This window comes from Microvirga puerhi (assembly GCF_020089865.1).
Lineage (GTDB): Bacteria > Pseudomonadota > Alphaproteobacteria > Rhizobiales > Beijerinckiaceae > Microvirga > Microvirga puerhi.
Genome location: NZ_JAIRBM010000014.1, coordinates 1 through 57,671, shown reverse-complemented (window position 1 = coordinate 57,671; position 57,671 = coordinate 1). Strand labels below are relative to the sequence as shown.

The 57,671-nt window shown below is 60.6% G+C and carries 40 protein-coding genes and 10 pseudogenes (1 of these 50 running past the window's edge); 23 read left to right on the top strand and 27 right to left on the bottom strand.

Annotation, left to right across the window (positions count from 1 at the left end; translation table 11 throughout):
• The 4 genes from K9B37_RS17260 to K9B37_RS17245 all read right to left on the bottom strand — a co-directional run.
• Positions 1 to 142: the start of an ABC transporter permease gene (locus tag K9B37_RS17260; RefSeq protein ID WP_224314776.1), read on the bottom strand. It extends 710 nt beyond the left edge of the window; the window shows 142 of its 852 coding nt (coding positions 1–142); the start codon lies at positions 140 to 142; its stop codon lies beyond the left edge, outside the window.
• Between the two features lie 28 nt (positions 143 to 170).
• A complete protein-coding gene (locus tag K9B37_RS17255) occupies positions 171 to 1,253 on the bottom strand; it encodes an ABC transporter ATP-binding protein (RefSeq protein ID WP_224314775.1) in 1,083 nt (360 codons plus the stop codon).
• A complete protein-coding gene (locus K9B37_RS17250; protein WP_224314774.1) occupies positions 1,253 to 2,275 on the bottom strand; it encodes an ABC transporter substrate-binding protein in 1,023 nt (340 codons plus the stop codon). The genes K9B37_RS17255 and K9B37_RS17250 overlap by 1 nt, the downstream gene beginning before the upstream one ends.
• 471 nt (positions 2,276 to 2,746) lie before the next feature.
• Positions 2,747 to 3,679, bottom strand: coding sequence for a cucumopine synthase-related protein (locus K9B37_RS17245; RefSeq protein ID WP_224314773.1), 933 nt, complete (start codon positions 3,677 to 3,679; stop codon positions 2,747 to 2,749).
• A 429-nt stretch (positions 3,680 to 4,108) separates the two neighbouring features.
• Here K9B37_RS17245 and K9B37_RS17240 point away from each other — a divergent pair, with 429 nt between their 5' ends.
• The 3 genes from K9B37_RS17240 to hutC all read left to right on the top strand — a co-directional run bounded on the left by K9B37_RS17240 (position 4,109) and on the right by hutC (position 7,729).
• On the top strand, positions 4,109 to 5,071 hold the full coding sequence (locus tag K9B37_RS17240) for a cucumopine synthase-related protein (RefSeq protein ID WP_224314772.1): 963 nt from the start codon (positions 4,109 to 4,111) through the stop codon (positions 5,069 to 5,071).
• Positions 5,072 to 5,240: 169 nt separating this feature from the next.
• A complete protein-coding gene (gene hutH / locus K9B37_RS17235) occupies positions 5,241 to 6,770 on the top strand; it encodes a histidine ammonia-lyase (protein WP_255616646.1) in 1,530 nt (509 codons plus the stop codon).
• A 209-nt stretch (positions 6,771 to 6,979) separates the two neighbouring features.
• Positions 6,980 to 7,729, top strand: a complete 750-nt coding sequence (gene hutC, locus K9B37_RS17230; protein WP_224314771.1) for a histidine utilization transcriptional repressor HutC — start codon at positions 6,980 to 6,982, stop codon at positions 7,727 to 7,729.
• A gap of 467 nt (positions 7,730 to 8,196) precedes the next feature.
• On the opposite strand, the gene K9B37_RS17225 is transcribed toward hutC, so the two are convergent.
• The 4 genes from K9B37_RS17225 to K9B37_RS17210 are packed head-to-tail and all read right to left on the bottom strand — an operon-like array spanning position 8,197 to position 14,067.
• Positions 8,197 to 9,384: an efflux RND transporter periplasmic adaptor subunit gene (locus K9B37_RS17225; protein WP_224314770.1), complete on the bottom strand. Its 1,188-nt coding sequence runs from the start codon at positions 9,382 to 9,384 to the stop codon at positions 8,197 to 8,199.
• Positions 9,381 to 12,470: an efflux RND transporter permease subunit gene (locus K9B37_RS17220; RefSeq protein WP_224314769.1), complete on the bottom strand. Its 3,090-nt coding sequence runs from the start codon at positions 12,468 to 12,470 to the stop codon at positions 9,381 to 9,383. Before K9B37_RS17220 ends, K9B37_RS17225 begins: the two co-directional genes overlap by 4 nt.
• Entirely contained in the window at positions 12,470 to 13,552 is a 1,083-nt protein-coding gene (locus K9B37_RS17215; protein ID WP_224314768.1) for an efflux RND transporter periplasmic adaptor subunit, read from the bottom strand. Before K9B37_RS17215 ends, K9B37_RS17220 begins: the two co-directional genes overlap by 1 nt.
• The gene (locus K9B37_RS17210) at positions 13,549 to 14,067 is read right to left on the bottom strand and encodes an HdeD family acid-resistance protein (protein WP_224314767.1); all 519 of its coding nucleotides are present in this window, start codon (positions 14,065 to 14,067) and stop codon (positions 13,549 to 13,551) included. Before K9B37_RS17210 ends, K9B37_RS17215 begins: the two co-directional genes overlap by 4 nt.
• A 1,135-nt stretch (positions 14,068 to 15,202) precedes the next feature.
• On the opposite strand from K9B37_RS17210, the pseudogene K9B37_RS17205 reads away from it, so the two are divergent.
• A pseudogene (locus K9B37_RS17205) lies at positions 15,203 to 15,331 on the top strand (IS110 family transposase); the annotation flags it as partial.
• Positions 15,332 to 15,525: 194 nt separating this feature from the next.
• Here K9B37_RS17205 and K9B37_RS17200 read toward each other — a convergent pair.
• The gene (locus K9B37_RS17200; RefSeq protein ID WP_224314766.1) at positions 15,526 to 16,314 is read right to left on the bottom strand and encodes a LytTR family DNA-binding domain-containing protein; all 789 of its coding nucleotides are present in this window, start codon (positions 16,312 to 16,314) and stop codon (positions 15,526 to 15,528) included.
• Positions 16,315 to 16,404: 90 nt separating this feature from the next.
• Between K9B37_RS17200 and K9B37_RS17195 the strand changes: the two genes are divergently transcribed.
• Together K9B37_RS17195 and K9B37_RS17190 are read left to right on the top strand one after the other, a co-directional pair.
• Complete coding sequence (locus K9B37_RS17195) at positions 16,405 to 17,481, top strand: alpha/beta hydrolase family protein (RefSeq protein WP_224314765.1); 1,077 nt, start codon at positions 16,405 to 16,407, stop codon at positions 17,479 to 17,481.
• A gap of 18 nt (positions 17,482 to 17,499) precedes the next feature.
• Positions 17,500 to 17,613, top strand: a pseudogene (locus tag K9B37_RS17190) (DUF2274 domain-containing protein); the annotation flags it as partial.
• A gap of 584 nt (positions 17,614 to 18,197) precedes the next feature.
• On the opposite strand, the pseudogene K9B37_RS17185 reads toward K9B37_RS17190, so the two are convergent.
• Positions 18,198 to 19,169: pseudogene (locus tag K9B37_RS17185) on the bottom strand (IS110 family RNA-guided transposase); the annotation flags it as partial.
• Positions 19,170 to 19,284: 115 nt separating this feature from the next.
• Between K9B37_RS17185 and K9B37_RS24675 the strand changes: the two are divergent.
• From K9B37_RS24675 to K9B37_RS17175, 3 genes and pseudogenes are all read left to right on the top strand, one after another.
• Positions 19,285 to 19,524 (top strand): annotated as a pseudogene (locus tag K9B37_RS24675) (DUF1612 domain-containing protein); the annotation flags it as partial.
• A gap of 3 nt (positions 19,525 to 19,527) precedes the next feature.
• Entirely contained in the window at positions 19,528 to 19,740 is a 213-nt protein-coding gene (locus K9B37_RS24670; RefSeq protein ID WP_255616651.1) for a helix-turn-helix domain-containing protein, read from the top strand.
• A 315-nt stretch (positions 19,741 to 20,055) separates the two neighbouring features.
• Positions 20,056 to 20,238 (top strand): annotated as a pseudogene (locus tag K9B37_RS17175) (IS6 family transposase); the annotation flags it as partial.
• Positions 20,239 to 20,519: 281 nt separating this feature from the next.
• On the opposite strand, the gene K9B37_RS17170 reads toward K9B37_RS17175, so the two are convergent.
• Both K9B37_RS17170 and K9B37_RS17165 read right to left on the bottom strand, forming a co-directional pair.
• On the bottom strand, positions 20,520 to 21,233 hold the full coding sequence (locus tag K9B37_RS17170) for an IS6 family transposase (protein WP_224314764.1): 714 nt from the start codon (positions 21,231 to 21,233) through the stop codon (positions 20,520 to 20,522).
• Between the two features lie 419 nt (positions 21,234 to 21,652).
• Entirely contained in the window at positions 21,653 to 22,615 is a 963-nt protein-coding gene (locus K9B37_RS17165; RefSeq protein ID WP_224314763.1) for a M10 family metallopeptidase C-terminal domain-containing protein, read from the bottom strand.
• Between the two features lie 415 nt (positions 22,616 to 23,030).
• On the opposite strand from K9B37_RS17165, the gene K9B37_RS17160 reads away from it, so the two are divergent.
• Positions 23,031 to 23,732, top strand: a complete 702-nt coding sequence (locus K9B37_RS17160; RefSeq protein WP_224314762.1) for an IS6 family transposase — start codon at positions 23,031 to 23,033, stop codon at positions 23,730 to 23,732.
• 33 nt (positions 23,733 to 23,765) lie between these two features.
• On the opposite strand, the pseudogene K9B37_RS17155 reads toward K9B37_RS17160, so the two are convergent.
• Positions 23,766 to 23,951, bottom strand: a pseudogene (locus K9B37_RS17155) (IS110 family transposase); the annotation flags it as partial.
• A 92-nt stretch (positions 23,952 to 24,043) separates the two neighbouring features.
• On the opposite strand from K9B37_RS17155, the pseudogene K9B37_RS17150 reads away from it, so the two are divergent.
• Positions 24,044 to 24,220, top strand: a pseudogene (locus tag K9B37_RS17150) (DDE-type integrase/transposase/recombinase); the annotation flags it as partial.
• Here the strand turns inward: K9B37_RS17150 and K9B37_RS17145 are convergent.
• Positions 24,216 to 25,709, bottom strand: coding sequence for a hypothetical protein (locus K9B37_RS17145; RefSeq protein ID WP_224314761.1), 1,494 nt, complete (start codon positions 25,707 to 25,709; stop codon positions 24,216 to 24,218). The pseudogene K9B37_RS17150 and the gene K9B37_RS17145 overlap by 5 nt on opposite strands.
• Before the next feature lie 435 nt (positions 25,710 to 26,144).
• On the opposite strand from K9B37_RS17145, the gene K9B37_RS17140 reads away from it, so the two are divergent.
• The 5 genes from K9B37_RS17140 to K9B37_RS17120 all read left to right on the top strand — a co-directional run bounded on the left by K9B37_RS17140 (position 26,145) and on the right by K9B37_RS17120 (position 33,488).
• A complete protein-coding gene (locus tag K9B37_RS17140) occupies positions 26,145 to 26,339 on the top strand; it encodes a DUF3363 domain-containing protein (RefSeq protein ID WP_439651747.1) in 195 nt (64 codons plus the stop codon).
• A gap of 652 nt (positions 26,340 to 26,991) precedes the next feature.
• A complete protein-coding gene (locus K9B37_RS17135; RefSeq protein WP_224314760.1) occupies positions 26,992 to 28,113 on the top strand; it encodes a TIGR03118 family protein in 1,122 nt (373 codons plus the stop codon).
• Positions 28,114 to 28,142: 29 nt separating this feature from the next.
• Entirely contained in the window at positions 28,143 to 30,449 is a 2,307-nt protein-coding gene (locus K9B37_RS17130) for a peptidase domain-containing ABC transporter (RefSeq protein ID WP_224314759.1), read from the top strand.
• Entirely contained in the window at positions 30,418 to 31,815 is a 1,398-nt protein-coding gene (locus K9B37_RS17125) for an HlyD family type I secretion periplasmic adaptor subunit (protein WP_224314758.1), read from the top strand. The genes K9B37_RS17130 and K9B37_RS17125 overlap by 32 nt, the downstream gene beginning before the upstream one ends.
• Before the next feature lie 86 nt (positions 31,816 to 31,901).
• Positions 31,902 to 33,488: a tetratricopeptide repeat protein gene (locus tag K9B37_RS17120; RefSeq protein ID WP_224314757.1), complete on the top strand. Its 1,587-nt coding sequence runs from the start codon at positions 31,902 to 31,904 to the stop codon at positions 33,486 to 33,488.
• Between the two features lie 52 nt (positions 33,489 to 33,540).
• On the opposite strand, the gene K9B37_RS17115 is transcribed toward K9B37_RS17120, so the two are convergent.
• A complete protein-coding gene (locus K9B37_RS17115) occupies positions 33,541 to 33,816 on the bottom strand; it encodes a DUF1289 domain-containing protein (protein WP_224314756.1) in 276 nt (91 codons plus the stop codon).
• A gap of 60 nt (positions 33,817 to 33,876) precedes the next feature.
• Between K9B37_RS17115 and K9B37_RS17110 the strand changes: the two genes are divergently transcribed.
• The gene (locus K9B37_RS17110; RefSeq protein ID WP_224314755.1) at positions 33,877 to 34,155 is read left to right on the top strand and encodes a metal/formaldehyde-sensitive transcriptional repressor; all 279 of its coding nucleotides are present in this window, start codon (positions 33,877 to 33,879) and stop codon (positions 34,153 to 34,155) included.
• A gap of 55 nt (positions 34,156 to 34,210) precedes the next feature.
• Complete coding sequence (locus K9B37_RS17105) at positions 34,211 to 35,341, top strand: HoxN/HupN/NixA family nickel/cobalt transporter (RefSeq protein ID WP_224314754.1); 1,131 nt, start codon at positions 34,211 to 34,213, stop codon at positions 35,339 to 35,341.
• Between the two features lie 4 nt (positions 35,342 to 35,345).
• On the opposite strand, the gene K9B37_RS17100 is transcribed toward K9B37_RS17105, so the two are convergent.
• Genes K9B37_RS17100 through K9B37_RS17090 form a run of 3 tightly spaced genes read right to left on the bottom strand, consistent with a single transcriptional unit; the run spans position 35,346 to position 38,536 of the window.
• Entirely contained in the window at positions 35,346 to 36,599 is a 1,254-nt protein-coding gene (locus tag K9B37_RS17100; RefSeq protein ID WP_224314753.1) for an MFS transporter, read from the bottom strand.
• 14 nt (positions 36,600 to 36,613) lie between these two features.
• Positions 36,614 to 37,618: a YncE family protein gene (locus K9B37_RS17095; RefSeq protein ID WP_224314752.1), complete on the bottom strand. Its 1,005-nt coding sequence runs from the start codon at positions 37,616 to 37,618 to the stop codon at positions 36,614 to 36,616.
• 9 nt (positions 37,619 to 37,627) lie between these two features.
• Positions 37,628 to 38,536: a DUF1259 domain-containing protein gene (locus K9B37_RS17090; RefSeq protein WP_224314751.1), complete on the bottom strand. Its 909-nt coding sequence runs from the start codon at positions 38,534 to 38,536 to the stop codon at positions 37,628 to 37,630.
• A gap of 816 nt (positions 38,537 to 39,352) precedes the next feature.
• On the opposite strand from K9B37_RS17090, the gene K9B37_RS24945 reads away from it, so the two are divergent.
• Positions 39,353 to 41,047 carry a hybrid sensor histidine kinase/response regulator family protein gene (locus K9B37_RS24945; RefSeq protein ID WP_224314750.1) on the top strand — a complete coding sequence of 565 codons (1,695 nt, stop codon included), beginning with the start codon at positions 39,353 to 39,355 and terminating at the stop codon, positions 41,045 to 41,047.
• Between the two features lie 207 nt (positions 41,048 to 41,254).
• On the opposite strand, the pseudogene K9B37_RS17080 reads toward K9B37_RS24945, so the two are convergent.
• Positions 41,255 to 41,467 (bottom strand): annotated as a pseudogene (locus K9B37_RS17080) (cation efflux transmembrane domain-containing protein); the annotation flags it as partial.
• A 139-nt stretch (positions 41,468 to 41,606) separates the two neighbouring features.
• Between K9B37_RS17080 and K9B37_RS17075 the strand changes: the two are divergent.
• A pseudogene (locus tag K9B37_RS17075) lies at positions 41,607 to 42,008 on the top strand (DDE-type integrase/transposase/recombinase); the annotation flags it as partial.
• 121 nt (positions 42,009 to 42,129) lie between these two features.
• Here the strand turns inward: K9B37_RS17075 and K9B37_RS17070 are convergent.
• The 3 genes and pseudogenes from K9B37_RS17070 to K9B37_RS17060 form a co-directional block, all read right to left on the bottom strand.
• Positions 42,130 to 43,029, bottom strand: a pseudogene (locus K9B37_RS17070) (IS1595 family transposase); the annotation flags it as partial.
• A gap of 505 nt (positions 43,030 to 43,534) precedes the next feature.
• The gene (locus K9B37_RS17065; RefSeq protein ID WP_224314749.1) at positions 43,535 to 44,794 is read right to left on the bottom strand and encodes a GNAT family N-acetyltransferase; all 1,260 of its coding nucleotides are present in this window, start codon (positions 44,792 to 44,794) and stop codon (positions 43,535 to 43,537) included.
• Positions 44,795 to 44,829: 35 nt separating this feature from the next.
• Entirely contained in the window at positions 44,830 to 46,224 is a 1,395-nt protein-coding gene (locus K9B37_RS17060; RefSeq protein ID WP_224314748.1) for an aspartate aminotransferase family protein, read from the bottom strand.
• Between the two features lie 192 nt (positions 46,225 to 46,416).
• Between K9B37_RS17060 and K9B37_RS17055 the strand changes: the two genes are divergently transcribed.
• Positions 46,417 to 47,019: an MlaC/ttg2D family ABC transporter substrate-binding protein gene (locus K9B37_RS17055; RefSeq protein WP_224314747.1), complete on the top strand. Its 603-nt coding sequence runs from the start codon at positions 46,417 to 46,419 to the stop codon at positions 47,017 to 47,019.
• Between the two features lie 46 nt (positions 47,020 to 47,065).
• On the opposite strand, the gene K9B37_RS17050 is transcribed toward K9B37_RS17055, so the two are convergent.
• Positions 47,066 to 49,663, bottom strand: a complete 2,598-nt coding sequence (locus K9B37_RS17050) for an MMPL family transporter (RefSeq protein ID WP_224314746.1) — start codon at positions 49,661 to 49,663, stop codon at positions 47,066 to 47,068.
• A 244-nt stretch (positions 49,664 to 49,907) separates the two neighbouring features.
• Between K9B37_RS17050 and ispH the strand changes: the two genes are divergently transcribed.
• Together ispH and hpnH are read left to right on the top strand one after the other, a co-directional pair.
• A complete protein-coding gene (gene ispH, locus K9B37_RS17045; RefSeq protein ID WP_224314745.1) occupies positions 49,908 to 50,834 on the top strand; it encodes a 4-hydroxy-3-methylbut-2-enyl diphosphate reductase in 927 nt (308 codons plus the stop codon).
• 56 nt (positions 50,835 to 50,890) lie between these two features.
• Positions 50,891 to 52,039: an adenosyl-hopene transferase HpnH gene (hpnH, locus tag K9B37_RS17040; protein ID WP_224314744.1), complete on the top strand. Its 1,149-nt coding sequence runs from the start codon at positions 50,891 to 50,893 to the stop codon at positions 52,037 to 52,039.
• Here the strand turns inward: hpnH and K9B37_RS24940 are convergent.
• From K9B37_RS24940 to K9B37_RS17020, 4 genes are all read right to left on the bottom strand, one after another.
• The gene (locus K9B37_RS24940; RefSeq protein ID WP_224314743.1) at positions 51,962 to 52,879 is read right to left on the bottom strand and encodes a phosphorylase family protein; all 918 of its coding nucleotides are present in this window, start codon (positions 52,877 to 52,879) and stop codon (positions 51,962 to 51,964) included. The two genes, hpnH and K9B37_RS24940, sit on opposite strands and share 78 nt — an antisense overlap.
• Positions 52,876 to 54,852 (bottom strand): squalene--hopene cyclase, encoded by a 1,977-nt coding sequence (gene shc / locus K9B37_RS17030; RefSeq protein ID WP_224314742.1) that lies wholly within the window; start codon positions 54,850 to 54,852, stop codon positions 52,876 to 52,878. Before shc ends, K9B37_RS24940 begins: the two co-directional genes overlap by 4 nt.
• Before the next feature lie 104 nt (positions 54,853 to 54,956).
• Entirely contained in the window at positions 54,957 to 55,790 is an 834-nt protein-coding gene (gene hpnD / locus K9B37_RS17025; RefSeq protein ID WP_224314741.1) for a presqualene diphosphate synthase HpnD, read from the bottom strand.
• Between the two features lie 364 nt (positions 55,791 to 56,154).
• Positions 56,155 to 57,351, bottom strand: coding sequence for a glycosyltransferase (locus K9B37_RS17020; RefSeq protein ID WP_224314740.1), 1,197 nt, complete (start codon positions 57,349 to 57,351; stop codon positions 56,155 to 56,157).
• Positions 57,352 to 57,671 lie beyond the last annotated feature (320 nt).

The following is a 57,671-nucleotide window of genomic DNA, read 5'->3' as shown; positions in this document are numbered from 1 at the left end:
CGAGCGTGCCGGTAAACACGGGAGGGCTGCCGACCTCGTGTGTAGACATGCTCGTCGCAACGAGCCAAGCCATGGGCACGAAGAAGAAAAGGATGACGAAGACGAACGGCACGAACATCGGTGCCTGGGTAGCCCAGGTCACAAACCGCTTCCGGAGCCCGCCAGAATCGTCAGTCTGTGGCAATGATGGCGTTGATGACATTGATCCTCACCTTGTCCCCCGGATTCAAAACATCGGCGTTCGATCGTTCCTGCAGAAAGATCGGCGCTTCTGGATCATGATCGAGCGTAATCCCGTACCGGATCGCGGATCCCTCATAGATTACGTCTCCAACCGTGCCTTCGAGCTGGTTTGCAGCCAGTTGATTGCCCGGCCGCTCAAGCACGAGCCATTCGGGTCGAACGATGACGGTGACCTTCTCGCCGGCAGTTTTCGCCGATGGGGCATATGCGCCGACGACGGCGCCATTGCCGAGCTTCACCTGGGCCTTGCCGTCCTGAGCGTTCTGCACGAGCTCACCTGCCATGAAATTGGCGCTTCCGAGGAAGCCGGCGACAAAGCGGTTCGCGGGACGCTCGTAGACCGTCCGCGGATCGGCGATCTGCTGTATCCGTCCCGATTGCATGACGACAACCTGGTCCGACATGGACAGCGCCTCTTCCTGATCGTGGGTAACGAACAGCATCGTCACACCGAGAGACCGCTGGAGCCGCTTCAACTCGATACGAAGTTCTTCGCGCAATCGGCGATCGAGATTGGATAGAGGCTCGTCGAGAATGATCACCTCGGGATCGATCGCCAGCGCGCGCGCCATGGCGACTCGTTGCTGTTGCCCGCCACTCAGTTCCCGGGGATAGCGATCCTTCAAGCCCGTCAGTTGCACCATGCCAAGCGCCCGGTCCACACGGCGGGCGATCTCTTCACGGGGTAGCTTGCGAATACGCAGACCGAAGCCGAGGATCTCGGCCACGGTCATATGAGGCCAGAGAGCATAGTTCTGGAAAACAACGCCGATGTTGCGCTTGTAGGGAGGGAGGTGGGTCACGTCCCTCCCCCGGATCGATATGTGACCGCTATCGGGGGTAATAAACCCCCCGATAGCGCGCAGCGTCGTTGTCTTGCCACAGCCGCTCGGGCCAAGAACGGTGATGAACTCACCGCTCTTCACACGAAGCGAGACGTCATCGAGGACGTTGATCGCGCCATACCGCTTGCGGCAATGCGACAGCTCAATATCAAATTGCTCAGCCATTATCGTTGAATTTCCCGTTCCCAGCGCTGCTGCCACTTATCGTAGACGGAAACGATGTACTTCCAATCGGCGCTTTGAAGATTGTTCACATTCTCAGGTGTGATCATCATTTTCGCCTGCACTTCCGGTGGCAGTTTGGTTTCCTTGTTGGTTGGAAAATAGCCTAGCTTCTGCGCCATGATGAGGCCGGCTTCCGGGCTCAGCAGTGTGTTCACCAGCTTCTGCGCGAGATCTGCGTTCGGGCGACCTGCAACGACGCTGAGCGTCGATGACAGCGCGAAGAAGCCCTCCTTGGGAATGGCGCCCTGTATTTTGGTGCCTTCCGCGTCTCGCGCCCAGGCAATTCGACCATCGGTCCACATGCTCATGGAGATCTGGCCGTTTCGATAGAGTTCGAGATGGTTGGCGTGGGACTCGACCCAGACGTCGACGTTCCGAGCGATCTTCGCCATCTCGGCAAAGCCGGCATCAGGATGACGTTCATCCCCGCCCGCCTCTTTCGCAAAGAGGGTGATAAGATCGATATTTTCCGGCCGGAACCCGCGCAGGGCAATGCGTCCCCTATACTCCGGTTTTGCGAGATCGTGCCAGGATTGCGGTGCCTTCACCTCGGCAGGATTGTAGGCGATCACATATGCCCCAAAGTTTGCCGCGACAACCGCGTCAGAGTAGATCGCCTTTGGATAGAGGTTCTTCAGGTTGGAGGCCAGATTAGGATCCAGCGGGGCGAATGCCTTCTCCGCTTCCATCCGCAGGGCGAAGACCGGATCGGACACGATCACGTCAATTTCCTTGTTGCGAACACGGGCGATGTTGTTCGCACCCGATCCGGCAACGATCGTGACCTTGACGCCGTTTTCGCGCTCGAATGATTTGACGCTTGCAGCCATCGCCTCGTCATAGGCGCCACCAAAGCCGCTGAGGATAAGCTCCTTTTGTTGGGCCAGGGCGACTGAGCTAAGCGCGCAGGCTGCTATCATTATCACGCTACCGGTGATGGCTTTCCGAAATTGCCGTTTCATGGATATGCTTCCCTCTGGTTCGAGTTTGTTCTGTCAGGACGAAACTAACCGTTTCGCGTCCGGCACTACGCCAGAACGCGGGCACACAATTGATTTCCAACTTCAGGAACGGCCCCCTTGTTTTCGGGGGCCATCGTCCGCGGCCGTGGGCCTAGTTACCCGCGCCAAAGCCCCTTGAGGCCCCGGCCCCAAAACCTTCCAGCGGCATCGCTAACCCAGCGGACAGTCAACCGGGGACACAGCCCGAAGGCTGGCGAATTGGCAGGCACTTTCCCATCACGCTTCGCACTGTCCGGAGCGTCACTGATAGATCTGAATTCAAACCAGAAAGCCATTGCGCCGTTCTCCTCTACCCGCATTTTGCTGCGGTTTGTATATACATATTATTAAAAAGGCATAATCAATCAAGTCACATTTTTCGCTACTTTGCATGAGGCGACCCGACTCGCGGGCCGCCTGATTTCGTCCAGCTTACGCGAGCTCGACTTTCAGCATGATGGGCGTTTTGTCGCCGAAGTTGCTTTCGAGGACTGCGCGGCCGACCTTGTAGATGTCGTCGGCATATTCAGGCAGGATTTCACCGAGAACTGGCGTCGCGATGTCTTCGGTGACCTCGCCATACTGGACGATGATCTTGTTGCCTGTGCCCTGCGAATAGCGAATGCGGCCGACCGGCGCATCGCACTGGCGTTCCTTGACGTTTACCTTCGCGGTGCTGACGACAGGCGCCCAGGCGTACATGGATTCACCGCTGACGACCGCATGGTCCTGAACGACGGTAAATGGCAGTGCCGCGATGACGTCATCGCAGAGCTCCGGGTTTTCCTTACTTGCGAGATAGGCGATGACGCTGATATCCAGCGGCTCCCACGTAAGGCGAACCTTCTGGCCGTCCGCGATTTTCACGCGGCGCGACGGGTCTGCGAGAGCCGCGATGGAGCCCTCGGGTGTCTCATAGGTGAGATGCTTGCCGATGCTCCAGGGGAAGTAGTGGAAGGACCATGCGGCAAGCCGGTTGAGATAACCGAGAAACGCCTTCACGGCTTCGACCGCCTCTTCGCGGCTGGAGGCCGTCGGAAGAAACTTGGTGATAGCTTCCGCAAAGGCGCCCATCTCCTGCAGACCGCTGTAACGCAGGTAGTTGCTGTAGGCGTAGTCGAAGCGATGTACGAGTGCGCAGGCCTGCTCAAGGGTGAACCGCATGTCCTGGAACGTCAGCAGAAGCGGATACCACGTATACATAGATTGGTCGCGAAGCATGCCGTTCACGAAATCCAGGTTAGTGAAATACTGGTTGTTCGTGCCGACCGCAAAGGTCCCGGTGCGGATATCGTAAAGTTCCTTCGGCTCCGTGCTTTCATAAGCAGCCGTTTTCTCCTTCACCGCCTTAACGACGTCACTCAAGCTCTCATACGACATTTGACAGATTCCAATCTTTGACCGTGCGGCGATGGGCCGCGCGAGGAACAGCATATTCAACAAGAGTAATTTGTATAGACCATAGCTGGCTTTTGTTTGAGAAATTGCCCTCGGCTCGCGCCATCGCGAGAGCATAGCGCGAACTGTTCCCGTTAAAGTGGCACATTGGCCGACTGAAATTGGGCCGAACAGGGTCGGATCCTCTGGGGCGCTCAAAGAATCGGTTTGCGGGAAAAGCTGAGATTGAGTGAAAAACCAGACAAAATGACCATTTTGTCTGGTAAAAAACCTGAGGTTTGATGTATTTTCTTGGAGATTCCAGCTTGCGGAGAGCAATATGTTCCCGGATGGTATATACCTATTCGGGCTAATGGTCTTGTTTGGCCTGAACAATTGCCAAGTATGGGGACATAAATGGGCAGGTTGGTTGATATCACATGGCCAGAACTCGACGTCGTCGTCGTGGCCGAACTCGCGGACGAGGAGAATCCGGAACTTTGCGAGGAGTTCTGGCGGGATCTTCCCTTCAAGGTGATGCAGGCGCATCCGGTGGTGTCAGGAGAGTCGCTTTACGCGTGGACGCCAACGATTAGCACGGCGCCGGTTCGCTTGCGCCGCCGCATCGTCGATTGCGCGGTCGGCGACCTTCGATATTCCCAGGCTACCGGCAACAAGTTCTCGATCCAATATGGCCCGGGACTCGAGCCGCTCGCCCAGCCGGTCCTGGGAAAAGTCCTTCCGGAATACCACCATTTGCTGCAGGGTGTCGGGAAGGCGATCTGGACAAATCTGTTCTTCGCGAAGGAGCAGATTTTCGTTGAGGTGAAGCCGCACGATCCGACGCAAGCCTTCAAAGGCGAGGGCCGTTTTTCAAATCTCACGGGCGTCGCCGCGGAGTTCTACGCCGAAGCGAAAAGAATTCAGACGGTCGAGCCCGAGGATTTGCGCCGTATACGGACCGGCGCGATCGGCGACACGGGTACCTATGGGCAGTATTTTACGGCCTGGGACTTCGCCAACGGCATGCTTCGCGACTACATCATGTACACAGCCTATCCCCTCCTGAAACTGATCGATACGCTCTCCCACGACGATTTCGTGGCGTCGGTCGAGGCGTTCGATCCCGCCTATTCCGAGTATCTTGGCTATTCCGGCCTGAACACGCTTCTCGATTTTTCGAACAAGCTGCGGTCCGCCATCCGCGAGACGGATGACAAGGAAGAGCTCCGCACGATTCTGCGAACCTTCATTATGTATGGCAACCGCCTGTGCGCCTGGTCATACCACTACTTCCCCTGGTATCTGGGAATGTTCTACGGCCGGGCGGTGAACGGTCAGGAATTTCCCGGCCGCTTCAATCCGGTTAAGCCCGCATAATCAATCCTATAACGTGTGGCCTCGTGTCATGGGCGGCCTTCCTCGTGAGGGCCGCCCATGATGTTTGCACAGAGAGCACTTTACATCTGCTGGATTTCATATGGTATATACAAATATAGGACATATCGCGAATATGTCTGCCAAACTCTCACGCTTCTAAGGTATCGATATGTCCAACATGCTTGTTCCCGGAAAAGTCTCGCTCGAAACATTGGCAGCCGTCTACGAAGGTTCGTTGATCCCGAAGTTGGACGAGAAGGCGTTGAAGAGGGTGCAAGCTTCGGCCGACAAGGTCGCTGCGATCGCAGGCGGCGAGAAGGCGCACTATGGGATCAACACCGGTTTCGGGAAGCTCGCGAGCGTGCGCATCCCGGCTGCCGACGTCGAGACCTTGCAGCGGAATCTGATCCTTTCCCACTGCTGCGGTGTTGGTGCTCCCCTTGCCGATGGTATCGTTCGGCTCATCATGACGCTTAAGCTGATCTCACTTGGACGGGGTGCTTCGGGCGTCAGGCCGCAGGTCATCGATGTTCTTGCTGCCATGCTGGAGAAGAACGTGCTCCCAATTATTCCCGAAAAGGGATCCGTTGGGGCGTCGGGCGACCTTGCTCCGCTTGCCCATATGACCGCGGCCTTGATCGGCGAGGGCGAGGCGAAATTCGACGACAAGGTCTTGCCGGCCAAAGATGCGTTGGCGAAGGCTGGAATCACTCCGATTACCCTGAAGGCCAAGGAAGGCCTGGCAATGATTAACGGTACGCAGGCGTCAACAGCGCTTGCATTAGCCGGACTCTTCCGCGCCCACCGCGCACTGGTTTCGTCACTGGTCTCCGGTGCGCTCTCGACCGACGCCGCGATGGGGTCAACTTCGCCCTTCCACCCAGAGGTTCATTCCCTTCGTGGTCATCAGGGCCAGATCGATGCCGCGCATGCGTTGCGCGCACTGATGGACGGCTCCCAGATTCGGGCGAGCCACGAAGAAGCTGATGAGCGTGTCCAGGACCCCTACTGCCTTCGCTGCCAGCCTCAGGTCGTCGGCGCGTGCCTCGATCTCTTGCGCCAGGCCGCCCATACGTTGATCGTCGAAGCAAATGCGGCCACGGACAATCCGCTCGTGCTCTCCGATGGCACGATCGTCTCTGGCGGCAACTTCCATGCGGAGCCTGTCGCGTTCGCGGCAGACCAGATCGCTATCGCCATCTGCGAGATCGGTGCGATCGCCCAACGGCGCATCGCCCTCTTGGTCGATCCGGTTCTGAGCTACGGCCTACCCGCGTTTCTGACCCCCAAGCCTGGCCTGAATTCCGGTTTCATGATTGCTGAGGTCACATCGGCTGCGCTAATGTCGGAAAACAAGCAGATGTCCCACCCTGCCTCGGTCGACTCCACGCCGACTTCGGCAAACCAGGAGGACCACGTCTCCATGGCGTGCCATGGTGCCCGTCGTCTCCTTCAGATGACAGAGAACCTGTTCTCCATCGTCGGTATCGAAGCCATCAGTGCAGCCCAGGGCATCGATTTGCGCGCTCCGCTTACCTCCAGTCCGGCGCTTGATGCCGTTCGCAAGGCTGTGCGCAACGAAATACCGAAGCTCGACGACGACCGTTATATGGCTGGCGACCTCAAGCGCGCGACCGGGCTTGTTGCCAGCGGTCGTTTGATCGCCCCGTTGACCGAGGGTACCCTCCCGGCGCTCTGATCGGTTCGGCGGCGGTAACGACATTCATTGCCGCCGCCCACTTCCGAGATCTTATCAGACGATGCATCCACATACCCTTGGTGATAACCAGGCGCCCCTTTGATGTACGGGCAATTCGCGATATGATATATACCAATCAGAAGTTTTTCATATGATGAGAGGTGCGATTATGAGTGGTTCCCATATTTCAGAGGCAGCGTCGTCAGCTCATGGATGATATTGCGACGGAAAAGCATCCTTCGTCTCGTTACGCGGAGATCCAGCGCGACATCGAGAGCAAGATAACGACCGGCGAATGGGGGCCAGGCACTCGCATTCCTCCGGAACGCGAATTGGTCGATATCTATAACTGTTCGCGGATGACGGTAAATAAGGCTTTGTCGAGCTTAGCCGCCTCGGGAATGATTTCTCGAAAGCGCCGATCTGGCTCCTTTGTGGCACCGCCGCGGATCGAAGAACCGTTGATGCACATTCAGGACATTCGCGCAGAGGTATTGGCGATCGATCGGACGTATTCGTTCGAGATCACTGACCGCAGCATTCGGAAAGCGACTGACGCTCTCGATGCACGTCATGTCGGCGTTCCTGTGGGAACCCGTCTCTTGACTCTTGAGGTCATGCATTACGCCGACAATCTCCCGTTCACGATCGAGTCCCGCCAGATCAACCTTGACGCAGTCCCGCAAGTGGAGAGGCTTCAGTTCAAGGACGAGCCTCCGGGCAGTTGGCTGCTCCACAATATTCCATTCACAGAGGGAGAACATTCGATACGAGCAGTGTCCGCGGACGCGATCCTTGCCAGGAGGCTACAAGTGGTCGAGCGCACTGCATGTATCTCCATCGCGCGAAGGACATGGTTGGACGGGGAACTCATTACGTTTGTTCGGCTCATTTATCCGGGCGACCGCCATCGGTTCGTCGTGCGTTTCAAGCCGTCAACGTCACCAGGTGCTTCCTAAGCCGTATCGAAAGTGAAGCATCAAAGACAGGCCCACGAGCCGCCGGAGTTTCTTCGGCGACTTCGTGCTTCGACAGCAACGGTGTCGCTTTGCCCCTCAAGGCGAGATCAGGAACTCAACACCATCAATGGCAATCCTTTGCCGCTCGATGTGAGATTGTGCCTCTAAACTCGAGGCTCTTTCCCCTTAATGTTGAGACAGCGTTGACAGGGGCGTGCGGCTGGCTGCGATGGCGATGGAACGGGACCTGACAGAATTCGCCAAGGCCGCCTTGCTCCGGAGCTGTCACAAGCAAGCCCGGTTGCGCGCCACCGTCGATTGGATCGCGTGCCGGATCCAGCACCGCGGTCCCGGGCAGGGATCAAAGAGCAGCGAACAAACTTGATCGGCATCTCGCCTTTAAGGGCAAAGACTGTCGCTTTTCGACACCCAACGCGACGAATCTCAAAATTAAAGGCAATGTGACATTAGGCATGGTGTTTCTCTCGGGATTGATAGGGCCGCTTTCCGAGCGAACTCCACGACCTCGTCCGGCCGCGGTGCCGCGGCAACGGGCGCTCCGCCGATGATGGCCCTCCGGGCAGCGCCGGATCGAACGCGAGTGGGTCCACTCTCTGGCCGGGATAAAGGGCCTGGATGCCGGCCGCAACGATCGTGTCGCCCGGATCGAGACCGCCGGCGAGAACGACCCGGTGCGGGTCGTAGCGGAGAATCTCCACGGGCCGCTGGGAGACCGTCTTCCCGGTCAAATCGACGATCCAAACCGCCGGCAGGTCTCCATCCATGGTGAGGGCGCTGGCCGGAATCGACATGACCGATTTCTGCGCCAACTCGACCAGCCCATTCACGGTCGAGCCGAGGCGGAGCGCCTCGGGCGGCGCTTCGAGCCCGACGCGGACGCGAAACGTGCGGGTCACGGCGTCCGCCTGCGAGGCGACCTCGCGAATCCGGCCTTGCGCCGTGACGGCGGGATCGTCCGCGAGAGCGATCCGGACCGGCAGGTCGGAGCGGCCGCGCTCGAGCAGGCGCGCGGGGACATCGAACACCGCGTCGCGCCCTTCGCCTCCGGCCAGCCGAAGCACGGACTGGCCGGCCTGCACGACCTCTCCCGGCTCAACCGCGCGCGACGTAACGACGCCCGAGGTCCGTGCACGCAGCTCGGTGAAGCCCATCCGGTCGCGAGCGATCTCCAGTCGCGCCTCCGCGTCCTCGACACCGGCCTGGGCGGTTTCGTAGGACGCCTTGGCCTTATCGAACAGGGGCCGCGTCGTGAACCCTTGAGCGAGAAGGCTTTCCTGCCGCTCGAAGGCGTTGGCGGCCCGCGCCAGTTCCCCTCGGGCGGCATCGAGCGCGGCCTTGGCCGCCGTGAGGGCACTCTCCTCGGCGGCCGGATCGAGCCGTGCAAGCACTTGGCCCGGTTCGACCCGATCGCCCACATTGACGCTCCGCTCGACGACCCGGCCGCCGATCCGGAACGCGAGATCGATGTCCTTCTCGGCCTGGATGTCTCCGGTGAGCCGCACCGTCTCGCTGCGGAGCCCAGGCTCGACCGTCGTGACCCTCACGGGCCGTGCCACGGCGGGCGGCTTCTCGCTGCCGCAGGCGCCGAGCGTGAGGATCAGGAGGGCGAGCAGGGTAGGGTGCAGAAACGTCATGGCTGACGTCCCTCCACTGCTGCCAGGACCGGTGGCGTCGCCGTGGGCGTTTCCTGCGGGCCGCGGTCGTACGCCGCCACGTAGAGGGCCGGCAGGAAGACCAGGGTGAGAACCGTGCCGACGAGCAATCCGCCCATGATGGCAAAGGCCATGGGACCCCAGAACACCGTCCAGGCAATCGGGATCATGCCGAGTACGGTCGACATGGCCGTCAGCATGATGGGGCGGAAGCGGACCGTGCTGGCATCGATGGCCGCATTCCGCACGGACTTGCCGCTGGCGCGCTCGTATTCGATTTGCCCCACGAGGATCAGGGCGTTCTTCGTGATAATGCCAATCAGGGCGAGGATGCCTAACAGGGCCACGAAGCCCAGGGGCTTGGCGCTGAGGAGCAATGCGCCGACCACCCCGATGAGGCCGAGCGGCGCGACGCTGAGCACGATGGCCAATCGCCCGAAACTCCTTAGCTGCGCCATCAGGACGGTGAGCATGATGAGGATCATCACCGGGACGACGGCCAGGACCGAGCCCTGCGACTTGGCGCTTTCCTCCACGGTGCCGCCGACGTCGATGGTGTATCCGGGCGGTAGCGTCTTGCGGATCCCCTCGATCGAGGCGGCGAGGTCCGAGACCGCCGATTCGGCGAGAACCCCGGGCGCAACGTCGGCCTCCACGGTCAGGGTCGGCACGCGGTCGCGCCGCCAGACCAGCGGAGCCGATTGCTCATACGCGAAGGTGACGAACTGCGAGAGCGGAACGGAGCGGCCGCTGGGGAGCGCGACCTGCATGCTGCGCAAGGCGTCGAGAGAAAGACGCTCCTCGTCGCGGGCGCGGAGCACGACGTCGATCAGGTAGATGTCGTCGCGGACCTGGGTGACCCTCGCGCCGGACACCACGGTGCCGAGCACGGCCGCGATCTGCTGCGAACTGAGCCCGAGCCTCCGGGCCTCGTCCTGATCCACTTGCAGATGAACCTGACGCGATGGCTCGATCCAGTCGAAGCCGACCTGTCCGGTTTTCGGGCTCGCCGAGACGGCGCGGGCTACCTGGAGGGCGATGGTGCGCAGCGGCACGAGATCCGGCCCGCTCACGCGGTACTGGATCGGCCAACCGACTGGTGGCCCCAGTTCGAGCGGGGAAACGCGCGAGACGACGCCCGGAAAGTCGCGCGCCAGCAGGGTCTCGAGTCTCGCCTGGAGGCGCTCGCGGGCGGTCAGGTCCTTCGCGACGATCACGCCCTGGCTGAAGAAGTCGTTCGGCAGTTGGGCGTTGAGCGGGAGATAGAAGCGGATTGCACCGCGCCCGACATAGATGCTCCAGCGCGCCACGTCGGGATCCTTGGCGAGGACGGCGTCGAGTTGGCTGACGACGGCCTCGCTGGCATGGATCGAGGCGTTCTGCGGCAGCTTCAGGTCGACAAGTAGTTCCGGCCGGTCGGACGCGGGAAAGAACTGGCGCGGCACCAAGGGAAGTGCCAGCAGGGACAGCACGAACAGGCCCAGGGTCGCCGCGATGGTGATCCAGCGTGCCGCGATGCCCTTCGACAGCATCCACCGGAAGGTCCTGGCCATCCTGCCGGGCGGGGCGGCATCCGCGTGCCCGGCCGGCGACTTCAGGATCGCGACGCCGAGGACCGGCGAGAACACGACCGCGACGAACCAGGACACGACGAGCGCGATGCTCACGACGGCAAAGAGCGAGAACGTGTATTCTCCGGCGGAACTCGCCGCAAAGCCGATGGGGACGAATCCGGCGATCGTCACGAACGTGCCGGCCAGCATCGCCATGGAATAATGCCGAAAGGCATAGGTGGCCGCGCTCCGCTTGTCGTCGCCGGCCGCCAGCCGCGTGACCATCGCGTCCGTGGTGGTCATGGCATCGTCGACCAGCAGGGCGAGCGCGATGATCAGCGCCCCCAGGGACACGCGCTGCATGTCGATATGGGCCACCATCATGAGGGCGAAGACGACCGCGAGCGTGAGCGGGATCGACAGCGCGACGACCAGACCTGCGCGGACGCCGAGGCTGATGAAGCTCACGGCCAGGATGATCGCCACCGACTGCCAGAGCGAGGACATGAAGTCCGCGATGGCAAGATCGACCGTGACTGCCTGGTCGGCCACGAGCCACGGCTCGATGCCCACCGGCAGGTCGGCCGTGATCGCCGCCATGGTGGCCTTGAGATTCCGGCCGAGCGCGAGAATGTCGCCGCCATCCCGCATGGCAATGCCGAGGCCGATCGCCTCCTGGCCGTTCACCCGGAACATGGGTTGCGGGGGATCCGCGTAGCCGCGGCGGATGGTGGCGATGTCGGCGAGCCGCAGCATGCGGTCGCCGACCGGGAAGTTGATCCGCGCCAGATCCGCCTCCGAGCCGAACGCGCCCGAGACCCGCAGCGACACGTTCTCCTCGTCGGTCCGGATCGTTCCGGCCGGGCGAATGGCGTTCTGCGCCCGGATGGCCTCGATGAGGGCGGAGCGGTCGATCCCGAGGTTGGCCAGCTCCTTGACCGAGAACTCGACGAAGATCCGCTCGTCCTGCGCGCCGATGATCTCGATCTTCGACACGTCGGGAACGAGGAGCAGGCGGGACCGGATGGCCTCGACGCGGTCGCGCAGTTCGCGGTGCGTGAAACCGTCCGCGGTGAAGCCGTAAATGATGCCGAAGGTATCGCCGAAGCGGTCGTTGAAGAAGGGCCCGACCACGCCGGTCGGCAGGGTCCGGACCATGTCGGACACCAGGTTGCGGACCTGGAACCAGCGCTCCTGGACGTTGCGGGCCGGCGTCGCATCCTTCAGGTTCACGAAAATCGTGGTCTGGTCGGGCACGGTGTAGCTGCGCACGAAATCGAGATCCGGCACCTCCTCGAGCTGCCGCTCCAGCCGCTCGGTGACCTGCTTGACGGTGTCGTCCAGGGTCGCGCCCGGCCAAGCGGCGGAAACCACCATCGTCTTGATCACGAAGGCAGGATCCTCCGCACGCCCAAGCCGCTGATAGGAGAGCACGCCGGCGACCACCGCGACGATCATCAGGTAGACCACCACCGAACGCTGCCTCAGCGCCCAATAGGAGAGGTTGAACCGCATTATGATTCCCTCCCGATCAACCGGACCTTCTGGCCCTCGCGCAGTTGTCCCGCGCCAGCGGTCACCACGATGTCGCCGACCACCAATCCGCGCCCGACCGCAGCCGTCGCAGCATTGCGCCGGAGAATTTGGAGGGGCCGGAAGGACACCGTGCCCTTCTCCGGATCGGCGACCCACGCGCCGGTCGTGCCGTTGCGGTCGGTGAGCGCGGTGGCCGGGATGGCCAGACTGTCGTCCGCGGCACCTGCGACGCTGAGCGTGACCGACGTTCCGATCAGGAAGGTCGGCGGGGGATCAGCCAGCCCGACGCTGATCGTGAAGGTGCGGGTCACGGGATCGGCCTCGGGCGACACCTCGCGGACCCGTCCGACGGCCCGGTGCGTGTTGTCGCTGCCGCCCGTCACGAGGATGTCCGCATCGGGATCCAAGGCGGCGAGCTGCTCCGCCGGTACTTCGAAAACCGCATCGCGGCCCTCGCGCCGCGCCAGGCGAACCACCGGCTGACCGGGGGCAACCACCTCGCCGGGCTCCGCGGAGACCGCCGTCACGTTTCCCGGGGCGTCCGCCTCGAGAATGGTGAAGCCGACGAGATCCTCGGCGATCCGTAGCTGCGCGAGTGCGGCCTCGACCCGCGCGGCGGCGGCCCGACGCGCCTGCTCGGCAGTCTCGAAATCCGCCCGGGTGGCGACGCCGCGATCACGAAGGTGGGACTGACGCTGGAGCTGACCGTCCGCGCGGCGCAACGCACCTTCGGCATCGGCGAGCGCCGCGCGGGCCGAGCGTAGGGCGTTCAACTCGTTCTCGGGGTCAAGCCGGGCGATGACCTGGCCCTGTTTCACATCCATGCCCACATCCACCGGCCGCTCGGCCACACGGCCGCCGATACGGAAGGCCAAGGTCGGATGGTCCTGCGCGGCGATGCGCCCGGAGAAGGTCTGCGGCGTGGCTTTCACGCCCGGCTGGACGGAGATCGTGCGCACCGGACGGATAGGTTCTGCCTCTTCCGGGGCCTCGGCGCCGCAGCCGGCGCAGAGGAGCACCAGGGTCATGGCGGTCCAAGCCGTGCCGCGGCGCGCCGTCATGACGGCCCCTTCACCTTGGCCTTCAAGAGTCCGACCGCGATCATGATGTAGCCGAGGCCGCCAAGCGCGAGGGCGACCCCGGCCATCGCGCCGGGAGCCTCGACTGCCGCATAGGGAAAACGAACGACCAACGCGGCCCCGATGAGGATCGTGGCCAGGCTGGCGCCGAGAAGCCAGCTCCAGCCTGCGGCTGGCCTCGTGCGAACGGCGACCCCCATCTGAGTGACGCCCTGCACGAAAAGGACGATTGCGATCAGGAGCGCAATCGCGGCGGCGCCCTTCATCGGGGTCAAGACAATGAAAATCCCGCCGACGACCTCAACGGCGCCCAGCACCATCTGCCAGCTAAATCCCGCCCAGTGCCTGACGCGCATCGCCTGGAGCATCGTGGCGGCGCCGGCGAAGGTCAGGGTCGAGCCCAGGATCGTGCTCGCGGCCACGGTCGAGTAGTGTGGCGCAAGCATCGCCGCGACCCCGCACACGACAAGCAGGACTCCGAGGACCAGGAACTCCATCCAGCGGGAACTCCGACCATCCGTTGCCGAGTGAGTTTCCAAGATGCCTCACCTCGCTTGCTGCCATGACGCCACTCGTTTCCGTTTCAGGAGCGCGCCCTCAAGGCACCCGACCTTTGGCGCAAAACGCTGCATGGACGCACTGAGTGTCATCGTTCTCTTTCGGACGCGGTCATCCCTGAATCCCAGGTGTATCGCCATAGCACTTGCCGGTTCCGTCTACTGACCTCGAAGATCGATTGCCGTTTCACTCGGCGTCGCAATGATGGTTCCGGATGCCGGCAGTCAGCGCCTGAGATTGCCATGCGGGGCAGCCCCGGCACGGAAGCGAAAGCTGTCTCATCGCGTTTTCGAGAGTGCTAACCTTGCATATGGCACCAAGGTTTGCTTGACAGATAAGGACAATGGCTGAGCATTTGCGGACTTCCTCCAAGGTTCCCAGTTCCGCGGGATCGAGCCGGGACGCCAGTGCAGTCGAGCCAAACGGGTTGACGAACATGACCGTGATCTGCTGCCGTTGCGCCTGCTCCTCCGGAGCTATAGGTGGCCGACGAGAGGACAGTTGCGGGGCTGGTGCCGTTTGCGGCTGTCGCCTTACCCCTACAGGCGAGATGAGGACCTCAACACCATCACTGGCAATCCTTTGCCGCTCAATGTGAGATTTTGCCTCTAAAAGCGAGATTTTTTCCTCTAAAAGTGAGACAGCGTTGACAGAGGTGTGCGGCTGGCTGCGATGGGGATGGAACGGGACCTGACAGAGGTCGCCAAGGTCGCCTTGCTCCCGACCTCTCACCAGCAAGCCCGTTTGCTTGGCACCGTCGATCGGATCGCGCCGGATCCGGCACCGCGGTCCCGGGCAGGGATCAAAGAGCAGCGAACAAACTTGATCGGTATCTCGCCATTAAGGGCAAAGACTGTCGCCTTTCGACACCCACCGCGACGAATCTCAAAGTTAAAGGCAAAGTGACAGCAACTTGTTCCAGGCAGAGCAACTCGCAGACGCGCCCGGAAGGAGAGCATAAGGAAATGTGGGGCAGCGATGTCTCTTGCGATAGTGTACCGCCACCGATCAGGCTTGCCGCAACCTTCTGAAGGGCCTCCCGCACCGGTTGCCCCACAGAACCTCATGCTCCCACGGCTCGGGCATGCCATCCGTCTGATCCCGCCCGCTTATGTGAAGCCCTTCGTCAAGCGCCAGAAGAACGACGCAGCCGATGCCGAAGCGATCTGCGAGGCAGCTCAGCGCCCGACCATACGTTTCGTGGCGAGCTATGGTGACGACGCATTCAATTCAGTCACCATGCGGTGGGCCGTCCGAGGGCACTGTTGCATTAACCTGAAGTGGGCATAACGAACCCAGTCGAACGGAACACTCAGGCCGCAATACTGAAGAGCTGGTTCACCAGACGGATTTCACCTGTCGTGCCGGGTTGTGCCAGGATGCCCAGCCGGACTCCATTAGCCCGTCCAGACCTCGTTCAGCAGCTTTCGGCCCGAACGGCTGACCGGCAACACCGTGTCGTCATTGATGCGGACGCCGCCCCGGCAGCCACGCATCGACGCCTTTTCGGTGAGCTGGTGCGATACCCAATGCGAGCGATGGACACGCACGCCAGCCTCCTCGCCGAGCGCCGCAATCGCGGCCGCGAGATTCATCAGGATCAAGGCCTCGCCACGGTCGGTCCGTACCCTCACGTAATGGTCCTCGGCGCTCAGGGCGAGGATGGCGGCGTTGCGGATCCCGACCGGAAGCTTCGCGCGCAACGCGTGGTCGGAATTCGAACGCGGCTGCGGCGGCGCCTCGCATGCGGCGATCTGTGTACGGGATTGCCGGAGCAAGTTCCAGCCTAGACCTCCGATCGCGAGGTTGGACAGCAGCACCTGGGTGGTCAGCTCGGGATAGGTGACCTGCGAAAGCGCTCGAGGCACCGCCAAGCCCAAGGCCTCGAGAACGATCCAGCCGCCGGCCGGAGCCGTGATGACGCCAATCGCGAGCATCGCCCAAAACGGCAATGCGCCGCCGAACCAAAATCGCTGAACGATTTCGGAGAGCGCAAACACAACCGCGTAGATGGCAATGGCGACTCCGACGAAATGCAACAGGCGAAGCGGAAGCGTCATGCTGACATAGGTGCCGAACGCACCCGTTACGGCAAGCGCCGCCGCGACGACGAGCGGGAGCAAGATGGCGGCGGGCCTGCGCCACTGAAGCGATGTGGTCGCCGAAAGCATGCCGGGAATGGTCACTGGCGAATAAACCCTACCGTTCGCGAAATCGGGCTCGACCTGTTCGGCCGCCCTCACCTAGCAGGATAGCGGCTTACAAGAGGCGCATCCATGATATTCGCGATTCACAAGCGGCTCCGCTCGGCCGCCTTCCTGTTCTGCAGCACACCGATGGCGATGGGCCTGCTCTCCGGCGCGGCGAGAGCGGCCGAGGCAGGGTGGCGGCCCTACGAGGTCCCGCCCTCCATCACGAATCCTGAGAAGATCCCGGTCGCTCTGTACTACCCAACGCAGGCGCACACGCGCTCGATCATGGTGGGGTCGTTCACGGTCCACGCGACCCCCATGGCCGTACCGGAGGCAAAGACCAAAGGCCTCATCGTGGTCAGCCATGGGACCGGCGGTTCGGAATTTGGCCAAAGCAGCTTGGCCGAGGCCCTCGCGCGGGACGGCTATCTGGTGGCGGCACTGCGTCACCCGGGCGACAATTACCAAGACGGTTCGCTGTGGCAAAAGCCGCTCGGCGCCTACTTCACGGAACGTCCCCGTCAGGTTTCACGCCTGATCGACGCGCTGCTTACGGATCCCGAATGGAAGGACCGCATCGCGACGGATGCGAAAGGTCCACGGATCGGCGCCGCCGGGCACTCGGCCGGCGGCTACACCGTGGTTGCCTTGGCGGGAGGGCGGGTAGATCTATCCCGGATCGGCGCGCATTGCGCGAGGGACGCTGCGGAAGACCCGATCTCTTGCAGCATGCTCCGCGACATTCGTCAAATGCAGGCGCCACTTGTGCTCGAGTCGACCACCGATCCGCGTATCCGTGCGATCGTCGCCATGGCGCCTGTTGGCGTCATATTCACGGAGCAATCCTTGAAGGCCATCACCGTGCCGGCCCTGATCTACGCCGCGGAAAAGGACCGCTGGCTACCACCACGCTTTCATGCTTTATGGATCGGGCAGAACATTCCCGAAGCGGCTTATCGTGTCATCGCCAATGCCGGGCACTTCGCCTTCATGAACCCCGCCAGCGCCCCGATCCAGACATTGGATGGCGACATCAGCGCCAACCCGCCCGGCTTCGATCGCACGGAATTTCTGAAGCAACTCGACGAAGAAATCCCGGCATTCTTCGATCGAGCGCTCACGCTCGCACCGAATGTGTTCAATAGTAACGTATCACCATAATTCTTTTGTCTAGGGCCGATCGCCGATGACAAGCTCGTCAAGGTCAGGGTCGAGCTTCCGGCGTCGCTCCACCGCGATTTCATCGCCTATGCCGAAATCCTCGGTCGCGAAGCGGGACAGCATCCTGCCGATGCTCGGGTTCAGGTCCATTCCCATCACTCGCGTGATCCTTCGTGGCATCGCGATGGTACACTTGATGCGCAAACAGTAGGCGAAGTAGGGGTCAGAACAAGAGTTGTTCCCTTTGACACGACTAGATAGAACGGATCAGCAACTTTTCCGAGACGGCTTACGGACTGAGCACTCGACGCAGCGCAAGGTGATACTCACGTAGGTTGGGTACCCGTCTGAAACAATTGCTTTAACCCGCTTTCTCGAACGTGTCTGGACAACGACGCTGTCTCACGGACGACGCCTTTGGAGCAGTATCCTTCTCCATCCGTTGTTCGGCCCTGAATGGTAGGCCAAACACCAAAATCTAAGCTCTGTTCGGCCAATGCAGGGGGCTCCCGCTCGGTTTACGCCCCGCGTTCTTGCTACGTACTAAGTTACCGTGTGTGTGGATGGCTCCCGCGTTGGGTCTGGTCGGTATCGCTCCTGCAGCAGTTGTCGAGTGCAGTCGTGTGTCCGGCCTGTTCATGCAGTCCTTTGTGACTGCTGGCCTTGAAGGGTTTCGCCGGACCAAGCCCCCTATCGTTTAAGCGGGCTGTCACGCAGGCAATCCGCGCCATCTTGTTGGCCAAGGCTACCGCCACCACCTTCGGCGGCCGCCGGAGCAGCCCTGCGATCCAGGGCGGCGGATTGCTGCCCTCCCGCCTCAGATAGCGCAGCACCGATGTCGCGCCCAGGATCAGCAGCTGGCGTAGGTACTTGTTGCCCTGCTTGCTGATCCGTCCGAGCCGGGTCTTGCCGCCGGACGAGTTTTGCTTCGGCACCAGTCCGAGCCAGGCAGCAAAGTGACGCCCTGATCGAAACGTGCTTGGGTCGAGGATACTCGACGCCAGGGCCGAGGCGGTCACAAGACCAATACCCGGAATTGTCTCAAGCTGGTTGGAGAGATCATTGCTGTAGTGCCAGTGCGCCAGCTGCTTGTCGATCGTCCGCAGCCGCTCCTGAAGGTCGAACACGAGCCGGGCCAAGGTCTCCAGCACCACGCGGGCAAGATCGGGCAGGTCGAGCGGTTCGCCCCGAACCAGAGCGCCAACCATCTTCGTGACTGAAGAGACGCCAGCCCCGGTCGCGATCCCGAGTTCGGCCAAGTGAGCACGGATCGCATGCAGCAGCATGGTCCGTTGTTTGACCAGGAGAGCCCGGGACCGGTGCAGCATGGCGGCAGACTGCTGCTCGGGTGATTTTACCGGCACGAACCGCATGGTCGGACGGGTGACAGCCTCGCAGATCGCTTCCGCATCGGCCGCGTCGTTCTTCTGGCGCTTGACATACGGTTTCACATAGGCCGGCGGCATAAGCCTCACCTCATGGCCGAGGGCAGTGAGCTCGCGGGCCCAGTAGTGGGCGGTCGCGCAGGCTTCCATGCTGATCAGGCAGGGCGGCAGGCCTGCAAAGAACTTCACAAGCTGGGGGCGCCGGACCTGCCGGCGAATGACAACCCGGCCCTCGGCATCAACGGCATGGACCTGAAACACCGACTTGGCGAGGTCCAGGCCGACTGTTGTGATCTCTCCCACGATCTCTGCTCCCTCTCGTCCACCTTAAACGGGCTCATCTTGGCACCGTCGGGAGCGGGAGCCATCCACCCCATCGTTTGGGAACAGTTCTTGTTCCCACCCCTGGCAGGCCTGGCTCGATCTCAATCTCTATCCGCGTCTGCCGTGGCTCGGGCTGATCCTGGCCGCGGCCATCCTGCGGGCGAGGGGACTTACGCATCATCTGCTGCCGCTGGCCGCAGGGTTCAAGCAAGCCAAGTTCCGGCCGCAGGGGAGGGAAGGGGTACTGGAGAGGCTGCAGGGCTTCTGCACCGTGGTCGAAGAGGCCACTGCGCTCGGTGAGAAGGACCTTGACCGCCTGCTCCTGGCGCGTGAGCTGATGGACCGGGTGACGGCCAAGACCCGCTCCAACTTCAGGCTGCCGGAGCTGGTGAACCTGTTTCTCTCACGCCCTCTGGTCACCGTGCCGCTTGCCGCCAAGCTTTTGCAGGTCACGCCGAAGGCGGTCGACCTGATGCTGGCGCAGCGCGGCGGCGCAAGGCCACGGGAACTCACCGGCCGAACTCAATACAGAGCGTGGGGAATCGTCTAAGGGCCCTCAGGTGACAGCGTTGATTGCGGCCGCAGCGGGGGAGGGCAGGTCACAGAGTTGTTTCCGCGTCCATCTGAGGATGATCCCGATTTCCTTACGGCGGCCCCGCCCGAGCAGGAAGGCCGCATCCGGCTCCAGCAGGTGCGCGAGGCATTTCTGGGTCTTCCAGAGGAGCAACGGGCGGCGCGTGGGGTGGGAACAAGAGGGGAGGGCAGCCTGCACCGCCAACCAGCGTTCCTGGATGCCCTGACGGAGACCTTTGCGCCGGACTATGGTTTCGCGCCGACACTGCGAATCCCGGACTTCGAGGTGAAGTCCTACGCAGCCGCTCGCAATCAGGTGATGCCGATGACCGAGCATCGATCGCATAAGGGGCTCAATAGTCGAGCAGAGAACCCGCGCCTGCCGGTGCGCCGGCGAGAACGGGCAATGCAGGACTTCCGATCACCGGGAGGCCTGCAGCGGTTCGTCAGCATGATCTCGGCCGTCCGCAATCTCGTCCAACGTTGACGCCCCTACTGGCTTTTTCGCAGGTGATAGCCTTCAAGGTCAATGGTAGCATGAACCTGCTCCGCTTCAGACTCGGACTGGCACCGAATTGAGGCCGCGAAATAGATTGTCTGGATACTCTCTATGACCGGCTGATTGCGGCAGGCGAAGCGAAATATCGGTTTGCACGCCGATAAGGGAGCGGGCGTCTCCTTCGTCTCGATGGGGTACTGTCAACTTGATGCCGGATCACCAAAGTGGTCGCTGCGTATCCTCCAAGCCAGTTCAAATCAGCCCACGAGGGCAACACCGGTCGCATCGCGCCACGTGAGGAAGGCGCGATCGCGGGCGGCTCGGTACTCACTGGCGGAAAGGCGATGACGGTGGAGTTGGAAGGGGTTGTGGATCGGAGAATGAGTGGCGAGAAATTGCTGCGTTTGCCGGGCTGATTTGAACCGCCGCATGTGGCGCTCACGTCGTCGGCTGGGTTGGTGCGAGACTTCGCAGCGATTATTCAGGTATCGACTCTGCCGATGTTCGACAGACGGAAGGATCTCGCGTTTGGCCGCAGCATAGGAGGCGAGTTTGTCCGTGACGATCACCCTCGGCACGTAGCACAAGCCCTTCAGCAGCTTGCAGAAGAAACGCTTGGCGGCCTTCTTATTCCGGCGGCTCTGGACCAATACGTCGAGCACGTTTCCATGCTGGTCAACAGCCCGCCAGAGGTAGTGCAGTTTGCCGCGGATCCGGACGAACACCTCGTCCAGGAACCACTTGTCTCCCGGCCGTGGGCGGCTCCGTCTGAGGCTTTTGGCGTAGGTGCGTCCGAAGCGCAGACTTTTCCACTCGCGGATGGTCTCATAGCTGACCACAATGCCTCGCGCGGCCAGGATCAGCTCGACCTCACGCAGGCTCAGGCTGAAGCAGTGATACAACCAGACGGCCTGGTTGATGATCTCGGCCGGGAAGCGGTAGCCGCGGTACGGGTTGGACGTGGTGCTCATGCCCAGTCCCTGCCACAGGTCCCGAACGTTCGCCAACCTGACAGTACCTGCTGAGCGGTACTCCAGTGTCCAGGATTTACTGCACCGGAACCCTTCGTGTTATCGTGTAGGTGTGACCAGCGGCAACGCTATTCCAGAGCCCAGTTTTATTCGCCGCATCCTTGGCCTTTACGGTGATATCGTCGAAGTCAAATTCTCGGTGAACTACGCCAGGAATGGGGAGGCGGGGACCGCCCAAGTGACGGAAGGTTGGGCTGTCACCACCTGCGGTCATGTTGGTCACTGATTTGTCGACCCCTCCTTTTTCCCACGATAGCGTGCCTCCGGTCGGAAGGGCAGTCCGGCGGCCAGACGGGGGGATAGGCGGACCGCCGGACGCTCAATGATGGGGCATCACGGGAAGGACGGGATGCTGTCCGTCAGAGCAGGAAATCGGTGTCGGCGAAGGTGTGGTCGCCCAGCACCTTGATGGCGAAGTCGGCAACGCCGTCTCCGTTGGTGTCGCCAGAGATGTAGGTGTTGCCGTCCCCGGGGCGGTAGGTGTGGAGCTCGCCCGCAACATTATGGAAGCGTTCCCTTCCGATGAACTTGAAAGCCTGGTCTCCCTCGACGAGGGTATTGGCGTCCATGGGGAGAAATACGACCTTGTCGACCCCGTGCTCGAAATCCACGATCGTGTCGCCGCGGGCTTCCTCCGCCGTCTCGAACACGAACTTGTCGTTGCCGGGGCCGCCGATCAGCACGTCCTTGCCGCCCTTGCCGTTGATGATGTCGTTCAACGCGCCGCCATCAAGAATATTGCTTGCCGAGTTCCCCGTCAGCCGGTTGTGAAGGGAGTTGCCGATGCCGTTGATGCTATCTGTTCCCGTCAGCGTGAGATCCTCGATCATCTCGCCGGCCAGTGAATAGGTGACGGAGCTGTAAACCAAATCGTGGCCTTCCCCGGCCTTCTCGTACGCCCTATCGCCGGGATGGTCGACGTAGTAGACGTCCTCACCCGGGCCGCCATACATGGCATTCGCGCCGCCCTTGCCGTCGAGTACGTCAGATCCCCCGAACCCGTAGAGGGTGTCGTCGCCTTCCGTGCCGTTGAGCCTGTCGTTGCCGCTGGTGCCGTTGATAGTCCTTCCGGGAGTGGATACGGCGGCGGCAGTTACAGCCATCTCGGCGGTGTTCGCCGAAGCAGAGTACGGTGTCTCGGAAGCGGCATGGTAGCCGTCGGTCGCGCTTGCCTCGCTCTCGCTCCAGTTCTGCCGAGCGTGCCGGGCAGGAGCCATGAGGTCGCCCAGTATCGAGCCATTGCCACCCGTATGTGGGAAGGTGTCGGTCAGTTCCATCAACGCGCTCTGCACGTCCGGGCGATCCAGAAGTTTGCCGTCCATCGTTAGTGCCCCGATCCCGACATTCGCGCGGATCTGATTAACGAGGCGGAGGAAGTAGGACTCTGAGTCGGAAGGTGTAGCCATCATAAAGTTGCCCTTGCTTGGCCGAATCGCGTGCCGCTCGGTCGAACGGCAAGGCCGCGCTTGTATCGCCAATGTGGTCCGATTGTGTTTCCGTCGAGAATGCCTGTGGATCCGTCAGCGGTTGTTGTTGGATGGTCGCAGTCGAACGGCTCCCTCGTAGGTGGCTAGGGACACCCGGCCGCCGGCCGCTCAACCTCCTGGTGGCACCCGCGGCCCGCTGGTAGCGATGGGCAGACGCAATCGCCGGGAGACACCGCGATGGAACCCAGAAGGCCCATGGGCGATGTCACATTAAGTCGGGCATGAGAGCGAGACGTGTTGGGGAGCTGGCATGATCAAGTCTGTCAGCTACAAGCGCCATCGCTTTCCACCACAGATCATCGCTCATGCGGTTTGGTTGTACTTCCGGTTTCCTCTGAGCCTGCGCTTGGTCGAGGAGATGCTGCTCGAGCGCGGCATCGTTGTGTCCTATGAGACCGTACGGCGGTGGGCCTTGAAGTTTGGGCTGGACTACGCCCGTCGCCTCAGGCGCAAGACGCCAAGCCGCCATGACATCTGGTATCTCGACGAGGTCTTGGTGACGATTGCAGGCCAGAAGTACTGGCTGTGGCGGGCCGTCGACCAGGATGGCTATGTACTCGACGAGATTGTTCAGAGCCGGCGAGACACCAAGGCAGCCAAACGCTTGCTGAAACGCCTATTAAAGAAGCAAGGCTGTCTACCGCGTCGGATGATCACCGACAAGCTCGGCTCTTATGCCGCTGCTCGGCGCCAGACCATACCATCAGTCGACCACCGCTCGCACAAAGGGCTGAATAACCGAGCAGAGAATTCTCATCTCCCGTTGCGTCGACGGGAGCAGATGATGCAGAGCTTTCGATCGCCGGGAGGGCTACAGAGGTTCACCTCAGTGTTCTCCGCCGTCCGCAATCTCTTCGTTCCACCCCGCTCTCGCCGCTCTGCTCTTGCTACTCACCTTCACCGCCTCAATGCCATGGTGGGGTGGAAGTCTGCAGCCGGTGTTGTGGCATGAGCCCGTTAGGTGATCGAGTTTGCCTCAGTGCGGCCAGTGTGAGTTAATGTGACAACGCCCCTCCATGGCCACCGTGCAGGACGGTTGGCTGGCGAAGAACGTGAGAACCTGGTGCCGCCGCAGCTTCTTGCGGAACAGCACTGCTCCCGATGCATCGGCTCCGTGCACCTGAAAGACACTCTTCGCCAGATCCAAGCCGATTGTGCTAACCTCTCCCATGGACGCCTCCCTCAAGTGGTGTTTCAACACCTCCACTGTGGCACACCCAGGCCGTTGGGGGGCGTCCACCCCATCAGATCTTGTTCCGACCCCTGTACCGTGCCATCGACAGCCATGGCGACACCATCGAGTTTTGGTTCAGCGAACGTCACGATCTGATTACGGCGAAGCGATTCCTGCGCAAGGCTCTGAGACGGCATGGTCGGCCCGAACGGATCGTCATCGACGGCAGCCAAACCAATCGCGAGGTAATTCTGGTCTGCTTCACCAGACCCCCGGTCCATTGTTGGTGCGCGACCCTTTGGCATTGCCGTATCCGCCCATCAAGCCGGTCCAGCTTCCGCCCTGTCTGACCCGACCGTAGATTCTAGCGTATTGTGATCTCGACATTGCCTTCCCCCGAACCGGAGATGCCGTCAGCTGACGAGGACGAAGCCCTTTCTGAAGAGGCTTCGGTTTTGCCATATGGACTAAGGCTGCCAGCTGTCCATTCACCATCTGTAGTTCGCGGAGTGTGGCAGTGGCATCCTCCTTTTCCTGTCGCAGCGTGACATTGACCTCACCTAACTCGTTCAAGTGTGTTCCAAGATTAGCAATCTCGCCTCGAGCGGATTCCAGCTGCTGAGCCCCTAATGCACTTCGCTCCTTCTCGCGTTCAATTTCTTCTTGCTTCTTAGCAACAGCCTCGCTGAGACCGGAGAGCTTGTCCTGAAGAGAATTCAGCTGCTGAAGTGCGGCGTCGGCGCGCTGTTTCTCTTGAACGAGTGCATTCTCGATTTCAACTGTCTTGACTCTGTCCGTCTGCATAGCTGTCAGTTTCTGTTCCAGCGCCTTTCGTTCCTGAGTGACGAAATCGTATCGCTCCTTTTCCAGCGCCAGCACGGTCTCGAGTTCAAGGGCACTTCTCTTCAAAGCTGAAAGCTGCTGACGTGCGTCAAGCAACTCCACAAGAGCAGCTTCAGCCCGGCTTTTCTCACGCGCAGCCTCATCTTTGAGCGCGGCAACATCTGTCAGGCTTTCGGTCATGTCGGCGAGCTGCTTCTTGACCATCTCCAGATCGTGCATGGCCGAAGCAGTTCGACTCTTTTCCTGCTCAAGTGCCGCTTCAAGTTCGGCCGCTCTGGCCCTGCTTGTCTCCGGCGCAGTCGAATGCTCATCGGCGGCAGTCAGCTGCGGGGAATTTTCTTCGCGCCCTGGAAGCATCACGTCGGCACCGGTACTTCTGGCCTTTAGAGCTCCGTCCGCAGAATCGACGGACATATTCTGTCCGTTGGCTGCCATCTCCTGCAGCCGAGCGTGCAGCGCTGGATCGTCAAAATGGAGAAGTATCATGAATGCGAGGGTACCCATCTCGATGGTGGAAGAGAGAACCTCTTTCGCACGCGTTGGATTTCCCTCTCGAATCAACGTTCCGAGGCGTGCGACCAGCGCACCTCTTCCATCCGAGGTAATGGGCATCCGAAGTGCGGCAACCCAGTACGGCTGGAGATCTCCGGCTTGCGGCCCTCCTACTACGCGCTCCGCTGATAGCGTCGCACTCGAATGCGATGTCACCGGCGCGACTGCTGAGTCATATTCGGCCGGCGGCAAGCCCTCACCAGCGTCACTTCCCTCCGCAATGCTGGACCATGGCCCGATCACGATGCCTGCGGCTGCTACAGTGAGGACAAGGCCCGACCGCGTACGCCTGGCCTCCGGGTGCATCAGCACATGCCTGTAGCGGTTCGTCAAACATTGCCAAATGCTCTCGTTAGTCATGCGAGGTTCTCCTTAAGCAGTTGAGCTCGTTCGCATGTGAGGCTAATCGCTATCGGACGCTTCTTGGAGCGAGACGACGCGACATCGCGTTCATCAGGCTATTGCGCCAACAGGGGTGTGCAAGTGAGCATATGGTGATAAAGGTTCCCTGTGTGAGTAGAAGGACCTCTACAACGAGCTGCGGTCAGTAGAACCGGTTCCTATATTGTGGATCGATGCCGCAAGCATCTCCCGGCGCAAACTGGTTGGTAAGGGTTTCAACGATCACGTATCCGTTTGTGCCAGTCCGGCTTCGATGAACGCCGACGGCCGGTCTCGAATAGGCCATGCTTAGCTAGCAAGGGCATACAACCGAGTCCCGAGGCCTCACCTTTCTTGGTCCCGAGACCCCCTGGTCATATCACCGAAACAAGTGTGCCAGTACCGCGGCCTTGAATCGCTCAGGCACTTCTCGACCGGAAGCTTCTCGCCAGTTCGCAAGGTCTTATTCGTGTGGCAGCTTGGCTGTCGAGGACGCACGAGTTCACTCTTGTCCTGTGGCGCCCCCTCGTCAACTGTCAGTTGGGCCGCGAGGCCTCGGGCATTGTGCAGGGCGGATCGATATCTTGGCGGCTGGGAGAAGGCAGCTAGAGCTCTGATTGATGTATGCTCTTGAGCCAATCTCCAAACTCCGCGACGCCGGTGACGCCGCCGTTGAAGACAGCCTCATACACGTGAACGCTAGAGATCTCCTGACCAGTGAAAGAACCACTCGCTAGCGCGTCCTTGATTGCCAGAATCGCTTCGCGAGTAACAGTGGTCAGTTTTGGTGGAAGGGTCCGAAGGTGCTTGAGATCAGGTTGTCGTTTCGGCTCATCGACGAACCAGATATCGAAGGTCCAATCTTCGGTGACCCTGCTAAGTCTCGCCAACAGACAGCTGCATGCGGACCTCCCGATCCGGTCATCGAACACGAGGTCAGAATCGCACGCAAGAGCTCGGCTGCAAAGGAAAAGCCGTCTTTGGTTGATAATGCCACAATCGGGTCCGGCTATCGCGCCATTCGCACTTTGATCGCGGTGATGTGAAACCTTTATCTGCGTAGCATCGTTAGAGGGTCGCGGCATTCCCTTGGCCGCGACCAGTGCCGCCGTAACATGCGAACTTCAGGCAACTAGGGATCGAACTAAACTGCCTACGAAGGACCAATGGATCCGCCCTGCGTGCGCCGTATGACGCCTCTCGAAAGGCGGCAGAGAGAACCAACTCTCGACCTTGCCGTCAGGACAATAGGAGAAGCTCAATGGATACCGTTGCCCATTCTCGCCTCCATACGCATGATCATTCTCACCACCATCCACATACGACAGAATTCCTGCAGACGAACCTCGTCTCCGACGGGTTCGTCGAAGCGCCGGTGATCGATCCAAACCTTATCAATCCCTGGGGGGTTTCCATGCCCGCCGCGAATAGGTTCTGGGTCTCAGATAACGGTACGGGCGTAACGACAATCTATAATGGGAAAGGGACACCCCAGACGGTGGCCGGACGTACGGCCATCACGATTGCCACGCCCCCAGGACAAACGACACCAGCGAGTCCGACCGGACAGGTGTTTAATAGCACAGGGGAGGGATTCAACATTTCCAGTGGAGACAAGACGGGATCGTCGATCTTCATGTTTGCAACCGAAGACGGGACGATCTCGGGCTGGAATCCGACTGTGAACAGCGGCAGCTCTGTATTGGCTGTTGACAACTCTCAAGGTGGCACCGGGGCCGTCTACAAGGGTCTCGCAATTGCCGACACCGAGCAGGGCGCCAGGCTCTATGCCACCAACTTCCGGAGCGGGAAGGTCGAGGTCTATGACCAGAACTTCCAACTGTTGAAGAGCTTTACTGACGAAAATCTCCCACAGGGCTTTGCGCCTTTCAACGTGCAGGTTCTCGACAATCGTCTGTTCGTCACCTTTGCCTTGCAGAATGCCGAAAAGCACGACGATGTCGCTGGCCCGGGGAACGGCTTCGTCGACGAATTCAGTCTCCAAGGGCGTTTTCTGGACCGCGTAGCATCCCACGGCCCGCTCAATTCTCCCTGGGGGCTCGCGATCGCGCCATCCGGCTTTGGAAAGTTCTCGCATGATCTCCTAGTTGGGAATTTCGGCGACGGCACGATTAATGCCTTCGACAAGAAGACCGATAAGTTTGAAGGCAAGCTGCGCGGGGCTGATGGTGCGCCGATATCGATCGGCGATCTTTGGGCAATTGTCCCTGGCAGCAGCGGTCAGAATGGTGATTCGAAGAAGATTTTCTTCACTGCGGGCGTGCAAGATGAAGCGCATGGCCTCTTCGGCACATTGAGCCCAATCCAAGAGCACAACCACGGAATGACGGCGTCGATGCCGAGTTCGCATATGTCTGCCTGAACGCTACGCAGAGACTTAAGGAGGATCTCGTGGCGTTCCTCGCTAGACCGCGTTTCGGCGCGGGGGGCCAAGCTGATCATCTCGACGGCTTGGCCCTGACTCCTGAGCCTGAGCATAAGGCGGCTGTGCCTGGTGAGCACACCCATTCCATCGGCACCGGGCCCCACCAGCGCCTCCAGGCCGTGATCGCAGCGGCTCGCTTCCACGGCATCGAACTGGATCCGTGCGACTATTCTTGCGGCGATGAGGCGACCGTCCCGTCTGCCGCCATGCTTTCGGCATGGCTTCAAAATGCGGGCCTTTGGGCGAGAGCGGTGCGATTGCGCTGGCGAGACCTCGTTCTTCTCCCGCAAACCGGCCCAGTTGTCTTGCTTCTCAAGGACGGCGGAGCCGCCCTCATGGTCGGGGCGGACCCAGCACAACATCTCGTCGGCATCAAAAGCCCGGATTGGCCCGCTGGTGCGGAGGGTATCGCAGTCGATCAACTGCGGCTGGAGCAAGTCTGGTCAGGCGATGCGCTGCTCCTACGAAGCAAACGGGCCCGATCGCAGGCTGAGGCGCCATTCACACTTGGCTGGCTGATTTCTCTCGTTTTTCGGGAACGGCGATTGCTCCGAGACATAGGTGTTGCATCACTGACGTTGAGCTTCCTTACGATCTTTCCGCCTTTGCTGGTCATGACGGTGGTGGACAGGGTGCTGACCCACCACAGCTATTCAACCCTTGTGTTGCTCGGAGCGCTTCTTGCTACCGCAACGGTGTTTGAGACATTCCTCGGTTCTTGTCGCCGATTGATTGTGCTGGTCGTAGGCACGCGACTCGATGCCAAGCTGAATCTGCACGTCTTCAATCGCCTGCTGCGGCTGCCGCTCGACTATTTCGAACGTCATCCGGCTGGGGAGACCATGCACAAGATTGCTCAGATCTATAAAGTTCGAGAGTTCCTCACCGGCAAGCTTCTGAGCACATTCCTAGACTTGATGACATTGGTCGTTCTGCTGCCCTTCCTTTTCTTCCTCAACCCTGTCCTCGCGGGAATGGTGCTGGCCTGCACGGCCTTGATTATGCTCATCATCCTGGCCTTCCTTCCTCCAATGCGCCGCAGCTTTGCCAAAGTAATTTCCGCCGAGACCGAGAAGGCTTCGGCTCTTGGCGAGACCGTCTTCGGCATCAAGACGATAAAATCTCTGGCGCTGGAACCGCAGCGGAACGCATTGTGGGATGAAAGGGTCGCCGACGTCGGCATCTCGCGACTCGCCTTCGGCAAGCTAGCCAACTGGCCACAGACGATCATTACTCCGCTCGAGCGGTTCATGTCGATCGGGCTTGTGCTGATCGGCGCCTACCTGGCGCTGGAGGATACCTCGGGCTATGCGGTCGGCGCGCTGTTTGCCTTCATGATGCTCAGCATGCGGGTGGCGCAGCCGCTGGTGGCACTTGCGCGTCTTATCGAGGACTACGAAGGAGTTGCCCTCGCGGCTATCGAGGCGGCCTCGGTGTTGAATCGTCCGCCCGAGGTCGACGCGATTTCCGGAGGGTTGCGGCCCCGGTTCGCGGGCGCTGTTTCATTCGAGGATGTAAGCTTCACCTATGGCGGCACTAAGCTTCCGGCCCTAGACCACGTAACGTTCGAGATGCCGGCCGGCACGATGCTGGGCATTGTCGGGCGCAGCGGGTCTGGAAAATCGACGCTGATGCGGCTGCTGCAGGGCATCAACCGTGACTACAGCGGGTCTCTGAAGATTGATGGAAACGATGTACGGGAGATCAACTTGCGTCATCTCCGGCAAAGCTTCGGCGTGGTGCTGCAGGAGAATTTCCTGTTTCGGGGTTCAATTCGCGACAACATCATTGCCGGCCGCCCCGGACTTGTCTTGAGTGATGTCGTGAACGCGGCACGCTTGGCAGGTGCCGAGGAATTCATCGAGCGAATGCCAAACGGCTACGAGACCATCATCGAGGAGGGTTCGCCGAACCTATCGGGTGGTCAGCGGCAGCGTTTGGCGATCGCTCGCGCCTTGATCACTGATCCTCGCCTTCTGATCCTTGACGAAGCCACGAACGCGCTGGATCCGGAGAGCGAGGCGCTGCTCAACGCCAATCTGCTTCGTATAGCCAGCGGCCGGACGATGGTGATCGTCTCGCACCGACTATCGTCATTGGTCGATTGCGACCAGATCCTCGTATTGGATAAGGGCAAAGCCGTCGATATCGCTTCTCATAACGTTCTGCTCGATCGCTGTGATATCTATCGCCAGCTTTGGTCCCAGCAGAGCCGGCATCAGGGCCAACAAGGGCAAACCCATGTCGCTTCTACCATTGTCAGAAGCCGGTAGTGTGGCGATCCGTCGAGATGACGCGGCCACCCTAGCGCTCTTAGAATTTCAATCTCCATCTGCAGCTGTCGTTGCGGCTCCTATCCCATGGTCCGCACGCGGCTCCGTTTGGGTGATTGCGAGCATGCTCGCAATCACGATAGCGGCGATGGGGCTAATCCCGGTCGACAAGGTCGTGACGGCTCGCGGAAAGGTCGTTTCTCGGACGCCCACATTGGTCATGCAACCACTCGAAACCTCAATTGTGCGCGCCATCAAGGTCACGGAAGGTCAAAAGGTCCACACAGGTGACATCCTTGCAGAGCTAGATCCCACCTTCACGACTGCGGATGTAGGCGGTTTGGCCTCGCAGGTTTCGACCTTGCAGGCGGAGGTTGCACGCCTCCAGGCGGAGGCCGACGGTCGCCTATTCACCTATGCCGGATCCGATCCGAACTTGATGCTACAGGCCTCTATTGCTGCCCAGCGATCGTCAGAGCGGAAGCTCAAGCAGGTGATGTATCAACAGCGCATCGATAGCCTCAACGCTATCCTCACGCGCAGTGCCGAAGATGTACAGAACTTCCAGGCTCGCCAAAAGGTAGCCGACAAGGTTCTCTCCATCCGAAAGGAGTTGGAGGCCAAGCAGATTGGCAGTCTGGTCAATTCGCTGGCTGCAATGGATAACCAGCTGGAAATTACCCGAGGCCTTTCTAACGCGGCGCAAAGCGCTGAAAGCGCGCGGCACGATCTGGAAGCCGCTGGGGCGGAGCGCGATGCCTACGATCAGAACTGGCGCGCGGACGCCTCGCAGAAACTCTCGGATCAGAGGCAAAAGCTGATCGATGCTAAGGAGCAGTTGAGCAAGGCGCAACGCCGGCGCCAGCTGGTCGAACTTACTGCCGACCGGGACGCAACCGTTCTCACCGTCGCCAAAGTTTCGGTGGGGTCGGTGCTGCAGTCGGGCGAGCAACTCATCACATTGGTTCCCGCCGATGCGCCCCTCGAGGTGGAGGTGAACATTGCCGGACACGACAATGGATTCGTCCATGCCAGCGCTCCGGTGGCAGTCAAGTTCGACACTTTTCCATCTTCGCAATATGGATTGGCCCATGGGAGGGTTCGCACCGTCAGTGCCGACAGTTTTGTGGCTTCGGGCGACGTCAGGAACGGCCCCGACGCAGCTCCGGTAAACAGCAGTTCAGAGCCGTTCTATCGCTCGCGGATCACACTCGACGACGTGAAGCTACACGGCGTTCCGGTCGGCTTTCATATTGCGCCCGGCATGCCTATCACCGCGGACATAGTGGCCGGTCAACGCACCGTGCTCGCCTATTTACTTGGCCGGATATTGCGGGTGACATCCGAGGGGATGCGCGAGCCGTGACCCCTGCCGGTGCTCTGAGAGAGAATAACAGGGGCGCCAAACAATCACGGCTGCTTGATCGTGTGGTCGGCAGGTTGTGGCCATCGATGGCGCTTCGTCGCGCGACGAGGCTGATGGTACAGGGACAGGCGAGCAGGGCGTTCGTGCTCTTCGCTCGCGCGGCGCTTGCGGGTATCGCGGAGGCTGAATACCAGGTCGGGCGATGCTACTTGAATGGCTCAGGAGTTCCGGTCAGCCGCAGCGATGGCTTCCGCTGGATCGAACGTGCGGCAGTGCAGGGGCATGCTGAAGCCGAATGGATCCTTGCGGCACTATATGTCGACGGCGTTGCACGTCCCGAAGGCGAGAAGTCCTCACTGACTGACCCCTTCTTATCGGATGCGTCCTCTCAAGCGGACTTCGGGGCGGCGGAGAAATGGGCGCGTCGTGCGGCCGAACACGGATCCGTTGATGGGCAGGCATTGCTGGGCTACGTTCTAACTTCAGGTCCTGACTCCATGCGCAATCTCGGTGAGGCACGATACTGGTACAAGCGTTCCGCTGAAGCCGGCTGTCCGCAGGGTGCCTACGGCTACGCGTTGTCGCTCGCGCAGTCAGCGGAAAGTGTAGGCGATCAGGCTCGGATGGCCGAATATGTCCGCCTCGCAGCGCAGGCTGGCCTTTCCCCTGCAATTTACCTGCTTGGCGTACTTACCGAACGAGGAGCGGGGGGCGAACGGGACCAAGCGGCGGCCGTGCAGCTCTACAGGCGGGCAGCCATGATGGGCAACCGGTCCGCTCAGACGAGCTGGGGACGCGCGCTGATGTGGGGTGTGGGCGTAGAGCCCGACCGGATCGAGGGCGAATCATGGCTTCGCCGGGCTGCACTGGCTGGCGATCCAGATGCGGCTGCGTTGATCGGCGACATCTACGCCGAAGCCGGTGCGCTTCCCCCGAACCATGCGGAGGCCGCGATCTGGTATCGGCGTGCGGCGGAGGCCGGTCATACAGAGGCAGCCCGAATGCTCGGCCTGCTTTATCTGCTGGGAACCGGCGTGGGCCGCGATCCGAGAGAGGCGATGAACTGGCTTCGTCTTGCCGCCGAGGCAGGTGACCAGCCGGCACAGATAGATCTTGCAAACCTGCTGTTAAACGATGAGGCGAGCCGGCCTGAAGAACTCGCATGGGCGCGTGACTCGCTCGACCAGGCGGCCTCGTCGGGAAATCTGGTGGCGGCCTCCCATTTGGGCATCTGCCTGCTGGAAGGCATCGGCATGGACCGCGACGAGCGATTGGCCGTCCAATGGCTGCGCCATGCGGCGTGTGAGATAGTTATCGCGCAATATTGGTATGGCCGGACGCTTGCAGAAGGACGCGGAATCGAGGCGGATCCCAAGGCAGGCCGTGCCTGGATCGCGCGCGCGGCTGCCGCCGGCATGACCGACGCAGAAGCTGCACTGGCGGAGATGATGGTGAACGGACGCGGCGGTCCCAAGGATCATAGTGCTGCACTGGATCTGTTCGAAAGGGCTGCAGCGAAGGGCCACGTCGGCGCCATGTTTGCGCTCGGTATGATGTGGAAAGGCGGCTTCGACGTCGCTTCGGACCACGTTACGGCATTGCGCTGGCTGGAAGCTGCCGCAGAGCGCGGACATGAAGCTGCCCAGCACATTGTTGGTGGTTTCTCGCAATAGAGTAGAGGTGCTCGACCTACTCCAAATCCACGCTGTTCGCAGGGCCAGCGTCTTAGGCTGCCGGTGGTGATGGCGGGAGCGGGAGAATGTTCCGGCGCCTTCCGTCCGTCGGCGACGGTCGCCGGCTCTCTGTCCGAACCTGTTTCACGCGCCGGGGCAGCTCCCGCAGGAGAGCCCTGCGTCGATAGGGCGTCAGCTTCCGCCATTCCCGGCTCTCGGGGATCGTCTGTCCGCAACTGAGGCACCAGCCGGTCCGCGCGTCGAACTCGCATATGGAAATGCAGGGATTGTCTTTCTTCACGGTCTCGTCTTGGTCTGCGGTAAACATTGCGCTCGACGTAAATAGGATACCCCCCTATATGATGCAAGCCATCAACAAGGAGGCCGCATGTCTCACACGGTCAAGGAAAAGACGAAGCTTCTGGCCCGGGTCCGCCGGATCAAGGGCCAGGTCGAGGCGATCGAGCGGGCGTTGGAGGCCGAGCTCGGCTGCGCTGACGTGCTGATGCTGGTGGCCTCCGTGCGCGGGGCCGTGAACGGGCTGACGGTCGAGTTGATGGAGGACCATATCCGTAACCACGTCGTTGATCCGGCGCACGAGCCGGATCCAGAGCGCGCCAAGGGCGCGGCCGAGCTCATTGAGGTAGTCCGCACCTACCTGAAGTGACCGATCCCCGGCGGCTCGACAATGATCGCAGCCGCGAGACATTGCTGGAACACCAATGCCCGATATTGCTCAACTCCTTCAGTCCGGCGGCAACGGCTGGCTGTATCTGCCCTTTGCCGTCCTGCTCGGTGTCCTGCATGGCCTGGAGCCTGGCCACTCGAAGACCATGATGGCCGCCTACATCGTGGCGATCCGCGGCACCATCGGACAGGCAATTCTCCTCGGTGTCAGCGCCGCCCTCTCGCATTCGCTCGTGGTCTGGATCGTCGCGATGCTTGGCCTATCGCTCGGGCGCGAGATCCTGACCACGCATTTCGAGGCCTGGCTGCTGATCGCGTCCGGTCTGATTATCCTCGGCATCGCCTCCTGGATGTTCTGGCGCACCGGCCAGAGCCTCGGCTGGTTCCGATGGCATCATGGTCATCATCACCATTATCATGGTGACCATCATCACGACGAGGTTCGCACCATCGACACCGGACACGGTGTCGTGGAACTGGCGATCTTCGAGGACGACACACTGCCCCGCTGGCGTCTGCGCACGATCAGCGGCAACGCGTGGAGGGCCGAGGACGTGACGGTCGCGACCGAGCGCGAGGACGGCTCGGGGGAGCGGTTTCGGTTTGTCGAGCGGGACGGCTATCTCGAATCCGCCGGGGAAATCCCGGAGCCGCACGCGTTCACCGCCCGGCTGCGTCTGGCGCACGGCGACCATGCCCACACCTACAAGGTCGCCTTCGCCGAGCACGATCACGGGCACAATCACGATCATGTCGGGCATGACGAGGACGCGCACGAGCGCGAGCACGCCGAGCAGATCGCGCGCCAGCTTGCGGCCAACGGTGGCAACGTCACCACGGCTCAGATCGCGCTGTTCGGCATCACCGGTGGGTTGATCCCCTGTCCGGCCTCGATCACCGTGCTATTGATCTGCCTCCAGCTCGGCCAGGTCACGCTTGGAGCGGCGACGGTTGCTGCCTTCAGCCTGGGGCTGGCGATCACCATGGTTTCCATCGGCGTCGCGGCCGCCTGGGGCGTACAGCATGCCTCGAAGCGGATAAACTTTTCGGACAATCTGCTGCGGCGCCTGCCGCTGGCGTCCGCCGGTCTCGTTGGCGTTCTCGGCGCGGTCATGCTGGTGCAGGGCTTCATCGACCTTGCCGCCCCGGCAACGCCCCTGTCGTAGAACGTTAGCGTTCCTCTGGCGGCTTGATGGCCGAGAACTGCCGCAGCAGCGTCAGGTCGTAAGCCGCCTTCAGGGTACCTGCGAGGACGAGTGGCCAGCCGAACGGCGACACTGTCAGCAGCCATCCCGACAGGAGCGGCGCGACTGCCGAAGCGAGGCTGCGAGGCACCGCCGTGACGCTGGCTGCGGCGGGTCTCTCATCCGGCCTGACCACCGCCATGACATACGAGGAGCGAGTCGGCACATCCATCTGGGACAGCAGGCTCCGCAGGATCAGCAGCCCGAACGCGATCCAGACCGTCGGTGCGAAGGCGGTCAGGATCAGGAAGAGGCTTGACGGCAGATGGGTGAACACCATCGTGTTGATCAGCCCGAACCGCTTGGCCAGCGGCACCGCCGCGAAATACGAGGCCGCCGAGCACAGGCTGGTCACGAAGAAGATCGCCCCGATGGTGGCGATGCCGATGCCGAACCGCTCGCTGAGCCAGATCGTGAGCAACGCATTGATGACAAGCCCTCCGCCAAATGCATCGACCGAGAACAGGGCGGCCAGCCGATACACGATCCCGCGCGACGGACCGAGCGGTGCAGGTGGACTGTCCGCACCCGCCTCCACCCGCGGCGACAGATGCCGGTAGAGCAGGAACGTGATCAATCCCAGGGCACCATAGAGGCCGAACAGAAGGGCTGTTGTCGTTCCTGGCGCGACGACCGGCGCCAGCCAGTCGAGCGCGCCGACGCAGAGCGCTCCAACGGCGCCGAAGAAGGCGCCGACGAAGCTGTAGCGGGCAAATGCCGCTGTTCGGTCCTCGTCGACGACGATATGGGAGAGGACAGTATGCTCAAGGGGCAGGAACACGCTGACGTCGCCGCCGGACGGGTTGAGGGTTCCCACGAAGGCGATCACGAGCAACGGCCAGAAAGTGTCGACGCCGGCGAACCCCAACCCGGTCGCTGCCATCAGGAGTCCCGCAGCGAGCAGAACCGGACGCCGCGGAATCCGGTACGCGACCAGCCCGAGGGCGAGCGTCAGCAGGGCCGAGCCGATCAAGGAGGCGGTCGAGACGAGGCCGACACCGAAGGCATCGTAGCCGAGGCGCGAGAGATGCACCGGCAGCAGGATCGCCACGTAGCCGTCTCCGAAGGCACGCAGGGACCGCGCGATGAGAACCCGCCTGACGTCCTGGGAGAAATGCCCGTCGGCGTGAGCTCCATTGGCCCTGTCGCGGTGCTCCGTGCCTTGGGCAACGCTGGTCATGCGCTCCTGACCTCTCAGGGATCCGGCCTGTAGACCCAGATCGCCGCCTGCTCGTGACCGTTCGCGCGCGCGGCGAGGAACAGCCGGTCGAGTTCGGGGACGAACAGCGCTGTTCGCGCTCCGGGAGCGGTCGCGATGCGAGCCCTTCGGCGGAACGTGCCAGCATCCTGTTCGAACACGTCGAGAAAGCCTTCGCCACAGCTCACGTAGACCCGGTGCCGCTTCGCATCCACGAAGACATCGTCGGCATCCCTGCATGTTCCAGTGCTTGCAACCAGCGCTCCGTCGTGCATCGAAAATGCGGTCAGCGTCGGCGGATTTCGGAACACCACGAGGACCTGCTCGGAGGCCTCATCGAGAGCCATCGGGAAATTCGCCCTCGAGGCCCCAGTCGGCCACTTGGCGATCACCTTGCCGCTCTGGCGATCAGCCACCTCGATCGCATGCGCATCGGGAACGTTCGCGAAGATCCGGCTGCCATTGCTTTCGATCCGGAAGCTCTCGGGATGTCCATGCAGGCCAATCTCGGTGGTCTTTCGGTTTTCCGTGGCGTCGAAGATGGCCAAGGCCCCTTCGCCGTAACCGACAATCACCCGGTTGCAGGCGATGACGCGGATGTTGTCCGCGTCATCGCCGAGTTCGATCCGGCCTGCCTCCTTGAGATCCTGTCCATGGAACAGCCGCATCGATCCATCCCCCGCGTTGGCAACATAGAGAGTGTCGGTCCAAGGAACATAACCGAGACCCTGCGGCTCCTTGAGGCCTCGAATCCGACCCGATACTTTCGAGGCGCCCAGATCGACAATCCCGACGCTGTCGTTGCTGAGCTCCGCCACGAACAGGCGCTGCCGGGCGAGATCGATCGCCATGTGGTCGATCCGGCCCTTGACGTCGCCGAGCGGGATCTTCGTCTCGAGTTCGAGGATCCCGGCCCCGCCTGCGACCGAGGCTGGCGCGCCAGCCGCCGACAGGGCAGCCCCTGCGAGGAGGCTCACCGCTGGCAGGAAACGCCTTCCCATAAGTCCCTCCTAGTCCTTCGCGGACTTCACCTGATCGAGAGCTGCACGCAGTCCCTTGGCGAGTTTCTCGGTGTCATCATTGGCCCAGAAGTGCATGAAGAACAGACGCGGCTCGTCCTTGAGCATGTGGTTATGGAGGGCCGTCACCTCGATCCCGTTCGATTGTAGGGCCTTGATGACCGGGTTCACCTCGTCGGCGGTGAGCACGAAGTCACCCGAGGTCGCCGCCATGCCGGTTGTCGTCGGCTGGATGTTGATGGCAATCGCCGAGCCCATCGCAGCAAGCACCTCCATGCCATCGTCCCTGACGGCCTCGGCCCTGGCCACGCTCATCTGATAGACACCGCCATTGACCTTGCCCTTGTGCCCGAGGGTCTGATCGAGGGCGGCCGTGTCGAGGTCTGGTTTCTGATTGGTGGAGGCGGTGGTCGTCGCCTGCGGCGAGACGGCGGCAGTCTCGGCGCCGAACGGCGTCTTGCTAACGGTGAGCGCTTCCCGCAGGGTCGCCGCGAGCGTCGTGGGGTCACCATGGCCGTGGACGTGCATGTACATCGTCGCGGGTGAGGCGCGCAGGAGATGGTTGTGGAGCGCCGTGATCTCCATGCCGCCCTGCTCGAGGCGGGTCAGCACCGGGGCGATTTCCTCCTGCGTCATGACGAGATCGCCCATCACCATGACCTCGTTGCCCATCGGCTTGAATGCGAGCCAGGAGCCGAGGGCCAAGGCTGGTTTGATTTCGACACCGTCGAGGACGACCTTGAGGTCCGTCCGGGGCAAGCCGACCCGGTAGACCCCTTTCGGCATCTCGGTGCCCTGCTTGCCGAGACCGCTGGCAATCTGCTGCTGCCACCCGTCGGCGTCGAGGGCGGGTGTGCTGACGACAAGGCCAAGTACTGTAACGGTGGTTAGGATTCGCACCTTGCTCTCCTATTGTCGCCCCCGTTCCATATGCTCCCAGTCACTCCCGCCAGAGGCGCAGCCAAGCAGCCATGGCCTGGCTGAGTTTGAGCCCATTGTGGCGATTGATTAAGGCTGATTGACTATCAAACTCGTCCGCCCAATCCACGAAGGCCTGCCACATGTGGCGAGCGGCGCCGGGAATCAATCGTAGGTCGGCAGCTAGGCCCGAGGCGGGAAGAATATCCTGCATTGTCGTGGCACGCCGGTGATCCGTAGTACACAGACAGGCTCTGCCTGATTGACGCGCAAGATCTGCGTTGTGCCAGGAGCACGCTGCTGGGCTGTGAGGGCACCGATTGCTATTCATTCACCCGTTCAGGCCGAACATGTACGACCTAGCACTGCTAAGTCTTGGAGCGTTCGTTACTCCAACCGACTTAGATCAGTGCACCCGTCAAAGAATAAATGCTTTATTTCGCAATGTTTGTCCATAATTTCTCTGACGTCAGTTTGCCACGATACATTCTGATTGCCCGTGTTGGGCCCAATGCGTAATTTCCTGTTGAACAAGCAAGATTTGTTGGGGGCCCTTGCATGACCGCTTGGCCGGCTCACATTGCACCTGTCTGTGAAGGGAGGGTGCCATCGCCTTACGTCTGTGCTCCAGCAATGCATCGGCCCCGCTTGCGACGCTTACAATTCTGCCAAATTCGCCTGAAGATCGGCGAGTTCCTTCATGGCTGTTTCACGTGGGGAAGAGGGCTACCAGCACTATCATACAAGGTCCAGAAGTCAGGTGTTCGAGCGGCCAGTCACCCACCCAAGAGCGCGCACGTGTTATTTGGGGCCGCGATCCTGGTGCCCTTGATCCTGTTCAGCCTCGCGGCGTTCGATGACTACCAACAGACTATGCGACGGGCGGAGCACGAAGCTCTGCAAACCGTTGCCCCGCTCGAGGAACATGCTTCCTCCGTCTTTGACGCCCAGGAACTCATCCTTGACAGTATCGCCGAACGCGTCGCGGACAAGGATTGGGATGAAATCAGCGCCTCCCAGAAAAGCCTCCATGAATACTTGCTGCAGTTGCAGGCGATGCTGCCGCAGGTCTCCGATATCGTCCTGGCCGACGAGCGGGGCAGACCCCGCCTCACCGCGGCACCAGCCTCGGCTTCGCTGGCGGCCAACATCTCAGACCAGGACTACTTCGTCGCACAGCGAAGTACGCTGGGAGCCACCTATATTGATGGCGTCGTCAAGGAGCGCCTAAGCGGCGAGCTCGCCTTTCACTCCAGTCGCCGCCTGTCCGAACCTGATCTGTCCTTCCGCGGCGTGATCGCCGTCGCGATGCCTCCGGAGTATTTCTTCAACCTTTGGCGCAGCTTCATCCCCTCCGATGATCGCTTTGTCGGTCTCGTTCGGGACGATGGTGAATTCCTGGCCCGCCAGCCCGCGCTCGGGGCTGAGCCGATTACGCTGCCGCTCGACAGCCCACTGATGAGTGCTGCGCGGAAAAATCGCCAGGGAGTATATCATGGACCTTCCCCACTCGACGGGAGCCTCGGCATCGTCGCCTACAAGAAGCTGGAAAAATACCCGCTTTATATAGTCTACGGCGTAGGATACCCGACAGTTCTGGCCTCATGGTACCGCAATCTCGTCTTCTATGGGGTGGCGACCTTGCTCGCAGCGGGTTTGCTTCTGGTGATCACTCGCTACGCGCTCAATGTAATGCAGGCCGAGCAGCAGGCGTTGCTGCAGCTTAACGCCGAGACGCAGCAGCGGGAGTGGATTCAGGCTGACCTCGTCCATGCCCAGAAGCTTGAGGCGATCGGCGCGTTGACGAGTGCCACAGCCCACGACTTCGGCAATTTTCTGCAGGTAATCATTGTCAACCTGCACGCACTCAAGGGAAGACAGGCTGACGAGCGACTCGAATCCAGGGTGGCGGCGGGCCTACAGGCGAGCGAAGGCGCGACGAAGCTGCAACGACAGCTTCTGGCGTTCGCTCACAAACAACAGCTCGACCCGACCGTGCTCGATGTCAACAGCGTCATCCAGGGCTTTCTGCCGATCCTGTCGCACGCACTCGCACCCACCGTCACAGTCGAGATGCGCCTGCAGGACAATCTCTGGCCAGCCCTTCTCGACAAGAACCGGTTGGAGGTCGCGCTGCTCAACCTCGCCGTGAATGCGAAACACGCCCTGTCAAGTGGGGGCAGGGTGACGGTAGAGACCAGGAACGTTCTGCTGTCACTAGCAGATGGGGTCGACGACATGACGGGCCACTTCGTGGCGATCACCGTCATGGACACCGGAACCGGTATGCCGCCGGCCATCGCAGCCAGGGCGTTCGAGCCGTTCTTCACGACGAAGGAGAAGGGACGCGGGACTGGGCTGGGCCTGCCAGCGGTGCATGCCCTCGCGAAAGAGTTCGGCGGAACAGCGAAAATCGACAGTGCGCTCGGACAGGGAACAAGGGTGACACTTTACTTTCCTAGTGCCTCAGCCCTGACGGCTTCGGATGAGTAAGCGTCGGCATAGGATCAAACCACGCACGTTGTTTCAAGTGTCGGGGGCTTTCCAAACGACCCAGTAGCTAAAGCGATCCAGGAGTCGCCTGCTGGTAGAGCCACGACAGCCAAATTCCCGGTGTCACCGCGTCGTTGCCTGTCCTAGCCGCAGCAGGATTGGAGTGCCGCTCCTGAATATGCCAGACCTAGTCGAGATTTTTTAGGCTTACGTTTGGAGTTCAGGCTCGGCGTGACCGTCGGCTGCGAGAGCTGGGCTCCCTGTAGCTTTAGCCACCTTGCGCAGAGCCCGAACGCGCCAGAAATCGACAACGATAGAGACCACCAGGACAGCGATTGCGATTGGCGCTGCTTCAATTTGATGCGGCTCCCCCAGCAATCGCTTGACGGCCTCGTAAGCGATCCAGCCGGCCGCGCCGACGAGGAGGACTACCTCGGGTTCTGTCGCAAACTCGCTTTTTACTTATCAATACTGACGAGCCCACACAGGCGGGATCCCGCAAAATCAACGGGTTAGCAGCCCGGCCGTGACGACAAAGTGGTGCGAAAAACGCCTATACTTCGAGTTTGCGACAGAGCCTAATCTGGGGGCTGTCAAGCAGTTCCTGCGCACGGCGCTGAAGCGGCGTGGCCGTCCTAAACGGATTGTCATCGACGGCCGTCAGACCAACCGAGAAGCCATCTTGTCCGGTGATATGACAGACCGGCTTGAGCATCAGGCGCGACGCAAACTGAAGCCGATCCGGATCCGACAGAGCGCCTATCTGAACAATCGCATCGAGCAGGACCATCGGGCCATCAAGAGGCGAGTGCGACCGATGCTCGGGTTCCAGTCTGTGGCCAGTGCCCGCGTGATCCTGGGCGGCATCGAGCTGGTTCACATAATGCGAAAAGGCCAGGCGATGTATGCCTGTAAGCAACAGCCATCGCTCGCTGAACAGTTCGACCACCTCACCGCATGAGCTGATCACAAGCATCTGCTAGTTTCTCATCCCTTCTCCGAATTTGCGACGGAACCTTGGTCACTGGTCGTCCCTTGCGCGCCCGTCGCGGCGCTTGGCCTGTTACGACACGCTTCGACTAGCGAAAGCCGATCTCGTTGAAGTAGAGATCCGCCAGATGCGGGCTGATGTGGTGGAACACGCCCGAGACCGTTCGACGGATCCGGTCATTGAAGCCCTCCGCCGAGTTGATATGCACGGGACCGCGGGCATACTCGCGAGCCTTATGGTGGACAGTGTCATGCGCTGCAAAGGCGCTGCCCAGAGAGACAAACGCCTTCCATTCATCGCTCATCAGATGTGCACTGGATTCGACGGCCTCTGTGAGAACCCGATTCGCTTCGGACTCGGACAGATCCTCTATTACGGCTGCTCGAATCTCACCTCATGATGCGCCGACACTCACATCCGGCGGCCGCTGCACCGCCACAAGCGCCGGTGTTTTCAAGGTTTTCTGCTGGCCTTTGCGTCCCCGCCCCGGTGGAGAACAGTTCCGATCCCGCCGCAGCTTGCCGCCCAGATAAAGCCCGTCGATCTCAACCACACTATCCAGAGTGTGCTCGCGTCCGACTATCAGGCGCAAGGCATGACCCATGCGCCACGCCGTTGGCTGGCTGGCGCAGAGAGCCTCTGCCAAGCGGATAGAGGAGATCCCCTTGTCCGACTGCAGCGTCAGCCAGAGGCCAGAGAGCCAAATCCGGAACGGGAGCTTCGTTGCATGCAGAGGTGTGCGGGTCGTGAAAGTGAACTGAAACCGGCAGGTGCCGCTTGAGCATTGGTAGAGCCCAGGTCGGGCTCGCTTCCCGTTCTCCCGACCTATCAGTGCGATCGACCGCCGGTAGCAGCAGGCCGGGCAAATGCGCCCGTTGGGCCAAACCATCGCCTCGAGCAACCGTCGGCAAAGAGCCTCATCCTGGAAGGCTCGGATTATATTCGACACTGTGGTGACCCTACTCAGTATCTCGCCAACAGACGGCTGCATGCTGCCCCTGATCCGGCCTCGATCACGAGATCAGAATCTCACGCAAAAGCTTCACTGCAAAGGAAATGCTGTCTTTGGTTGATAGTGCCGGCGCTCAATCCGGAACACACCTTGCGCGGCTTCCGTCAATGGCCCGCCGATCATGCTCAAGCCGCCCAGCTACGCCTACTATACCCCGGGCCTTGAACACGACTACTGGGACTGCGTCATCGGCAGGCAAGGGGCATTCCTAGTGCCGGCGCGGGAGTGAACGCAGTTCTCGGCAGCGATCAAGCTGAAGATTTTGCGGGAGGTGTCCAGCGCCCCTGGACTCCGGCCCTGGTTCTCCCGGCCCAGTCCCAGGAGGCACACGCCGACTGCATGGCCGGCGAGAAGGAATGAGGAGGTGGCCCCGGGAACTCGGCCGCGGCGGCCCGACCGGTCGAGCCATTCTGGAACCTCAGGCTCAGATCACAGCGGCCCCTACCTCACAAGCCCCTGACCAAATGCTCCCGTGACAGCGCCGTCACGAGCGATCCCACAACTCATCGTAATTCTCAAATTTCCGCAAGAGCGGCTCCTGGCGTGTGGGTTCGAGCCAGGGCAGTAGACAGCGAAGGATAGGATTGATTACGGCCGACGTGTGTCGCACGTAGAGATCGATCGGATCGAGCCGATGGCGTAGATGGAATTTCGGCTCGTAGCTCAGTGCGCTGCTACAATATGATCGGTACCCATTGGCGATGGCCCAGGTGATCACATCACGGACGGCGACAAAATAGAGATGCAAATCGAGTGCGACCGCGTAATCGAGGCCGATATACTCGCTGTAGATAGCGTCGCCTTGGACCATACAGAGGTTGAAGGCGATGATCTTGCCCGACTGACGCCAAACAAAGAAGCGGGACTTGTCCGGAATAGCCTGTCCGAGTGCGCAAAGAAACTCCGGCGTCAGTTTCTCGAAGTGCTGTTTGGATCGTGCATAGACCTGTAGATACAGCGGATAGATTTCGCCAATGATTGGCGTGATATCGCCTTCCAGGCTCATCTCGACCGGCGGCGCACGGTTCAGAGTCTGGAATGTCCGACGCAGCTTCGCGCGTCTCGCTGAGTGGAGGGCTCGACACATATAGTCGTCGAAGCTACCATACTTGATCTCAAGGCGAGTCATTGGAAGGCTCGGCACCCGAGCAAAACCGGCCTGCATGAAGCACGCGAGAGTCGGCCGGTATTTCGCAGGAAACTCCTTAATCACCACGAGGCGTATCTTCATCGCGCGCGCATGACACATAATCGCCGACGCCAGTCGTCGCGCGCCCTCCTGGCGCGACGGTTCATCGGCGCCGTCAAAATGACCTTCGCCAGCCGCACACCCGACCATGAGTGTTCGCAGCTTCAGGAAACCGGGCCACAGGTGGCGGATTGTAGCTGCGACAGCTCGCGTATGCGAACCCATCCCAGCCAGCAAGTCCTGATCGAGAACGAAGAATGGCTGAACCGTACAGGGCTCGCCCCGGTCATCATGAATGACGAAGTACCGGTACTCGAACTCCGGGTTGATCGTGTCCTCCACGATCTCGTAGAAGCGATGGTCTTTGCGTTCGCTCGCAAAAGCGGACGGCCAGCGACTGCACTGCGCCAGTGCAGCGCGCGTGACGACCGTCACGCGGTCGCCCGGCTTGGCGCCGGCCTCTGTCCGCGTCGGGGACGCATACAGGGTTCGTTCGATAAACCTCAGCAATTCAGACAAACCATAAACGTCAATCAGGACGTCGATTGGGCGCATTCTTGTGCTGCCCGCCATAAGAGAACGGCGCAGAACTACGGAGGTCGGCCTACATGCATTCGCATAGCATGATCGATCATAGTCTTGCCGAGTGACCAGACAGCCCCCGGAACCTGATGACTGTCCGTGATCACCGTGTCGAAAGCAGTCTCAATCCAGTTACAGTCAGCCTCATTGAGCGTCAGAGGCGGCAACAGCTTAATCGTGTGACTGCCGTGTCCAGCAACCTGCGCGAGGATTTTGTGGTCTTTGAACAGCGGCACTGCGATAAGCTGGCAGAACAGTCCTGTTCTGACCGTTTCCACCATCGTCCAAGCCGCCCTCAGTTTTAACGAACGGGGTGGACCGAACTCGATCCCGATCATTAGACCTTTACCGCGGACACTCCGCACAAACTCGTGATGCCGGGCGATCTCGTGAAAGGCACCGAGTAGGCGGTCGCCGAGCCGCTGAGCATTCTCAATCAGCCGCTCACGCTTGATGACCTCAAGGGTCGCCAGACCCGCCGCCATTGCCAAGTCGTTCTTGGAGAATGTCGAACCATGGACCACTGCCCGGTCCATGCGATTGAAGACCTTGTTCAAGATCCATTCCCGTGCGAGCACCGCTCCAATAGGCACATGCCCACCCGACAGCGCCTTGGCAAGAAGCACCATGTCCGGCTCGACATGCCAGTGCTCGACGGCGAGAAATTTGCCCGTGCGCCCTAGCCCCGTCTGCACCTCATCGGCGACCAACAGGGTCCCATGCTTCTTGCAAAGGGTCGCTGCGCCTGGAAGGTAATCGTCAGAAGGAATGTTCACGCCCTTGCCCTGGATCGGTTCGACAAAGAACGCAGCGACTTGTTTTGAACTGAGAGCCCGGTCCAATGCGTCGAGATCGTTGAATGGGAGCTTGACGCAATCTGGCAGGAGCGGGCCAAAGCCCGCTTGGAAGATGTCATCTTCGGTGAGCGAGAGGGCTCCGTAAGTGAGACCATGGAAAGCTTGGCCGCACGACACGATCCGCGTGCGTCCGGTTGCGGCCCGTGCAAACTTGATCGCCGCTTCAACGGCCTCTGCACCCGAGTTGGCAAAGAAGACCTTCTGGAGATATGGGGCGGGTTGGAGCAGTCTCTCAGCGAGGACTCCTGCTAGCGGAGACACGTCTAGCTGGACCAGGTTCGGCAAATCACCATCGAGCACCGTCTTGAGAGCGTCACGGATCGCCGGATGGTTCCGGCCCAGAGCAAAGACGCCCCATCCACTTAGGAGGTCCAGATAGCGAACATCATTTTTATCAAAGAGGTAAGCTCCCTGTCCCCTGCGAAACCCGACATCATAACCAAGCGTCTCTAGGACACGAACCATCTGCTCATTGAGATAACATGAATGTAATGTATAGCGCTCAGCCTCCCGCTCCGTGTAAAGGGACGCGATATCAAGAGTCATCCTCGCCTCCTTGAATGCATATTTTCAGCGGATTGTTTCCATAAATCCTTGTTGCCGCCTGACGGTGGGCTGAGTCTCAAGCCAGCTCTGGCCTCACTGACCCAATTCCTATCACCCTAAAGTTGACAGCTTGCTGGATTGGTCCAGCACTCCATGTGAGCACCTGCTACTACGAGAATAGGGGAGGGACCGATGTTTTCGAGACGTCAACTTCTGATGCTCGCCGGAGCGGCGGTTGCTTACCCATGCTTTGTTGTTGGGCAGGAGCGGAACCCCAGCGTCACACGCATCAAGGAGTTCTACGAGAAGCTGCAGGCGGCGGCGGATCAGCCGGACAGAGAGCCTAAAGAGCGACTGTCCACCCTGTCTGGCCTCTTCATGGAGATGTTCGACACTCCCACCATGACGCGGATCGCTGTCGGCCCAAGCTGGCCTAAGCTTCCGGAGGTCAAGAAGGCATCGCTTCAGGATGCATTTGGCCAGTATGTGATCGCATTATACAGTGGCCGGCTCGGTCAGGCTGCCGGCGGGCGCTTTGAGGTCTTACCGGACACGGAGCGTCGGGCAGGAGGGATCCTTGTCCGCACCCGGATCACGGACGCCCAAGGCAATGTAACGCCGGTCGATTACCTCATGAACGGAGAAGGACGTATCGTTGACATATATCTGAAGGGCACCGTCAGCGAACTTGCCTCGCAGCGCCCTGTGTTTGAGAGGGCCCTGAAGGCCGGAGGGCCAGACAGGCTCGAGGCGGAGCTGCGTGAACGCACCCAAGCTCTCAGGCGCGGCCAGTAGCTGGTCCAAATCCAGTACCAAGTGTTTCAGATGTTGGATCCCATCCTCACATCGGGAGCTCAACATTGCGCGGAGGGCCGAGGAAGGCCGGCACAACGATGAACGCCGCGAGCAGCGTGAAGAACAGCGACAGCGCCAGGAGCTGTCCCATGCTCGCCGTGCCTGGATGGCTGGAGAAGCAGAGACTTCCGAAGGCTGCCCCCGTCGTGAGAGCACTGAAGAAGATGGCCCGTGTCAGGCTGGAGGCCAGCATGTTCGTGACTCCCGCTCGCCAGGAAATGATGTAATAGATATGAAACGCGACGCCGACGGCCAGCATAAGCGGCAGAGCGAGGATGTTCGCAAAATTGAGTGACAACCCGATGAGGCTGGCCGTCTCCAAGGTTATGATCGTGGCGAGGACGAGCGGGCCGAGGGTTAGAGCAACGTCGACGGGCTTACGGAGTGCCACTACCAGGATCAGGAAGATCGCCCCAAGAGCAAACAGGCCCGCCTCTATGAAAGCACGGACGACTGTTCGGCCGGATTCTACGATCGCGATGGGGCCTCCGGTCGCCATCGGAGCGACGGCGAGTACCGCATTGGCAAACCGGCTGAGCGTCGTATTGTCGTTCGTGTCGCTTGAAGGAAATATCTCGATCCGGGCGTGGCCATTCGGGGCAATCCAGTCCGCGACGAGATCGGAGGGCAGTTTGTCCTGCGTGATCAGCTCCGCGCTCATGAGTAGCGGAAGGCGGTCGAAGAGCCGCACAAGATCTGTGGTCATGGCTGTTTGGGCTGCCGCCCGCTCCCGCGGGGAAGCAGCGGCAACGCGCTTGAGTGCGGCTCCAAGGCGCCGCGCCGTATCTTCGCTCGCGCCGGCCCGCGATCCGGCGGCATCAAGCAGGATCGCCGCAGTTTGAGTCAAGGCGGCAATATTGTCCGTATCCGTCGGCGGAGCGGCAAGTTGTGTCGGATGCAGCACCGGATCCAGAAGGAAAGCCGCGTCTCGGATGATGCCGAGCTTCTCGTCTTGATCATCGGGAATGAAACTCGCGAGGGTCACAGTACGCGAAACTTCCGGGAGGGCCGCCATCTTTGCGGACAGCGATCGTGCCTCCTCCAGGGAGGGAGCCAGCACATCGATCGAGTTCGGACTCGTCGCGGGATCACGCACGAGATCGAGATAAGTTGCAACCGACTCCACGTGCTTACTGCGGAGGTTCATGGGGTTTGTGTCGAACCGGAGACTGATCAGGAAGGGCAGCCCAGCGGTGACAACGAGGATCGTTGCCGCGATCACGAGGCGACGATGCCTGAGGATCCAATGATCGACGGCGGACAATGACAGCGTCTCGACAGCTTCCGCTTCGCCCGGGGGTCGTAGCGCGACAAGCAGCGCCGGGAGCAGCGTCAAGCTTGCAGTATAAGCGATGATCATGCCGACACCAGCGATGAGGCCCAGTTCCGATGCTCCCCGGAACGCTGTCGGCAGGAACGAGACGAAACCGGCCAGGAGCGAGACAGCGGCAAGGGTCAGCGATCCGCCTACCTTCCGAGCAGCGGCCAGGACGGCCCTTGGAAGGTCATCCCGGACATGGCGCTCGGCACGGTAACGCATGGCAAATTGGATCCCGAAATCAACGCCGAGACCCACGAAGAGAACTGCGAAGGCAATCGAGATCAGATTGAGTTCGCCCACCATAAGCAAACCGACAGCGGTCGTCACGACTAGGCCCACGAAGAGAGTCGTCAGAACGGCCAGGATGGTTCGTCCGGAGCGAAGAGCAAAATACAGGAGAAGCCCGATGGTTGCGAGGGTCAGGGTGGTATTAAGTGTTACGTTCTCCGCCAGCGTACCGAACTCTTCGTCCGCAATGGGAACCGGACCCGTCAGGCGCACGCGTATGCCGTGGTCCGGTGTCAGCCCGAGGCCGGTAACTGTGCTTCGGATCAGATCGGTTGCCTCTGCACCCGGTTGCAGCGCATTGTAGTTGAGTTCGGGATAGATCAGGACGAAGCGTCTGAGTTCCGGCGGAGCGGCCTTTTTGCCCGACAAAAGAGTCTGCCACGAGAGACGAGCCTCCTTTCCGTCGAGTATGCTCTCGATCACGCCGACCAGGGCAACCATGGGGCCCGCCAGTTCGTCCATTGTCGTCTGCCCTACGCGAACTCCTTGCAGGCCTAGGGAGAGCGTTTGCATGACGCCACGCAGGCTTGGATCGGCAGCCAACGGGCCTAGGAGTCCTTGCTGAGAGATGAGTTCCTCGGTGGTCCGGGTGAGCTCGTCCATCGACAGGAGAAGAAGGCCGTTTCTTGCCAAGAATGGGCTGCTGTCCGGCCGCCATATGTTGCGGACCGGGCTGCCGTGACGGGTCAGCGCATCGGTCAGCCGTGCCGCTGCTTCATCTGCGAATTCAGGCGCTTCCCCGTCAATGACGGCGACGATCAGGTTCACGCGCTGCGGAAAAGCCGCTTCCATTGCGATCTCATTTCGTCGCCAGAGCACGTCTTTCGAAAACAATCCTGCCGTATCGGTGTTGATTGCGAAGCGCGTCGACGCAACGGCCAAGCTGAGCAGAGTGAGGGTTCCGGCGACAGTGATGACCAGCCATAGCCGACGAATGCATTTCGAAACGAGTCGTTCAATTGAGGATTCAAGCATCGATGCTTCGGCGTGGCTCATTGAATGATGTGCGGGCCAGTCAGTACTGCTGGCTTATGCAGGTTCGATAACGCAGTAAAAGGCTTATAGGAGCCTTCAGCAAGGCTTGTGTAATTCCATCCTATAGGCTGTGTGGCATCAAGGCCCCGTATTGCGCCGGCTTTTGGATGACGTCAAAAGGCCAGATTTCCATTTTAGAAGACCCGAGCGGCCTTAGCGTGTCGTGCGCATAAGAGGATAGAATATGAAAGTTATCCTCGCTCAGCCTCGCGGCTTCTGTGCCGGCGTTGTCCGTGCAATCGAAATCGTGGAGCGCACGCTCGCCAAGTATGGTGCTCCCATCTACGTCCGACATCAGATCGTTCACAATCGGTATGTGGTCGAAAGCCTCGAGAGAAAGGGCGCCCGCTTCGTGGAGAAGCTCGACGAAGTGCCGGACGGATCGATCGTGATCTTTAGCGCACACGGCGTTTCCCGCATGATCGTGGCGGATGCTCAGGCAAGACATTTGCCTGTGCTGGATGCCACCTGCCCACTCGTCACCAAGGTTCACCACCAAGGTCAGCGCTATGTGACACAGGGACGGACGCTCGTACTCATCGGCCACGCCGGGCATCCAGAGGTCGAAGGTACATTGGGACAGATCAAAGGCGCCGTTCATCTAGTGCAGAACGCGGCCGATGTCGAAGCGCTTGACCTTCCGGCTGAGGCACGCATCGCCTACGTGACCCAGACGACCCTGAGCGTGGACGACACCCGATCAATCATTGCGGCTCTGGGGCGGCGCTTTCACGATGTGGTTGGGCCGGAGACGAGAGATATCTGCTACGCTACGCAAAACCGCCAGACGGCGGTCCGGCAGCTCTGCCGGGAGTGCGATCTCCTGCTGGTGGTCGGAGCGCGCAACAGTTCTAATTCCAACCGTCTGCGGGAGATCGGCGAGGAGGTTGGCGTGCCGAGCTACCTCATCGAGGATGAGACGGATATCGACCCTAAATGGTTGCACCAGATCGAGGCCATCGGGCTGACCGCCGGCGCCTCGGCGCCTGAGGTGCTCGTCGAGAGGGTCCTCGATGCCCTCGCCCGAAGCTGCCCTGTCGAGATCTCAGTGCTTCCGGGCGTCGACGAGACCGTCAACTTCCGCCTGCCTGCAGAACTCGCGAACATTTGACCCTGGTCAGGCGGAAGAGCGGCGTCCGATCAAACGATCAAAGCAAGGATTTAATCGTGGGCATTCCCCTCCGTCAGATTCTGCTCATCGGTATTTATGTTGTCCGCCAACATCTTGCCGGCCGGCAGCGCTATCCGCTCGTGTTGATGCTCGAGCCTCTGTTTCGATGCAATCTGTCCTGTGCAGGATGCGGCAAGATCGATTACCCGGAACCGATCCTGAATAGGCGTCTGTCCGTGGAGGAATGCCTCGAGGCGATTGATGAGTGCGGCACGCCAGTCGTCGTCCTCGCAGGCGGCGAACCGCTCCTGCACAAGGAACTTCCTCAAATCATCGAGGGCGCGCTGGCGCGACGCAAATTCGTGATTGTCTGCACCAACGCGCTCTTGCTGGAAAAGAAAATCCATCAGTACCGACCGAGCCCGTACTTCACTTGGTCCATCCATCTGGATGGCGACGAGGAGACGCACGACTGCTCAGTGGGCCGGTCAGGTGTCTACGAGCGTGCTGTTGCTGCCCTTAAGTTGGCTCAGGCAAGGGGCTTCCGCGTGACAATAAACTGCACCTTATTCAAGGCTGCCGACCCGGAGCGGGTCGCACGGTTTTTCGACACGGTCATGGCGCTTGAGGTGGATGGCCTCACCGTTTCGCCCGGATACGCCTATGAAAGAGCCCCAGACCAGAAGCATTTCCTTAACCGAAGAGCCACCAAAGAACTCTTTCGCCGTATCTTCCGCCTCGGCGACGGTGGCAAGCGGTGGGCGTTCAACCAATCGGCCCTCTATCTTGATTTCCTGGCTGGAAACCAAACCTATCAGTGCACGCCGTGGGGCAACCCTACTCGAACCATCTTCGGATGGCAGCGACCGTGCTACCTTCTCGGAGAGGGTTACGCCAAGACCTACCGGGAATTGATCGAAGATACGCATTGGGATACCTACGGTACTGGCCGGTACGAAAAATGCGCTGATTGCATGGTTCATTCAGGCTACGAAGCATCGGCCGTGACGGACATGGTTCGGCGGCCATGGAAGGCAGCTTGGATCGCCTTGCGTGGGGTGGCAACTGAAGGCCTGATGGCGCCGGAAATTCCGCTGGACCGACAGCGTCCAGCACAATTCGTCTTCTCACGAAACGTCGCTGAAAGGCTGAGCGAGACCGGGGTTTCCAAGGTCAGGTCCAAGAAGGGCCCTGCAACGACGTAATCCTGTGAAGGCTGCCGCCGTATCCCATGCCAGACGTGGCAGCGAGAGGATCTGCAGGGGACGCCGCATGAGCATGCCAAGAACACGCCGCCAACCCAGTACTCCATTGGCGCCTAGTGCGTCGCAGACAAATGGTGGAAGTGAATGAGTGGCTGAGTCGCAGACGATCCGAAGCGCCGCAAACGGAATTCCGTTGGCCGCCGCAAACTCTGCTGCAACATGGGATTCCATATCTACGGCAGCAGCATCCGTGGCGGCGCGGAGAGCCGCTTTCGCGGCAGCAGTCAGAACTGGGACGTCGACGCCCACAATCTCGGCCACAACGACGTTCTGGCCCCCTGCTATCAACCTTTGAACCCAGTCCTGGGTGAGTCCAGGATGCGCAACCCACCGCGTGGTTCCAGCAATGATGCCGCGAGCCAGAACTGCATCGCCGGGGGAGAGAACGACATCAAGCCCACCTGCGATCCCGAAACTGACCACGGCCCGGTAAGCAGGAGCGAGTCTGCGGAGCATATGACGCAACCGGTCCGGTGAGCCGTCCGACCAGAGGATGACATTGTCTAGCCTGGTGACTATTGCCGTTTCCACGAACGTGGAATCATCCGTCTTCTTCGCCGTACTGGATTTTGCGGCGGCAAATCGGATCCGCTTTTCCGAAGAATGCGCGAGAGCCTCGACCCCAAAAGTGGGTCTACCTTTAGGATCCACCTGATGCTCATCTTCTTTGGCGAGAGCGTCTTTTGGAATGGAGAGCCGCGTCCACTGTTCCGCTCGATGCACGATGCGCGCTTCAGAGGCGAGTCCGGTCACGATCAGGAGCGGGAGCCTGGAGTTCACATTCCGACCCAGTCGCGGGCCCCGACGGTGCCCGCCTTCAGGCTGCGGTAGCGGGCGAGCGCCCAAAGTGGGAAGAACTTTGGATAGCCGTGATAACGCAAGTAGAAGACCCGTGGGAAACCCGTCGCTGTGAAATGCTCCTCGGGCCAGAATCCGTCCTGCCCTTGGGTGTTGCAGAGATATTCGATTCCGCGGCTGACAGCGGGGTGTTCGGCTTCGCCAGCGGCCATGAGACCCAGGAGCGCCCAAGCGCTCTGAGACGCCGTGCTTTGCACGGGTTGATAACTCCGATAATCAAGGCGATAGCTGTCGCCGCCTTCGCCCCAGCCCCCATCGGGGTTCTGAATTCGGATCAGCCAGTCGACCGCTTGGCGCATTGCATCCGAATGCGGGTCAACTCTCGCCGCGTGCAGGGCACAAAGAGCCGACCAGGTGCCATAAATGTAATTGATACCCCAGCGGCCGAACCAGCTTCCATCATCTTTCTGCTCCGCGAGTAGATACTCAATGCCTCGCGCCAGCGGTGAGCCCGGTTCGGGCTTGTCACCCAGTTGAGCGAGCATTGACACGCAGCGCGCCGTCACGTCGACCGTTGGAGGATCGAGAAGCGCTCCATGATCGGCAAAGGGGATATGGTTGAGATATGCGTAACTGTTATCCGTGTCGAAGGCGCCCCAGCCGCCGTTGCGGCTCTGAAGACCTATGACCCACTCGCGCCCGCGGGCGATTGGCTCCTCAAGAGCCAATGAAGCCATCGGAGGAAGCAGCGCTTGTGCACGGTGCATTGTCATCACAACCACAGCGGTATCGTCGACATCGGGATAGTAGGGATTGCCGTATTGGAACGCCCAACCGCCGGGCCGCACATGAGGGCATGTCGCCGCCCAGTCACCCGCGACATCAAGGACCTGGCGCCGCTTCAGCCAAGCGATTCCACCTAGACCGTACCGCCTTGCATCATCACTCTCCGCTTCGAAAAGAGCCTGGCAGGCAAGGACTGTATCCCACACGGGGGAGAGGCATGGCTGACAATAAGCTTCGTTGCTCTTCACGACCAGGAGGCGCTCTATTGCTTCCCGTGCCGAAACCATACGTGGGTGGTCTCCTGGATACCCTAAAGCATTGTACATCATCATGGCATTGGCCATAGCGGGGAATATGGCGCCTAGCCCATCTTGGCCGTTCAGGCGCTCTTCCACGAAAGCAATTGCTGCCTGGATCGCACGCTCGCGGGAGCCCTTCGGAAAGAAGCGCTCCGTTTTGTGCAGAACGGCGTCGATCATTCTGAAGAGGTGAGCCCATGTCGACGTCTGATGCGCTCCCCGCGGCCACTTACGCTCGCTGCTCGGCGCAGTCACGAAAAGCTCCTGGACATCGATGCCGTTCCGGCTGCGCGCCTTCGGCTTCAAGACCTGCAGGACCATGAGCGGAACAAGAACCGTGCGCGCCCAGTATGATATCTTTGAGAGATGGAAGGGAAACCAGCGAGGGAGAAGCATCATCTCGACCGGCATGACTGGTACGGCCCGCCAAGGGATGTCACCATAGAGTGCCAACAGCGTCCGGGTGAAGACATTGCTCTGTGCGGCGCCGCCATGCACGAGGATCAAATCACGAGCCCGGCGCATGTGCAAAGCGTCGGGCGCGTCTCCAATCATCTTCAGCGCAAAGTATGCCTTGACGCTCGCGCTCAGATCGGAAGACCCGCCATGGAATAGGGGCCATCCGCCGTCACCGGCTTGGATGCGACGCAGATATGCTGCGATCTTGTCTTCAAGGTCGCTTTTCGCTGGCTCCCCGAGATAATGCTTAAGAAGTACATATTCGGCAGAAATCGTGGCATCGGCCTCAAGCTCGAATCTCCAGTGCCCATCGGCTTGAGCCTGTGCGATGAGTGCGCGACTCGTAGTATCGATCTTCGCGTCGATCAGTTCGGGTGATGCCTCAATCCGGTCTAGACTAAGTCGGCGCATGATGCGTTCCACACCATCTGGTGCCTACAATGCGGGCCTCAACAGCAAATATTGCGCGGATCGATCAGCCTTGTTGTTGGGAAGTATTCGGGCCAAGTTCTCCATCAGATCAGCCCATACCGCAACAATGCCCTTAAAACGCTCAGGCGGCCGATATGAACAACCGGCCGAGGCGGATCCCAACCACGCGCCAGAAGCTCGTCAAGAATCGTCGAATATGCCGCCGCCATCAGACGTGGCGCACGCACGGAGCTACGGGAACATTCAGCCATAACCCGATCTGCTTCATGGAAATGAACGGCTGCCTTACCCGCCACTTGGTTACAGGCATGTCCGATCCGCGGGTGGGTCAGCACGAATCCAGGCTCGAACTGGGAAATGCCCGCTTCGATTAGTGCTTCCCGCGGCAAGTAGAGCCGGTCGAGGACCGCGTCCTCATCGAGATCCCGCAGGATGTTGGTGAGTTGTAGCGCCCGGCCGAGATGGTAGGCGAGAGCCTCGCCATGATGATCGTCGATCCCGAAAATCCGAACCGAGATCCGACCGACGGCACTTGCGACCCGGTCGCAATAGAGATCGAGCGTCGCCCAATCGGGCGGCCAGATGTCGCCTTTCACGTCCATCATCATTCCGTCAATGACGGCGTGGAACTCGTCGGACCGGAGTGCGAAAGTACGGACAGATGCGGCTAGCGCCGAGAGGCGCTCCGGGGGATGCTCATGGAACAGACCGTCAACCTCCGTTCGCCATGCTTGGAGTTTTCTGGCCCGGTCGGCGCAGGGTTCGCCGCTGTCTGCAATGTCATCAACGGCCCGGCAGAATGCATATACAGCATACATTGCCTCGCGTCTCGAACGTGGCAGTATACGCATAGCGGTGTAAAATGAACTACCAGCAACGGCTGGGGAACCGCTCTCGTTCAGCGCTACATCCGCCATGCGCCTGCTCCTCCTGAAAGCCGTGCGCGGATCCACGAAATTATGCCGCTCAAACGACCTTCTGTCACGCCGATAAATGGCCGGCGCCTCGGACCAAATGATGGGAGGCCGTTTGGGATTCATGGGCCCAATTTCCTAAGACGTGCGCATTGTGGATGCGAAAAGGCGAGTCCACTTCTCAAGCACATTACGCGAGGTGGTTACGTGCGATGCCTGTCGAGACATGGAAGTCGTCTTTGCACTTGGAAGATGGCAGATGCGGAAGAAACGACGAGGCACTCGCCCCTAGGGCAATCAGGCGAAGCGTGACAGCGAAGCGGCGGACCTGGTGACTTCTATGATATAAATCCCGACGCATTCATCACTATCGTTTATGGGATTGATTCGTGTGTTGCGATCGGGCCGCCTGAAAGCGGCCCTTCCATGCTCCCCCTCGGCCCTGCCAATGCTGAAGGGCGGAATCCAAAGTAAACCACATGTACATGGAAGCGATTACGGGAAGGGCCAGCCCCCATGCTCGATTCACTCTGAAGAAGCGTAGCGTGGGAGCGTAAGCCAGAACCATCATCATCCACGCGGCGAGGCCAAGGCTGCGGGAGGTTCTCTCTCCGAGAATTGTTGTGAGAGGCGGAGCAATGTAGACCACGCCCATCCCCAGGAGCGTGCCCAAGAGGAGCAGGGGCGAATAGCGAAGCTGGGCATAGGCCGAACGGGCCACCATGTGGCCTACATCGCTGAAGGTTGGAGCGGCACGCACACTGCGGACCTTATCCGTTAAACCAAGCCAAATGGGACCTTCCCGCTTCAGCAAGGCGCCGAGCGCACAATCATCGATCAGCGCTCCACAAATTGCCTGGATGCCTCCTGCGCACCGAAGCACATCCGGACGCACGAGCATACAACCGCCCGCAGCAGCAGCCGTCCGGCGCCGTGGGTCGTTGACCCAGGCAAAAGGGTATAGCTTCTGAAAAAAGAAGACGAAGGCCGGGATCAGCATCCGTTCGGCGAATGTCTCGCAATGCAGTTTCACCATCGTAGAGGCGAGAACGGTATGACATGCGCATGCGTGTTCGACTAGTTGCCGCAAGGTGCCCCGTCCGTAGACGATATCCGCATCGGTAAAGAGCACATAGTTCGGCGAGCGAGATTGTGTGTCCAGATAGGCTATTCCTTGCGCCATCGCCCAAAGCTTTCCCGTCCAATGGAGCGGCGGATCGGTTCCGTGGATAACGGCTAGACGATGGGTTGCTCCCATCCGAGTGGCTGTCTCCCGGGCGAGCGTGGCAGTCCCGTCAGTGCTCTGGTCATCGACAACGACTATGGTGAGCACACCCGGATAGTCTTGCCGGAGCAGAGAGCCCACGCTGGCAGCAATGAGGTCGGCTTCGTCGCGGGCCGGAAGTATGACAGCTACACTCGGCCACTGATCAATTGGCTGGCTGCCTTCGACCAACGCCCGAGAGCCGTCCTGCTCAGTGCAACACCAGAAATGGCCCCTGCCAAACAGAAGGTAGAGCCAGGCGGCAAGCGAAGCGGCACTCACAATGGTCGCAACATTCATTGCAAACCTCATCAGGCGGCGGCTTCGGCAGAACTTAGCCTGCTTCCGACTTGTTAGACACTTGGTGACCGTCGGGATGCATATGATTTCATGTCCTGTCGGCCAGCTGGATATCCTCGCTCGTGCAATATTCGCCAAAGCCTAACGCCTATCAGCTGACCAAGTAAGGATAGGCCGCTCTTTCCCGGCCGACCAGGCCCGCGCTTTGCGGGCCTCCTCCTGTCCCAAAGCCTCGAACACCTTGGTGACGATGCCGGACGCATCAAGCCCGGCCTGGGCATACATGCGTTCGGGCTTGTCGTGGTCGATATAGGTGTCAG

Bases quoted from the DNA above. Each gene is read 5' to 3' on its own strand.
- K9B37_RS17065 (WP_224314749.1), bottom strand. From the start codon at position 44,794: ATGCGCCCAATCGACGTCCTGATTGACGTTTATGGTTTGTCTGAATTG.
- K9B37_RS17100 (WP_224314753.1), bottom strand. From the start codon at position 36,599: ATGACCAGCGTTGCCCAAGGCACGGAGCACCGCGACAGGGCCAATGGA.
- K9B37_RS17160 (WP_224314762.1), top strand. From the start codon at position 23,031: ATGATCAAGTCTGTCAGCTACAAGCGCCATCGCTTTCCACCACAGATC.
- K9B37_RS17220 (WP_224314769.1), bottom strand. From the start codon at position 12,470: ATGCGGTTCAACCTCTCCTATTGGGCGCTGAGGCAGCGTTCGGTGGTG.
- K9B37_RS17120 (WP_224314757.1), top strand. From the start codon at position 31,902: ATGGCGCTTCGTCGCGCGACGAGGCTGATGGTACAGGGACAGGCGAGC.
- K9B37_RS17255 (WP_224314775.1), bottom strand. From the start codon at position 1,253: ATGGCTGAGCAATTTGATATTGAGCTGTCGCATTGCCGCAAGCGGTAT.
- K9B37_RS17115 (WP_224314756.1), bottom strand. From the start codon at position 33,816: ATGTTTACCGCAGACCAAGACGAGACCGTGAAGAAAGACAATCCCTGC.
- K9B37_RS24670 (WP_255616651.1), top strand. From the start codon at position 19,528: ATGGACCGGGTGACGGCCAAGACCCGCTCCAACTTCAGGCTGCCGGAG.
- ispH (WP_224314745.1), top strand. From the start codon at position 49,908: ATGAAAGTTATCCTCGCTCAGCCTCGCGGCTTCTGTGCCGGCGTTGTC.
- hutC (WP_224314771.1), top strand. From the start codon at position 6,980: ATGGATGATATTGCGACGGAAAAGCATCCTTCGTCTCGTTACGCGGAG.
- K9B37_RS17215 (WP_224314768.1), bottom strand. From the start codon at position 13,552: ATGACGGCGCGCCGCGGCACGGCTTGGACCGCCATGACCCTGGTGCTC.
- K9B37_RS17225 (WP_224314770.1), bottom strand. From the start codon at position 9,384: ATGACGTTTCTGCACCCTACCCTGCTCGCCCTCCTGATCCTCACGCTC.
- K9B37_RS17165 (WP_224314763.1), bottom strand. From the start codon at position 22,615: ATGGACGGCAAACTTCTGGATCGCCCGGACGTGCAGAGCGCGTTGATG.
- K9B37_RS17055 (WP_224314747.1), top strand. From the start codon at position 46,417: ATGTTTTCGAGACGTCAACTTCTGATGCTCGCCGGAGCGGCGGTTGCT.
- K9B37_RS17240 (WP_224314772.1), top strand. From the start codon at position 4,109: ATGGGCAGGTTGGTTGATATCACATGGCCAGAACTCGACGTCGTCGTC.
- hutH (WP_255616646.1), top strand. From the start codon at position 5,241: ATGTCCAACATGCTTGTTCCCGGAAAAGTCTCGCTCGAAACATTGGCA.
- K9B37_RS17145 (WP_224314761.1), bottom strand. From the start codon at position 25,709: ATGACTAACGAGAGCATTTGGCAATGTTTGACGAACCGCTACAGGCAT.
- K9B37_RS17095 (WP_224314752.1), bottom strand. From the start codon at position 37,618: ATGGGAAGGCGTTTCCTGCCAGCGGTGAGCCTCCTCGCAGGGGCTGCC.
- K9B37_RS17110 (WP_224314755.1), top strand. From the start codon at position 33,877: ATGTCTCACACGGTCAAGGAAAAGACGAAGCTTCTGGCCCGGGTCCGC.
- K9B37_RS17105 (WP_224314754.1), top strand. From the start codon at position 34,211: ATGCCCGATATTGCTCAACTCCTTCAGTCCGGCGGCAACGGCTGGCTG.
- K9B37_RS17050 (WP_224314746.1), bottom strand. From the start codon at position 49,663: ATGCTTGAATCCTCAATTGAACGACTCGTTTCGAAATGCATTCGTCGG.
- K9B37_RS17250 (WP_224314774.1), bottom strand. From the start codon at position 2,275: ATGAAACGGCAATTTCGGAAAGCCATCACCGGTAGCGTGATAATGATA.
- K9B37_RS17170 (WP_224314764.1), bottom strand. From the start codon at position 21,233: ATGAGCACCACGTCCAACCCGTACCGCGGCTACCGCTTCCCGGCCGAG.
- K9B37_RS17060 (WP_224314748.1), bottom strand. From the start codon at position 46,224: ATGACTCTTGATATCGCGTCCCTTTACACGGAGCGGGAGGCTGAGCGC.
- K9B37_RS17125 (WP_224314758.1), top strand. From the start codon at position 30,418: ATGTCGCTTCTACCATTGTCAGAAGCCGGTAGTGTGGCGATCCGTCGA.
- K9B37_RS17020 (WP_224314740.1), bottom strand. From the start codon at position 57,351: ATGAATGTTGCGACCATTGTGAGTGCCGCTTCGCTTGCCGCCTGGCTC.
- K9B37_RS17135 (WP_224314760.1), top strand. From the start codon at position 26,992: ATGGATACCGTTGCCCATTCTCGCCTCCATACGCATGATCATTCTCAC.
- shc (WP_224314742.1), bottom strand. From the start codon at position 54,852: ATGCGCCGACTTAGTCTAGACCGGATTGAGGCATCACCCGAACTGATC.
- hpnD (WP_224314741.1), bottom strand. From the start codon at position 55,790: ATGGCGGATGTAGCGCTGAACGAGAGCGGTTCCCCAGCCGTTGCTGGT.
- K9B37_RS17195 (WP_224314765.1), top strand. From the start codon at position 16,405: ATGATATTCGCGATTCACAAGCGGCTCCGCTCGGCCGCCTTCCTGTTC.
- K9B37_RS17210 (WP_224314767.1), bottom strand. From the start codon at position 14,067: ATGGAGTTCCTGGTCCTCGGAGTCCTGCTTGTCGTGTGCGGGGTCGCG.